The organism is Stappia albiluteola (assembly GCF_014050225.1).
GTDB lineage: Bacteria > Pseudomonadota > Alphaproteobacteria > Rhizobiales > Stappiaceae > Hongsoonwoonella > Hongsoonwoonella albiluteola.
Genome location: NZ_JACFXV010000053.1, coordinates 57,672 through 111,995, shown reverse-complemented (window position 1 = coordinate 111,995; position 54,324 = coordinate 57,672). Strand labels below are relative to the sequence as shown.

Here is a 54,324-nt window from a genome sequence, read left to right as displayed (position 1 = left end):
GAAGCTCGTATCCGGCCGCCTGGTCAAGCGCTACAAGCGCTTCCTGGCCGATGTCGTTCTGGACGACACGGGCGAGGAAATCACCGCCCACTGCGCCAATCCCGGCTCTATGCTCGGCCTGAATGCGCCGGGCTCGCGCGTCTGGCTGTCGCAGTCGGACAATCCCTCTCGCAAGCTGAAATATTCCTGGGAACTGGTGGAGGCGGATGGCGCGCTGGTGGGTATCAACACCGCCCATCCGAACGGCCTTGTCGAGGAAGCGCTGCGGGCTGCCCGCCTTGCCGAACTGGCTGGCTTCGACGGTCTAAGTCGCGAGGTGAAATACGGCAGGAACTCGCGAATCGATATCCTGCTGACCGATGCCGGGGGCCGCCGAACCTATGTGGAAGTGAAGAACGTCCACCTGATGCGCCAGCCGGGCCTGGCGGAATTTCCCGATTCGGTGACCAGCCGTGGCGCCAAGCATCTGGTCGAGCTCGGCGACATGGTGGAGGAGGGGGCTCGCGCGGCTATGGTCTATCTGGTCCAGCGCCCGGATTGCGATATCCTCCGCCTTGCACGCGATATCGACCCCGCCTATGGCGAAGCCTTCGATGTGGCCCGCCGCCGCGGCGTCGAGGTCTATGCGATCGGTTGCCGCATCACGCCGGAGGAAATCGTCGCCGACCGCGCCGTCGTCATCGACGAATAGGGGCAATATGGCCCCGTCATGCGGGCCTTACGATGATCGGCGTGTTGTTCGGCACGCGAGAGGCCAGGTCGATCACGTCCTGGTTAAGCAGCCGTACGCAGCCCGAGGAAACGGCCCGGCCGATCGACCACTCTTCCATCGTACCGTGAACGCGGTAGAGCGTGTCGCGATTGCCGTCGAAGATATATAGGGCGCGCGCGCCAAGCGGATTTTGCAGGCCCGGCGGCATGCCGTTCCTGAATTTTTCCAGCTCCGGCTGGCGGGCGACCATCTCGGCCGGCGGCGTCCAGGTCGGCCACGCGCGCTTGTAGGCAATCCTGGCGCGCCCGCTCCAGGCAAAGCCATCGCGCCCGATGCCGACGCCGTAGCGCAGTGCCTGTCCGTTTTCCGCAACGAGATAGAGGTAGCGGTTGGGCGTGTCGACGACCAGCGTGCCCGGCCGTTCCGGCCCGTCATAGTCGACGACCCGGCGATAATAGGCCGGATCCACCTTCTTCAGGTCGACGGCAGGCACCGGAAAGCGCTCATCGGGCAGCGGACCGTAGAGCGAGAGATAGTAGGGATCGTTCTGCGGCGAGACCGGTAGTTTGAACTGCCGTTCCATGCCGCTGGTACAGCCGGCAAGAAAAAAGCTCGCTCCGCCGCAAAGGAAGCCGCGCCGATCGATACGAAAGGTTTTTGTCATGGGCTCTCTGTCGTTACGCTGGCGCAAAAATAAGTGCGAATGCGGCAAGGTAACGGCAGGCAGGGCCGATGTTCGAAAAACCCTTCGTGATCGTCGTCGGTTTTGATCCGCTCAGCCGGCAGTCGAGTGCGAAATCGGCGGCTGGAATTGCCAACCCATGTCCCAGGGGAAATAGATCCAGGTGTCCTGGGATACCTCGGTCACGAAAGTGTCGACCAGCGGGCGGCCCATCGGCTTGGCATAGACGGTGGCGAAATGGGCTTCAGGCAGCATGTCGCGGACGACGCGGGCCGTCTTGCCGGTGTCGGTCAGGTCGTCGATCACCAGCACCGCCTTGCCCTTGCCGCCATCCAGGTTGATCACCTTCGGGTCAATCGGCTTGATGACCTGCAGGTCGCCCTGGTTGTCGTAGGAATGATAGGAGGCGATGCAAACCGTCTCGATCAGGCGGATGCCGAGCTCGCGCGCCACGATCGCCGCCGGCACCAGCCCGCCGCGGGTGATGCAGACGATCGCTTCCCACTTGCCCTGGCCGGAAAGCCGCCAGGCAAGCGCCCGGCAATCGCGGTGAAACTGGTCCCAGGATACGGGGAAGGCCTTTTCTTGTTGCGGATTTTCCATGGTCTCGTTCCGGTGTTCTGGACGTCTCGATAAAGGTTTGGAGAATGGTTGCTCAAGTCCTGGCGCCGGCGGCTTCCACCGCTGCCTCGACGGCGGCGACGGCGCTTCTCAGCAGCGTCTCGTCGCGTGCCCTGACGACGACCTGCGTCGAAAACCGGCCGTCGATCGATCTTGGATAGGAGCCGATGAGAACGCCGCCATGTGCGTCCTGCGCGGCTTTCAGTCCGGCGGCAATACGGCTTTCCGGCAGATCGACGTCGACCGTGTGCGACAGCATCTTCCTGCCCGTGCGCAGGGTGGGCGCGATTGCATCCAGCATGGCCTGCATGATTGCCGGGATACCGGCCATCACATGCACATTGCCGATCCGGAAACCGGGTGCCTTGGAAACGCTGTTCTCGATCAGCTCGGCGCCTTCGGGAATGCGGGCCATCCTCAGGCGCGCCTCGGTCAACTGCCCTTCGGGGTAGAAATTCTTCAGGATCGCCACGGCACGCGGATCATGGTCGATCGGCACGCCAAATGCCTGGGCAATGGAATCGGCCGTAATGTCGTCATGGGTCGGGCCGATGCCGCCCGAGGTGAAGACATAGGTATAGCGGGTGCGCAGGTCGTTGACCGCATCGACGATCCTTTCCGCGATGTCGGGTACGATGCGGACTTCGCAAAGGTCGATGCCGATCGCGGTCAGATAATCGGCGAGGTAGCCGATATTCTTGTCTTTCGTGCGCCCGGACAGAATCTCGTCCCCGATCACCACAAAGGCTGCGGTGACGATCTCATCTTGCGATCCGGCGGGCCTGCTCTCATCCATGACTGGCGCATTCCTTATGCGAAGAGAGCACATGCCTTTAGCGCATGCCGCACACGCTAACAAGCGCCACGGCGCCCGCAGCGATGACTGAACGGCCATCCAGGCAAAAAATCGCCGCCCGGTATCTTGTTGCCCTTGCGTGACAGTTGCCGGCCGAAAGGCGGATTGCCCGATGGCGTAACCTCGCGGCCTGTTTTCGGCCACGATCTTTTGAGGTAGCTAATAAAGATGCCCTAACGGAAGATTTGGGTTCGCGAATGCGGAGCGACGATCGTTTCCAGCGGTTATTTCCCTGGCTCGCATGTCTTGCCTGCCTGATTGCGGCTCTTGGCCTCGTCTGGCTCCAGCCCGCCGATCTTCTGTCGCGGCTCGTCTGTAACGCGGCGGCCATCGGGTTTGCAATGGCGGGATACAGGATCGCCAACCGCACCTTCTACGCGGTGGCGCTTGCCGTCGCCGCGTTGTCGACGATTGTGCTGCCGGCCCTCGCGACCCAGATCATCCTGTCCTTCATCATCGGTGCGGCGGCGTCGTTTCTGCTGCTTGCCTGGTTTGTGACACCATTTTCCGATCGTCGCGCCCGCCCGGGCCTGCGCTACAGCGTGAACGGCGTCGAGAAGGTGATGCCTGCGCTCAGTTTCGCCGGCGAGGCACCGTTTCTTCTTTGCCAGAAAGAGCAGGAGAAGATCATCGACCTGGCGCGCTACACGGATGAATTCCTGACCAGAAATGGCATTTCCTATGTTCTGGCCTGGGGCTCGCTTCTTGGCGCCGAGCGTCATCAGGGCATGGTCCCCTGGGACGACGACGTCGACTTCGCGCTGTACCGCAAGGCGGATATCGACCGCATGTTCCGTGATTACGAGGATCTCGCCGCGCAGGCGAAACGCGACGGCTATGTCCTGCACAGGATCTACAATCACTGGAAGATGACGCCGCAAAACGCCACTTGCCATCCGATCCTCGACATCTACAAGGAAGCTCACGTCTATTGTGAAGATGAGCCCGTGGTGCGCGTGCCCTTCGATGGGCTGTTGCTGAGCGCCCCGGCGGCCCCCCACCAGCGTATCGCGGAGCTATATGGGGAAAGCGCGCTGAAGACCGGGTTGCATGAAATGCCTTTCTGGGACTCGTCAGCCATTCCGCCGCTGATCGACCGCTTGCTGGGCCCAAGGGTGATCTTCGTTGCGACCCGTCTCTATAAGGCGGCTTTCCTGGGGCATTCGCTGTTCAAGCGCCGGGCGTCGGTTCCGGCAGGTCCTCAGTCCGCTTCCCAGCCGTAAAGCCAGTCGTAGCGGGAAAGCAGCCTTTCGGGGGAAATGCGCGAAAGAACGGCATCGCGGGCCAGCGAGAGCGGAAAGCCCATGTGATAGATGCCGTCGTTGTCGCGAGCGACGCGCAGCACCCTGTCGGCGCGCTCGCGCCGTGCGGCTTCGTAGGCGACGAGAGCCTGTGCCGCATTCTCGTTGCGGTCGAAACACTGGCCCAGAATGGCCGCATCCTCGATCGCCATTGCTGCACCTTGCGCGACGAAAGGCAGCATTGCGTGTGCGGCATCGCCCAGCAGACCGATCCGTCCGTCCACCCAGGTGGAGCCGGGGTCCATGCCGCACAACGCCCATTTCAGCCAGCCTTGCGGCTGCTGGAGCAGGGCTTTCAGATCCGCTGGCGCGTTCGGGAACCTGGCGAGCAGTGTCTCGGAGCCGGCAGGCGTCGACCAGGTTTCCTCCTCCCAGCGCTCCTTGACCAGCACGACGATATTGAGCTTCTTGCCGGCGCTGATCGGATAGTGAACCACATGCGCGTCCGCTCCGAGCCACAGGCCGGTCGTGCTCCGCCAGGTTTCCGCCACGCCCTCGATATCGACCACCGCACGATAGGCGGTACGGCCGGAAAATACCGCCTGCCGCAAGCCAAGGATCCGCCGGCGCACCGTCGACCAGACGCCGTCTGCACCGATAAGGGCATCAGCGCGCAGATGATCGCTGCCATGGCTGGTTTCAAGCCGCAGGCTCACACCGTCCGCATCCTGCTCGGCATCGACCAGACGTGTGGCGAGGCGCACCTCGATATTGTCGTGTTGGCGGGTTGCTTCCAGCAGCGTCGTCTGCAGGTCGGCGCGGTGCAGGACGAGATAGGGGGCGCCATGCCGCCGCTTGATTGTCATGCCCAGTGGAACCTGGGCAATTTCGCGCCCATTGCGCATCGAACGGATGCTGATTGCCTCGGGCCGGAAGGCCGCTGCCCGGATCGAGGAGCCGAGGCCAAGCTTCTGCAGAACTTTCAATGCGTTCGGTGAGATCTGCAAGCCGGCGCCGACGGCTTCCAGGCGCTCCGCCTTCTCGATGATGATGATTTTGCGGCCGCCCGCGCCTAGGTGCAGGGCCGCGGCAAGGCCGCCGATTCCGGCTCCTGCAATGACAAGGGGGACGTCGCTCATGGACACGGTGCTGCCTGATCGGCGAGTCTCAGGCTGCTTCCGGCTGCCAGACGCAATCGGCCGGATTTGCCTCGCCGTCCTTCAGCGATGCATTGAAGCGGTAGAGCGTGGAACAATAGGGGCAGATGATTTCCGCATCCTTGCCCATGTCCAGGTAGACATGCGGATGATCGAAGGGCGGCTTCGCGCCGATGCACTGGAATTCCCGCGCGCCGATCTCGATTGTCTGGATGCCGCGATCGTTTTGGAAATGTGGGACGACCTTGTCCGCCATCGCGTGTGCCTGCCTTGTTGCGTTTCAGGTTCTGTGTCGGCCCGGACAATACTGAGTGGGCTCGGGATTGAACAGGGGGAAGTTGCCGGATTTTTAGCGTCTTTCGCAGGTATGGGCAGCCATGCGCAAGAGCAGGCTTTTCTCCGTCGCGCCTTGGCCGTATCGTAGCTCCGCTTCGGTTTTCCGTTTACGTCAACGTTAGGAAGTGCATGTCGAGCTTCGTGTCCGATGGGTTGAGGATCGCCTATCTCGATGAGGGCGAGGGCGAGCCCATCCTGCTGATTCATGGCTTTGCCTCCAACGCCCAGGTGAACTGGGTCTATCCCGGCTGGGTCGATCTTCTGGTCAAGGACGGCCGCCGGGTTGTCGCCATCGACAATCGCGGCCACGGCGAGAGCGAAGGCTCGCACAATCCCGACGACTACGGTGCGCCCGCGATGGCGGAGGATGCCTTCCGTCTCCTCGACCATCTGGGCCTCGCTCAGGTCGACGTCATGGGCTACTCGATGGGTGCGCGGATCTCCGCCTTCCTGACGCTCAATCATCCCGAGCGCGTGCGCAGCGTGATCTTCGGCGGCCTTGGCTACGGCATGGTGACGGGGGTCGGCAATCCGGAACCGATCGCCGCCGCGCTGGAAGCCGACGACCCCTCCACGATCGCCGACAGGACGGCACGCGCCTTTCGCGCCTTCGCCGAACAGACCGGCTCCGACAGGCTGGCGCTCGCCGCCTGCATGCGCTCCTCGCGCCAGAAGATCTCGGAAGCCGATGTGGCGCGCATTTCCCAGCCCGCGCTCGTCGCAGTCGGTACCAAGGACGAAATTGCCGGTTCGCCGCAGAAGCTTGCCGACCTGATGGAGAACGCGGAGGTGCTCGAAATCCCCAATCGCGACCATATGGTCGCAGTCGGCGACAAGGTCTACAAGGCGGGCGTGCTCCATTTCCTGGGTGAAAGACGATGAAGCCTGCAACGACGGAGTTCACCGGCGCTGACGGAAACAGGCTCGTCGCAGACCGTTACGGGCGCGACGGCAGGCCGGTCCTGCTGCTGCATGGCGGCGGTCAGACGCGCCATGCCTGGGACGCGACCGGCGAGCGGCTTGCCGAGCGCGGCTGTGTCGCCTGGAGTGCCGACCAGCGCGGCCACGGCGACAGTGCCTGGGTGGAAGGCGGCGCGTATGCCTTTGACGATTTTGCCCGTGACGTGATCGCCATGTCCGGCCAGATCGCCTCGGAAACCGGCGACAGGCCGATCGTCATCGGCGCTTCGCTCGGCGGCATCGCCTCGATGCTCGCGGAAGGCGCCCATTGCCCGGGCGCGCTGTCGGCGCTGGTGCTGGTCGATATCACCCCCCGGGTCGATCCGAACGGCGTATCGAAGATCATCGATTTCATGGCCGAGCGCATGCATGACGGATTTGCCACGGTCGAGGAAGCGGCCGACGCCATTGCCAGCTATCTGCCGCATCGCGCCCGCCCGTCGAACCTGGAGGGGTTGAAGAAAAACCTGCGCATCCATGGCGATGGCCGCTACCGATGGCATTGGGATCCGCGCTTCATCGAGCAGCGCCATTCGACGGAAGCCGATCCGGCGCGAATCGAGGAAAGGCTGCTGGTAGCCGCCTCGCGCCTGAGCCTGCCGACGCTGCTTGTGCGGGGAGGGCGTAGCGAGCTGGTCGCCGACGAACACGTCAACGAATTCCTGTCGCTTGTCCCGCACGCGGAATTCGCGGACGTCAAGGGCGCGGGGCACATGGTTGCCGGCGACCGCAACGACGCCTTCGCCAACGCGGTTATCCCCTTCCTGACGCGTCTGCAGGCCGCCTGAAATGCATCCCGATCGGGCGGATGCGCCTGATCGACAGGAAACCGGCGCGCAATCAATGCTCCAGCACCGCCACTCGGCGTGGATCATGTGATCCGCCAGCCGTCACGTTCGATATGGATTTGTGCTGGGAAAAGCCGCGAGATTGCAGGCGCTTGGCGCCATTTTTTCAAGTTCTCAAATAGATTCGAGGACTTCATGCATCGCATGAAGTCCTTCAACCCGATTCTCAGGCCGCCAGAATCATTTTTCCAAAGCGATCTCAGGGAATCATGTTGATTCCGCTGCGTCAATATCCCTTCACCGCCTCTTTCGCGAGTGGGCGGGCCGAATTTCCCCTGCCTCTTCCTACTCTTGGCAGCAGGTGGTTAAAAAAGTGAGTCTGCGGGGATGCGCGGACTCACGGTTGAGCTGACAATCCGATTCAGCTCCTTCAACCGGGCTGTCCGCTTCGACCCTTTCAGTCAAACCGATGCGTCCTGACCCTAGCGGCCGCTGAACCTGGGTACGCGTTTCTCAAGAAACGCGCGTCTTCCTTCGGCAAAATCGGCGCTGTCGAAACAGGCTTCGGCGAGGTTGCGCACATGCGCCCAGTCGGTTCGATCCGGGTCGCCGCTCACCGCATCGATCGCGGCCTTTGCAGCCTGGATCGTCAGTGGCGCGTTTTCCGATATTGCTGCAACCAGCGAGCCGATTTCCACGTCCAGCCCGTCCGCCGGCGCAATGCGATCGATGAGCCCGATCTTCAGCGCTTCGGCCGCGCCGATCTGCCTTGCGGTGAAGAACAGTTCCTTCGCCCTTGAAGGACCCACCAGCTTCACCGCGTCGCGCACCGCATCCGGCGGGTAGCCGACGCCGAGACGCGCTGCCGGAATGCCGAACACGCTTCCTTCCTCCGCGATGCGCATGTCGCAGGCCATCGCGAGCCCGAGCCCGCCGCCGAGGCAGAAGCCGCGTATCATGGCGATCGTGGGTTTGGCGCAGTCGCGCAAGGCATCGAACGCCGCCGCATTGGCGGCCTCATAGGTGCGGGCCGAGACCGCGTCCTTTCGAGTCGTCTCGAACTCCGAAATGTCGGCACCGGCGATGAAGGTGCGCTCGCCCGCGCCTCTCAGCACGATGACGCGGACGGCTTCGTCGCCGGCGAGCCGCGCGACGGCCAGCGGGATCTCCCGCCACATGGCGAGTGTGATCGCATTGCGCCTTGCCGGGTTGTCGATCACGAGCCAGCCAAGCGGTCCATCGATTTCCGTGCGGACTGAGCCCCGGGGTGCGGGGGAGGGGGAGGAAGTCATGATCGCCTCGAAAGCTGACGCGGGAGCAAATGCCGTTCGACAGGGGAAAGGCGGCCCCGGCGAAAGTCAACCGGTCCGAATGGCGGGCTTTGCCGGCTGCGCCGAACGCTGGGTCAAGAATTCCGTCATCATTTTGCGCTTGGTTTGGGCCCGCCATGCCTTATGTTAGAGGGCAAGTGCGCTGGAGCGCTTTCCGGTCAGGTTAATTCACCTGATCGGCAGGAAATTGCTCCAGGTTCAATACCTTGAGCATATTGTTCACGCTCGGGCCGGTTTGCTCCGAGCGGGGATATGCTCCAGTCGGCTTTCGGGAGTGCCTTCATGTCGCAATCCTCGCAGCTTTCCGGCGCGGTCCGCCTTCCCCGCCACGACCCGGTTTGGGAGCGTCTTCGTTCGGAAGCGACCTCCATGGTATCGGCGGAGCCGGCCCTTGCCTCTTTCGTCTACGAGACGGTGCTGAACCACGACAAGCTTGAAGAAGCGGTCATCCACCGCGTCGCCGACCGTCTCGGCCATGTGGTCGTCTCCGCCTCGCTGATCCGCCAGACCTATCTGGAAGCGCTTTCCGACGAGCCGGCGATCGGCGAGATCGTGCGCGCCGACATGGCGGCGGTGTTCGATCGGGACCCCGCCTGCACGCGCTTCCTGGAGCCAGTGCTGTATTTCAAGGGCTTCCATGCCATCCAGACGCACCGCCTCGCCAACTGGCTATGGCGCAGGGGGCGTGAAGATTTCGCGCTCTATCTGCAGAGCCGGTCGTCGGAGGTTTTCCAGGTCGATATCCATCCGCAGGTCCCGATGGGGCGCGGCATCTTCATCGACCACGCGACCGGTGTCGTCATCGGCAGCACGGCCGTGATCGAGGACAACGTCTCGATCCTGCAGAACGTCACGCTCGGCGGCACGGGCAAGGAAGGCGGCGACCGCCATCCCAAGATCCGCAACGGCGTTCTTATCGGCGCCGGCGCCAAGGTACTTGGCAATATCGAGATCGGCCGTTGCTCCAAGGTCGCTGCGGGTTCCGTGGTGCTGAACCCGGTGCCGGCCAATACGACGGTTGCCGGCGTGCCGGCGAAGATCGTGGGCAAGGCCGGGTGCGCCGAGCCCTCCGTTGCCATGGACCAGCTCATCGCAACCCAGGAAAGCTGATATCGGTCCGATCGTCGCCCCGGCGCCCGCCGAGGCGTGGGGCGGCGGTTTTTCCGTGCCGTGTCGGGTTCCGTTTCGGCCTTGCGGCTGCCTTCCGTCTGCGCATCAGGTCTGGAAAAGATGGCTATGCGCCTTGGCATCGCCATGTGAATGTGTAGGTTCGGCCATCCTGTGCAACCCCGGCCCGGGGCTCCCGGCTTGTCCGCCGGGCCACCGGACCAAAGACGGAGGCTCCCAGTGAAGCCCGACGAAATCAGCAAGATCGAAGCCTATCTCAAGAGGAAGTTCGACCTTCCGAGCCTTTCGGTTCGCAAACGTCCGCGCAAGGACGATTCCGCCGAAGTCTATATCGGCGACGAATTCATCGGCGTGCTCTTTCGCGATGACGAGGACGAGGAGCTGAGCTGGAGCTTTCAGATGGCGATCCTCGAGATCGACCTGGAAGAAGAATAAAAGGCAAAGGATCAGGGCGCGTATCGCGCCCGTTTCCATCTCAGGCGGGCCGCGCCGGTCGGATCCAAGCCGCCGAACGGGCGTCAGTGCGGTTGAAAGGATTGCACGAGTGCGCCGATCTTCCGTTCCAGCGAACTCCAGCTGGACAGATAGGACTGGCGGAAGCGGTAACTCACCATCAGATCGTCGCCAAGGCGGATATCCCGCTGGCAGGTGGCCGCAAGGCCCGCATTGGTCGGCGTGAAACAGCGTGCGGCGAAGCGCGGCGCGCTTCCTTCCTCGAAAGCCACGAAGTCGGTGCCGCCGTTCTTGCCGTCGGAAAGCCAGAGCAGCGACAGCCCGCCCGGCCCCTTGGCCGGTTCGCCGACGGCAAGCGTCCTGTAGACATTGTCCAGCAGCTCGCTCGTTCCCTGCGACTTGCTGTCCGTTTCGATGGAAACAAGGATCAGCGGCGAGTTGTCGCTGGCGTCCATGAAACCCGCCGCCAGTTCCTGTTCATAGCCCTTCATGTCCGGCCACAGAACGGCAAGGTCGACCCGGTCCGTCGGGGCGGTCGCCGTGCGCTGCGGTGCGTGGCGGATCATATTGGCGGGAATGGTGAAGTCGCGGCCGGCGAGATCGACATCGACCGGGTGCGTTTCTTCCGTCCAGTCGCCGTGCGGATTGGCATGCGACAGCCACTGACCGGCGGTCTTGAAGACGAACGCCGTACCGACAAGCGCAAGCGCCAGCACAACCCCGGTAAACTGGGTTGCGATACCGCCTGTTGACCTTGGCAGGTTCGCCGGCGTCATGCTCAGTCCTTCAAAGGCGAACACATTTCTCGCCGCGGGCCTTTGTTGCAGCATCCCTCATCGGATCCTGGTCTCACCACGGCCGTCGCTCGTCAGTCGCGATGCATCGTCCCAGGCTGGCACGATTCCCGGAGCAAGCGGGAAGATAGCGCCCCATTGTACGCGCTCGAACGGTTAGCAGAACCTTAATGAGACAGCGATTTCGGCACGCCGATTGCACTGTAGCCCCACGGATACATATGCCAGATTTGGCATTAATGGTTAACAAGGGGTTAAGAACTTGCTTTTTGAGCTCTATTTGGCGGCTTATATTGGGTGTGCGGGTTTCGTGGCGGCCGGCATTCTCGGCAGCCTCTATCAGTTGGTGACGGGAGAGGCGCCGAAGTTCTCGATTGCGCTGGGGTCGTGGCTGAAGGCAATGGGGACTTTCCTTCTTTGCCTTTTCGTCGGCCCGTTCATAATCATGCGCAATGCGATTCGCGGGCGCCGGCTCGAACATCGTCCGATAGGTTGGCTGGTTGCATCTTCGACGATTGCCGGGATGTGGAGCATCTGCTCCGGTATAGTCGTCATGCAGTTTGCCCTGGTGATCGCGTCGCAGTTCTGACCATCACCTGAAACAGCACGGGAAGAGCCGAACATGCCGATCTACAGCCTTGGAGAGAGGAGCCCGGTCTTCCCCGATAGCGGTGAATATTGGGTGGCGCCGACCGCCGTGCTGATTGGCGAAGTGGTTTTGGAAGACGAGGCGAGCGTCTGGTATGGCGCGGTGCTCAGGGGCGATAACGAGCGTATCACCATCGGGCGCAGGACCAACGTCCAGGACAATTCGGTATTTCATACCGATATGGGCTATCCCCTGAAGGTCGGTGCCGATTGCACCATCGGCCATCGCGCGATCCTGCATGGCTGCGTCGTCGGCGACAATACGCTGGTCGGCATGGGCGCGACGATCCTGAACGGCGCTCATATTGGCCGCAACTGCATCATCGGCGCCAACGCGTTGATCGCCGAAGGCAAGGTGATCCCGGACAATTCCCTTGTCGTCGGCATGCCGGGCAAGATCGTTCGCACGCTGGACGACCAGGCAATCCAGGGCCTCACCGCTTCCGCGGCCGGCTATGTCGGCAACTGGCGGCGGCACCAGGCCGGTCTTGTCGAGATCTGACGGGCTGCCGGCCGGCTGAAATGGAAAGGCCGGTCGTCCGCCCGGCTCTTGCTTTTATCGGCCACAAGAACCGGAGCCGGAGACCGGCCTTCCTGCCCGACCGTGAAGTATGGGGAGGGGACGCGGCCGGGTAAGGCGTCTCTATCCCGAATGAGGCTGTGCCGCTTATCTCGCGATGCTCGCAACAGTGCTGACACGCGTGTCTGAGATCGACGTCCATTTGGCGGCATCGTTCGGCGACTGGCGCTTCACGAAGCGATAAGGGGTGGAATACCAGGGCAGGACGACCTCCAGCTGATTGTCCAGGATGACGTCGCCCTTGTCGGTTCGCACCGTCAGCACCGCGTGGCCTTCGTTGTTCAGGTCCTTGACCACGGTGATCAGGAGCGCGCTGCGCGGCCAGCCGCGCGCCATCAGCACACGCTGTTTCTCCAGCACGTATTCCTCGCAATCGCCGGCGCCGCTGGCCGGATAGGTCCAGTATTCCTCGACGCCATAGAGATCGGCATCGGTGCGCGGCGCGACGGCGGCGTTGACTTCCGCATTCACGGCGAGAAGCTCGTTCCAGCGCTCGCGGCTGAGCTTGACGACAAGAGGGTTGCCGGTGCGCGCCGCACATTCGCTCGGATGCTCGTTGCAGAATTCCCGGTGGCCGTAGGGTGCCGACGTATTGCCCAGCACGCGCATAAAACGCCCGGTTTCCGCCTGCGCCTGACCGACGGTGAAGACAAGCAGGCTGGTGGCGATGGCAGTTCTGAAAAGTTTGAAATTCCAAGTCATCATATTGAAGCCCTCCCCAAGGCTGACTTCAATATGACATCTTGATTTTTACTTGCGTCTAAGATCGGGCGTCAAGATTTAATACAATCAATATTGCTTTTTATTATTTATTTTGGAAATATTTATTCAAATATTATTTGAATTTGCATAAAATTTTATGGAATTCGAAAGCCGCTCCGATACGCGCCTATTCAGGCGGATCGCCGGGTCCGTGCCCGGCGAAGACGAGAGGAGAGGCAGCGCGCCCATTCGACGGTTGACGAGTGAGGCCGGCGCCTGCCCCATCCTCTGATGTCATCCCCGTGAAAACGGGGATCGAGTAGACACAAGCCTCAGTGGCAAGATCTCTGGAACTGGCGGTTACTGGATGCCCGGTCGAGCCGGGCATGACAGAGTATGCGGTAGTGCAAGCACGACAGAGTGAGCGGCCTCTCTGCCGCAACCTTTCGGTCCGTCATACGCGGGCTTGACCCGCGTATCCATGTGGCATGTCTCCTCGCCGCAACCGTCCATGGATCGCCGGGTCTGGGCCCGGCGATGACGAGGGGAGAGACTGTGCGTCCTCCGGCGGTCGAGGGTGAGGCAGGTGTTTGCCCCACACTCCATCGTCACCCCGGACCGTGCGTGCGAAAGCGCACTGCGAGAACCGGGAACCGGAAATAATCCGCCCAAAGCGCGTCATTGCTTGACTGAGGGAGCTTTCGCGCTCGGCGGATTTCCGGATGCCGGATCCGCGCTCAGCCTCGCTTCCCCTATCCGGTCTGGCGGCAGGAAGCGCTGCCGGCCTGCCAATCCTGGTTCACGAGAGAAACGGCGATCTACGAGGTTTCAGGAAATATGCCGCTCCAGCAGGTCGCGGTTCTGGACGGCGGCGAATTCGACCGCGATGCCGTCTTCCGTGTGGCGGACGACGCGGGCCCGCATCTTGCCGAGCGCGATCGACAGGCCGATTTCCGGCCGGACGTCGGTCTTGAGGGCGGCGCCCGACAACGAAACGTCGATGATGCGGCTCTTGTACTCGCGACCGTCCGGCAGAATGATCTTGGTGAAGGGGTTCTTCGGCACGAAACGGTCGTGACGTCGGTCTTCCGGCAGGTTGAGCATGTCGCGATTGGCGAGCCAGGTCAGCACGTTGGCTAACTTGTCGCGCTTGCGCATCGTCGTGTAGATCGTCATTGCGAAGCCGCCTTCGATCTCGCGGACGATTTCGCCTTCAATGCGGCCGACATGGTCGATATAGGCGATGATCTTCTCGCCGACCCGTCCGCGAACCGGAGCAATCAGCGCCGCCCCGCTCAGCGACATGTTGATCACGTGGCACGGATATTCGCGTCGGTCTTCCAGCATGAACCGGCCGAGCAGGTTGACCTTCACGCGGTAGTGGCCCCGCTTGTCGGCGCTGCGTGCCGCGATAGTTCGCGCTATGTCCGCTGCCCGGGCGCTCGCCATCCATCGTCAACCTTGGCTGGACCGATCCGCCCCAAATCGGGAGGAATTCGAGACGTGGATCCGGTCACTTCGTAAACTGCCTGGATACGGTCCGCCGCATCGATTTCGACGCCGGAACCGCTCCAGCGACAGGCCTGAATCCTGCCGTGCTGCTGGTCTTCACCACTTTAGACAGTCTAGGTTAACAGTCCGTAAGGGAGGCTGCCCGAACCGCGCGATGGTGAACGAATTCGGGCAACGCCAAATTGCAGGGATGAATCAGTCGGTGCGCGTCCAACTCAGTTCTTGCCGCCGTCGAAAACGCGCAGATGCCCGACCTGGCGTCCAGCTTCCGCGGCGACCGCCGCTTGCTGCAGGCTCTGGCTGCTGATTACCGGTACCGAGGCGAACGCGCCCGTGGCACGGGTCGACAGGAAAGCCGGCCGTTCATCCGGCCAAAGCAGCCGGACGCTCTTGACCGACTGGCCCAGGATCGGGTGCAAACCCGTCCAGTAGGGCTGTTGCAGGGCGACGCAGGAGCCCAGGATACGGCTGCAGCCTTCGCCCGGCACATGCAGCGGCAGCAGCAGCATCTCCATGTCGATCGTCTGTTCGCGTTCGGTATGACCGCTGATGCCGAGCACAGCCGCCGCGGCATCGTCGGAAACCGCGGAAAGGAGGGTTGAGACCGCCTCCTGGTCATCGCCGCGCCAGCCGCGCAGAATGTTGCGGCTCTTCAGTTCCCGGCAATGCAGCGCGCACAGGCGTGTTCCCGCCAGCCGGTACCGGTAGGTCATGGGATCGATCACCTCCAGAATGAAGGTGTCCCCGAGTATTCCCCGGATCTGCCCCGGCTCGACCTCGCTACGGTCGGGGGCAGGGCGGGATCCGCGAAGCTTGTCCCAATGCTCGTAGAGGCGCTGTGTCGTCGGGTGTTTCATGTCTGCCCTATGGTTCCGTGCCCTGTGCGGGGCGGTGCCGTTTTGCGACCGAATGCGACGGGATTGTCCTGCTTTTGGACAAAATGAGACATGCGCTCGCAACTCGACGTGGAAGAAGCAGATGTCGTGCCATCAATTGAATCCAGTTTCTTAACCAATCATTAAGATTAACAAAGGGTTTCAATTGATTGCCCGTGCCCGCTGCGGCAGGCTTCCGGTCAAGGGCTCACGGGTCCATGACAGCACTGACAAACTTTCGCATACGGGCATTTTCGCTCCGGGGGGACGCGGAAACCGAACCGTCCGGTTGCCGGATTTTCCCGCACCGGACGGTTCGCTTTTTTCTGTCGTGATTCCGAGGGCTTGGCAACGCAACTTCGGTGATGAAACGTCTGAAGGGTTGAATGGTCGCCCTTCGACGACTATGCCCTGAATGTGCTGTCGTCGGCCCGGTCGGGATATTGTCGGGACATTCATGAGCGATATTGAGCCCAACGGATATTTTCCGCCGGATTCGGAGCCGGCCTTCAATATTCCCGGAGTGGTCGCCGCCCTTTGTGCGATCCTGATCGCGATCCATCTCATCCGGGTCTATGGCCTCAGCCTGGAATACGAGACCTACGTCATCTTCCTCTTTTCTTTCCTGCCCGTCCGTTATTCGCCCGAGCAGCTTGGCGGGCTTATCCTGCCGGGTGGGCAGGCAGCCGATATCTGGACGTTCCTGAGCTACGCCTTCCTGCATGGCGGCGGCATGCATCTGTTTTTCAACCTGCTTTGGATGACGGTCTTCGGCAGTGCCGTGGCCCGGCGCTTCGGGGCGAAACGATTTCTGCTTTTTTCCGCGCTTTGCGCGATTGGCGGCGCGCTCGCCCATCTCGTCACACATATCGGCGATACAACGCCCATGGTTGGCGCTTCGGCGGCGATTTCCGGACAGATGGCTGCCGCCTCCCGCTTCGTCTTCGAGATCGGCGGGCCGCTCAGCGTCATGCGCCAGACCGACGATGCGGCCTATCGCGTGCCGGCGGTAAGCCTCGTCCAGTCGCTCGCGAACCGGCAGGTTCTGGCGTTCCTGGGTGTCTGGTTCGGGCTCAACCTCCTTTTCGGTATCTGGTCGGAACCGATCGCCGGAGCGGGCAGCACGATCGCCTGGCAGGCCCATGTCGGAGGCTTTGTGTTCGGACTGCTGCTCTTTCCCCTGTTTGACCCGATCGCGCGGCGAGCCGTGCCGCGTTGACAGGCATCCTGCCTGCAGTTGCTATCGATATGCTTGCGACCTTGAGGAAATTCGGCACAATGCGAGTTGAAGAGGCAGGCTGACGCAGGTGCTTCCGTCGGACCGACAGCCTCAGGAGCGCTTTCCGGTCAGATGGTTGCGTCGGGCCGGAGAGAAGCCGCTCCACAAGGGGAAGGAGCTCTCCATGACGGTTGCTTCGATACTCAACGTCAAAGGTCATGACGTCTTTACCGAGACCGGCGACAAGACACTTCGCCAGATCTGCACGATCCTTGGCGAGAGGGGAATTGGCGCCATCGTCATCGTGGACAAGCGTGGCGGAATCGAGGGGATCGTCTCGGAACGCGACGTGGTGCGCTCGATCGCGAAACATGGCGATGACGTACTCGATCAGCCGGTAACCGAGCACATGACGAAAAAGGTCGTGACCTGTTCCGAAAGCGATACGGTGAACGACGTGATGGCCAAGATGACGTCAGGCCGCTTCCGCCACCTGCCGGTCGTGAAGGACGGTCTGCTTACGGGCCTTATTTCGATCGGCGACGTCGTCAAGCACCGCATCGCGCAAATAGAGCGCGAAGCGGAAGACATGCGCAATTATATCGCCATGAGCTGATATTTCTTCGGAGCGCCGGGAAGCGGCGGTGCTTCCCGGCTTCCTCACAGCCTCTCGCCACCTGTGTGGATGAGGCGAACCGAGCCGTCCGGCCCTTTTTCCACGCTGCGGTAGAAGCATGAGCGGTAGCCGGCATGGCAGGTACCGCCGTTCCCGCCAACCTTCACGCGAAGCAGGATCGCATCCTGGTCGCAATCCGTTCTGATCTCGATTACCTGCTGGGTCTGCCCCGACGTCGCGCCCTTGCGCCAGAATTCCCCGCGCGACCGGCTCCAATACCACGCTTCACCGGTCTCGATCGTCCGGTGAAGGGATTCCGCATTCATGTAGCCGACCATCAGAACGGTGCCGTCATCGGCATCCGTCGTGATGCAGACGATCAGTCCATCGTCGTCGAATTTTGGTGCCAGCACGGCGCCATTCTCGATCTCGGCCTTGGTACCGGGTGCGGGAAAGAGGGGCTCGCCCATGGATTGCCTGCTCGAACTCAAAAGAAAGGCAGCGGAAACGGATATTCTCCGCATCCGCCTGCCGGGGAACTTATTCGCGGAACCTTGCCTTCACGGGCTCAGCGGCCCCCGCGTACCAGCGTCATGAAGCGAACCTGCTCTGCCGGATCGTCGCGGAACACGCCGGTGAACTGGGTCGTCACCGTGGACACGCCTTCCTTGCGGATGCCGCGCATGCTCATGCATTTGTGCTCCGCCTCCAGCATTACCGCAATGCCGCGCGGGGACAGATGCTCATCGATCGCCGAGACGATCTGCGCGGTCAGGTTCTCCTGCGTCTGGAGGCGCTTGGCGAAGATGTCGACGACACGGGCGATCTTCGACAGGCCGACCACGCCGCCCGACGGATAGTAGGCGATATGGGCATGACCGTCGAAGGGCAGCACGTGGTGTTCGCAATGCGAATGGAACGGAATATCGCGCACGAGGATGATGTCGTCATAGCCGCCGACTTCCTCGAAGGTGCGCTTGAGATGCTCGGCCGGATCCTCGAAGTAGCCGCCGAAGATCTCCTTGTATGCCTTCACGAAGCGCTTTGGCGTATCGACAAGGCCCTCGCGATCAGGGTCGTCGCCGACCCAGGCAAGGAGCGTGCGGACGGCAGCCTCGGCATCTTCGCGGCTCGGACGCGCCACCGGCTTGGAAGAGACTTCCGCCTCCACCTGACTGCCGATTGGCTTAAGGATTGCGTCCATAAGGGTCTCCTCGTTCAAACCAGTCCTCACACTTACGCTTCGGCCCGCGACTTGGACCAATTTCACGCATGTTGGCAAGGCCAAATGCCCGTCCGCAATGGCGAACACACGTCAATGGCCGGAACGGATCCGCCGCTGCTTGGGTCGAATGCGCTCCGGGCAATCCCTTTGTCCGGGCGGAAGCTGCCGCTATCCGCTCCTTGCCAATCGTTTCAAGACCGACAACAGGATCTTGAGTTTCGATAGCATGCTGCGATCTATATAAGAGAGAGAGAATAACTGTGAAGTCACCAGCCTTCACGAAAGGGCGAGCATGCTCGACGATATCTATAATGCAAAAATCCTTGAATTTGCGGGAAATATCCCGCGGCTTGGGCGCCTGGAGCATCCCGATGCCAGCGCGCGGGCCCATTCCAAGTTGTGCGGCTCCACTGTCACTGTCGACCTCAAGGCGAAGGACGGCATTGTTACGGATTTCGCCCATGACGTGAAGGCGTGCGCGCTGGGCCAGGCGTCGTCTTCCATCATGGCGCGCCACGTCGTGGGAGCGAGCTTCGAGGAACTTCGGGATCTGCGTGAGACGATGCGCCGCATGCTGAAGGAAAACGGCCCTGCGCCCGAGGGGCGTTTCGACGAATGCCGCTTCCTCGAACCGGTGCGGGACTACAAGGCGCGCCATGCTTCTACGCTGCTGACCTTCGATGCGGTTGTCGATGCGATCGATCAGATCGAGACCCGTGCCAAGGTAGTCGCAGCCGCACAATGATGCGGCTGCGCGTTTTCGTTTTCTGGGTGCGTCTGTCTTACGTGCGCGGTTCGCTCATCAACGCCTTCACCGTGGCGTAGCAGGCCAGAAGCAGCACGATGGTGAAGGGGAAGCCGGTGGAAACCGCCATTGCCTGGAGCGCGCCCAGCCCGCCGCCAAGCAACAGCGCGATTGCCACGAGCCCCTCGAAGATCGCCCAGAACACACGCTGCGGAACTGGCGCGTCCACCTTGCCGCCGGCCGTGATGGTGTCGATCACCAGCGAGCCGGAGTCCGATGAGGTCACGAAGAAGACGATAACCAGTATGATGCCGACGAACGAGGCGATCTGCGTCAGCGGCAATTGCTCCAGCATGATGAAGAGCTTGAGCTCCAGGGAGGCGTCGGCGACCGCCTGATAGCCGTCATTGACGATCTGGCTGATTGCTGTTCCGCCAAAGGCGGTCATCCAGAAGACGGAGACAAGCGAGGGGATCAGAAGAACGCAGGTGATGAACTCGCGGACGGTGCGACCGCGCGAAACGCGCGCGATGAACATGCCGACAAATGGCGACCAGGAAATCCACCAGGCCCAGTAGAAGGACGTCCAGCCCTGGCGGAAGTTGTCGTCGCTGCGGCCGAAGGGGTTTGAAAGCGACGGCAGATATTCGCCATAGGCGATCAGGTTGGTAACGAAGCCGCGCAGGATCTCCATCGTCGGACCGGCAAGGGTGACGAAGAGCAAAAGAAGTGCGGCAAGCACCATGTTGATTTCGGAGAGCCGCTTAACGCCCGCATCAAGACCCGCCACGACGGAAATCAGCGCGACCGCCGTGATGCCGGTAATCAGGAACACCTTCGAGACGTCGCTCACTGGCCAGCCGAAGAGGAACTGCAATCCGGCGTTTGCCTGCTCGGCGCCGAAACCGAGGGATGTCGCCAGGCCGAAAAGCGTGGCGAAAACGGCAAGCGTGTCGATGACATGCCCGATCCAGCCCCAGACCCGGTCGCCGAAAATCGGGTAGAAAACGGATCGTATCGTTAACGGCAGGCCCTTGTTGTAACTGAAAATCGCCAGGGAAAGGGCGACGACGGCATAGATTGCCCAGGGATGCAGACCCCAGTGAAAGATCGTGGCCGCCATGCCGAGGTTTCGGGCTGCGTCGCTATCGCCGGCAGCTCCCGCGAGCGGCGCCCAGCTATCGGCAGTGCCCGCATCGGCGGCCAGAGACGACGAATAGTGCGATATCGGCTCGGAGACGCCGTAGAACATCAGGCCTATGCCCATTCCCGCAGCGAACAGCATCGCAAACCATCCGCTGTAGGAATAGTCCGGCACGGCCTCGGTTCCGCCGATCCGCACCTTGCCAAGCGGTGAAACGATCAAGGCAAAGCAGACCAGCACGAAAATATTGGCCGCGCTCAGGAAGAACCAGTCGAACGTGGAGGTCAGCCAGACTCTCAGGTCGTTGAAAAGCGGGCCCACGCTGTTTTGAAACGCGAGGGTAAAGAAGACGAATGCGACAATGGTAAGGCCCGAGATCAGGAATACGGGGTTATGAATATCGAGCCCGAAGGGGCCGATCCGTGTTTGGATATTATCTTGTCCGATCTGGTAATCGGTTTCGATAATGTTTGCGGCCCCGTCCGGGCTCATGTCGATTTCGTCGGTCATCGTTTTTATACTCTCGATCTGAATAGAGGGCGGTGCCGCCTGCGTCAGCGCACGACCAGCACGGAAAACGGGGCGTGTGCAGCGAGGTAGCCGGCGTTCGACGCGAAGATATGTTCGGGCAGGCCCGGCACATGCGACGCCATCACGGCAAGATCGGCTTCCGCTTCGGCGGCAGCTTCGATCAGCGTCTTGTCGAGGTCGATGCTGGGATCGTGGCTGACCTTGACGAGGGAACTGGCTTTGATGCCGCGCTTGGTACCCTCCGCTTTCGCGAACTTTTCGAGCTTTGCGCCGAATTCGGCCGGACTGTGGGCAATCGTGCCGGGAAGGGCAGTGGTTACACCGACAAAGCAGACGGGGACGTTGTAGTGTTTTGCAAGGTCCGCCGCCGTGGCGATTGCCTTTTCCAGCTTTTCGGCATGGGCGAGATCCACTGGAACCATTATGGTCTTGTACATTCAATAACCTCCGAGACGGATTTCGGCAGTTCGGTTGGCCCCTGGGCCAAAGGCGCTGTCGGTGCGTTCGGGCTCATGGCAGGCTTGGAGTGAAAAAGATGAGCGCCATGATGAGCCATGGTTTAACGAATGGAATATCCGTCATGGCTGGAAACGGTCGCCAAATATTGAGAATGCGACATCAGAAGTGCTTGCTTCGAATACTGCGACGCAACAATCCTGGGACTACGGTGCGCGAGATCGCTTCCGAATCATGATTTATCACATACTCAACAATATCCGCAAATTTCCGTCTCTCTCAGCGAGAGTTGCGATCAAGATCTACCAGCACAGCTTTTCCCTGTTTCTCGGGCGAAGCTGCCGGTATGCGCCAACCTGTTCGCACTACACGGAGGAGGCGATCCGCCGTTACGGCCTGTGGCGCGGCGGCTGGATGGGGCTTGCGAGGATCCTGCGCTGCAGGCCGGGTGGCGCAAGCGGATTCGATCCCGTGCCCGACAGGCTTCCCCCGGATGCGAAGTGGTATCTGCCCTGGCGCTACGGCCAATGGACCGGTGCCCATATCGATCCGGCGACGCGTATCGACTGAAGAAAGCGGTCGCTTATTTTCCCCCAAGGGCGCGGTAGATTTTCCTGCCTGGGCGTCCCGTCTGAGGCAAGCCGTAACGGGCTTCCGCCTCGCGGATTGCTGCCCGCGTGATTGGTCCGATGCGCCCGTCGGCCTCGCCGATATCATAACCCGCCCGGATCAGGCGTTTCTGCAGTTCCAGCCGTTCTGCCCTCGACAGGCCGGGATCGCTTGTCGGCCAGGCAGTCTTCAGTCCGCCGCCGCCTTTCAGGCGGTCGGAAAGGTGGGAAATAGCCAGAGCGTAGGACTCGGCCACATTGTAGGAATAGATCGCGTTGAAATTGCCGAATACCAGGAATGCCGGGCCATTGCGGCCCGCCGGAAGCAGCAGCGCCGCCTTTCCGGAGCCTGAAAGTTTCTTGCCGTCGGCCCGTGCGATGCCGCGTTTTTGCCATTGGCCGAGCGATGCGGTGCGTTTGCGTCCCGAAGGCCCCTTGTAGCCTTTGGGAATGCGCACTTCGTAGCCCCAAGGCGCACCAGGTTGCCAGCCGGCCTTGCGCAGATAATTCGCGGTGGAGGCGAGAGCGTCGGGGACGGATTCGACAAGATCGCGCCGGCCATCCCCGTCGAAATCGACCGCGAGCCTTCGATACGTTGTCGGCATGAACTGCGTCTGTCCGAAAGCCCCGGCCCAGGAGCCCGCGAGTTCATCCAGGCGGACGTCGCCCCTGGAGGCGATCAGGAGGGCTGCGATCAGCTCGCCGCGAAAATAGGAAGCCCGCCTGCCGCCCGCACAGGCGAGATTGGCGAGCGCATGCGGGACGAAGAAGTCGCCCTTGTCCTGACCGTAGTCGCTTTCCACGCCCCAGACCGCAACGACGACATGACGGTCGACCCCGTAGGCCTTCTCCACGGCACGAAGGGTACGGTCGTGTCGCCTCAGCATGTCCTTGCCGTCGGCCACACGTTCCTCGTCGACCAGAAAGGCGAGGTAATCCCAGATCGGGGTTTTGTATTCCGGCTGGCTCGTCGCGAAGCGGACGACCTTTTCATCGAAGGAGACTGAAGACAGCGCCTTGTGAGCGATGCCCGGATCGACGCCGGTCTTGATCGCTTCGGCTTCGATAGATTTTACGCAGGACGCGAGCGAAGCAGCGTTCGCTTCCGCCGGCGGCCAGATGGCTTGGCTGAGCAATCCGGTTGCCAGAAGCATTGTCGCAAGAGTTCGTAGCGACGCTAGCTCGACCATCTCCCGAATCCCCCTGCAAGCACGTGTTGTCCCACGAGATATTCCGTAAAGATAATTTAGTAGTCTTTTCGTTTGAGGCAGAAATGTGAATTTTCGTTGATATTGGCGTAGTTTTTGTAATATTTTAATTTGTAGCGTCCCATATTGAAAAATTTGTAAGGTGTTTTCCATCTGTTTGAGTGTAATATATAAATTCAATTATAAATTAAACGTCGAAATAAAATTTATTATTTCTTGCTCTGCAGGATCTTATCTATGTCAACCTGAGTACAAAGGCGCCATTGGCCTTCATCAAGACCTTCGAGCGCAAGCTCGCCGGTCTGAGAACGATGAAGTGCGATGACGTGGTTGCCAACGGCCGCAAACATTCGCCGAACCTGATGATAGCGGCCTTCATGCAGGATGAGCTTTCCGAAAGTTTCGCTCTCCGCCTGCCATTCGGCCGGAGCCAGCGGGGTCGTCTCCGAGTTCAGGACCAGGGTGCCCGAGGCGAAGATTTCCGCTTCGTTTCCCGACAGCGGGCGCTCGAGCGTCACCTCGTAGATCTTTGGCACATGGTTCTTCGGCGAGATGATCCTGTGCAGCAAAGCGCCGTCGTCGGTCAGGAGCAGCAGGCCGGACGTGTCACGGTCCAGCCGGCCCACGGTCGACAGCACGGGCTTGCGATAGCGGAACCGGTCGGGGAGAAGATCGTAGACAAGGCGGCCCTGATCCTTGGTCGAGCAGACGTAGCCGACCGGCTTGTTGAGCAGGATCAGCGAACCGTGCGGCGGGTCGAGCGGTTCGTCGTCGACGCGGATCTCTTCATGGGCGATCAGTTCGCTTTCCTTGAGCGGGCGCCCTTCCGCATCGGTGACCCAGCCGTTGCGGATCATCCGTTGCACGTCCTTCCGGCTGCCGTAGCCGAGATTGGCGAGGAGTTTGATCAGTTTCATCGCCTTGCCTTCGGTCTGGCAGCGCGGATCACCTTGTAACCTTCGCTTTCAGCAACTGTCGTCACCGAAGCAAAGTGTTCGCCGAGAGTAGCCTCGTAGGGAAGGTGCCGATTGGCGACTAGCCAGAATTCGCCGCCGGGCTTCAGCCCAAAGGCGGCGGCGCGAATGAAGGCCTGACCGATATCCGCCCTGTCGGCGCGCCCCTCGTGAAACGGTGGATTGCTGACGATAACGTCATAGTCACGCCGCACGAGACCGGTTGTGACATCGCGCCAGTAAAATTGCAGATCGCGCGCGCTGCCGTCCGTCGGGAGCAAATAGGGTGCAAGGTTCTGCCGGCAGAGTTCGAGCGCCCGGTCCTCCGCCTCATAGAGATCGAGCGCGGTGATTTTCGGCGCGCGAGCGAGGAGGGCATCGGCGAGCGCGCCATAGCCCGCGCCAAGGTCTGCCGCGCGACCTTTCAGCGATGCGGGCAGATTGGCGGCCAGGGTTGCCGTTCCAGCGTCCAGCCGGTCCCACGCAAAAAGGCCCGGGCGGGACACGAAACGACCGTCGCCGATGGGGCGCGGCGCGTCGAGCAACCGCCATTCCGCGATGAGTTCGAAATCCAGTCTCGCACGATCGGCAGTGGCCCAGACCGCTCGCGCCTTGTGTTTGGAGCGGGAGGCGGCGGCGCCGGCGAGCCGCTCGATGTCGTGCTCCAGCGTGCGGGCGCCTTCGGTATTCGACTGGCATGCGACCACCATGCCCCCGGGCGCCGCGTGAGCGAAGGCCGTCGCCAGCAGGGTGCGTGCTTCCTCCCGCTGGCGAGGCGGCAACACGAGGACGAGCGGATATCGGGCATTCTCGTCTTGCAGCTGTCGTTTCACCTCGAAGCCGGCTTTTTCCAGCGAAACGGCATGGGGTGCGAAGCTTTGAACGATGTCGACGGTTCCTGCCGTGGCGTCCTTCAGCGCATCGCTCATGCGCGCACGCAGGAACAGCACCTTTTCGCCTTCCGGCCAGTCAAGGTCACCTGCCGAAAAGGGCAGGAACAGGGTTTCGAGTACGGGATCCTTCATAGCGCGGGGATATAGCCGAAGTCGGCGCGCCTGTCTTTTGCGATTGCCGGAAAACGGAAATAGCTTGGGCGCCGACGGAATCGATTGCGACACAGGCGGAGGAACAGAATGCAGGATCTGAGCGGCAAGGTCGCGTTGGTGACAGGCGCAAGCCGGGGGATCGGGGCCGCGACTGCAAGAGCTTTCGCGGACGCGGGCGCCGCGGTCGTGCTTGCAGCTAGAAGCGGGGCGGAGATCGAAGGCCTGGCAGAGGAAATTCGCCGGGCAGGCGGCCGGTCTGAAGTCAGGGTCTGCGACGTCTCGGACTACTCCCAGGTCGAAAAGGCGGTATACCGGGCAACGGAGGTTTTCGGCCGGCTCGATTTCATGATCAACAATGCCGGCGTCATCGATCCGATCGGCCCACTTATCGACTCCGATCCGGCCGAGTGGAGCCGGGCGACAGATATCAATTTCAAGGGTGTCTACAATGGCCTGCGCGCGGCTCTGCCGGTCATGAAAGCGCAGGGCGGCGGCGTCGTCGTCAATGTCAGTTCGGGTGCTGCGCAAAACCCTTACGAAGGCTGGAGCCATTATTGCAGCGCCAAGGCCGCGTCCCTGATGTTGACACGGTCCGCCCATCTGGAAATGCAGGGAACGGGGGTGCGTATCGTGGGGCTCAGCCCTGGTACGGTTGCCACCTATATGCAAAAGGCGATCCGCGCTTCCGGCATCAATCCCGTAAGCCAGCTCGATCCGTCGGTGCATATCGATCCTTCCTGGCCGGGTCGTGCCATCGCCTGGCTGTGTACTGATGATGCTTCGGATCTTGCCGGCGTGGATGTTTCCCTTCGCGATGAAGCGATCCGCAGGCGCGTCGGCCTGATCGCGTGAATTTCGCGGCTGGCCTATCTGTCTATCTACTGATAGATTGGTGGCAACGACGGGCGACGGAAACGGGGTGATCTGCCGGTGCGCGGCAGCTGCCGTTCCGCCCTGGAAAACCATTCAATCGGGAACTCAGAGATGTCCGAGAACGAGAATACAGCCGCCGGGACCATTCGTATCGACGTGGTGTCCGACGTCGTTTGCCCTTATTGCATCCTTGGCTACAAGCAGCTTGAAAAGGCGTCCGAGCAAAGCGGTGTGGCGATCGACCTGCACTGGCACCCCTTCGAGCTCAACCCGCAGATGCCGAAGGAGGGTGAGAACCTCCGCGAGCATCTGGCGAAGAAATACGGCACCACCCTGGAGCAGAGCATCGCATCACGTGCGCGCCTGACCGAGGCTGGGGCCCAGCTGGGCTTCTCCTTCCAGTATACCGACGACATGCGCATGTATAACACCTTCCAGGCGCACCAGTTGCTGCATTGGGCGGACCAGCAGGGCAAGCAGACCGCGTTGAAGCTTGCGCTGTTCGACGCCTTCTTCACCCGTCGGGAGGATGTCAGCGATGAAACTGTTCTCGTAGATGTTGCGGAGACGGTCGGACTTGATCGCGAGGAAGCCGAACGCGTGCTTCGCGAGAAGACCTATGCCGGTGCGGTGCGTGCGGACCAGCGGTTCTGGCTCGAACGCGGCATCCAGGGCGTGCCGGCTTACATTCTGAATCAGCGCTACCTTGTTTCGGGCGCGCAAGGTGTAGAGAACCTGTCTCGGGTCCTGACGCAGGTGGCAGCGGAGAAGGCGGCTTAGCCAGGTCGCTGAAAGCGGCAATTGCAGACTGACGGTTTCAGGCTCGGACGGGCGGATCCAGGTGGATCCGCCCGTCTTGCGTTTGAGTGATATTACAGGATGCCGAATAGGCGGCGCGCCCTCGGATAGCGCGTGGGCTGCGGGGGCGGGCGGTCCTTGGCTTTAATTGCCTCCGTGTGAGTGAACTGGTCCATGCCGCTTGAAACCATGAAGGTTTTGGCCAGAATATTGAACATCGCCAAAATCTCCTCTTTTGATCGATCTGGTAATATTCTGCCAAATCCTGCAGGCTTCGCGAGAAACGAATTGTTCGCAAATATAAGCTGAGGTTTTGTATGTCGTGGGCCGGGCTGCCATCTTTGTCGCTTTTGCGGGCCTTTGAAGCGGCTGCAAGGCATCGCTCCTTTACCGCGGCAGGTCGCGAGCTCAACGTGACATATGTTGCCGTCGCCCAGCAGGTGCGCCGCCTTGAGGCGCATCTCGGAGTCTCATTGATCTACCGCGACGGCCGGTCTCTGGCATTGACGAATGAAGGGCTGCGTCTCGCTGCCGCCTTGGGCGACGGCCTCGACATCATGAAGACGGCCGTCCGGGAATTGCTGGAGACGGAGGATCTGCGTCCGTTGCAGGTCACGCTGACGCCGAGTTTCGCCGTCAGCTGGCTGATGCCGCGCATCGGCCTGTTTCGCGCCAAATATCCTGATATCGAACTGATGCTGAATCCCTCGGCGGAAGTCGTCGATATGAGCCGTGACGGTTACGATCTGGCGATCCGTTTCGGCTCGGGCGATTGGCCAGGCGTGGACGTGGAACTGCTCCTGGGGTCGCGGCTTGTGATGGTGGCCGCACCGTCGCTGCTCAGAGGAAAGCCCGTTGAAACCCCGGAAGACCTGTTGCGACTGCCATGGCTTCAGGAACTCGGCACAGGCGAACTCGGCACGTGGCTGGCCGCCCGCGGCGTCCGTGCGGTAAACAAGAAGAACATTACCCACTTGCCGGGCTACATGCTGCTGCCGGCCGTGCGCGAAGGTCAGGGTGTTGGAGGTGTTGCCCGCGTATTTGTCGAGGATGAAATTCGTTCCGGTCGCCTTGTCGTTCTGTTCGAGGACGGCAACGAGGATACGCCGGTCGGCTATTATCTCGTTCGCCGCAAGGGGCCGATGCGGCCGCCGTTGAAGCGCTTCGTTTCCTGGCTCAGGAGCATGGCGCGGGAAGATGAAGCCCGCCGTGACCGATAATCATCATGGCAACTGTCCCTGCGCCGTGGTTGGCACTCTTGGGGTGAGAGTGCTAAAATCGCTCCGCGCGCTCTTGAAAGGCCGGTTTCCCGTTCCCAAATCGCCTTCACCCGATCCACTATTTTAGTCTGATCGAGGAGACCACGCCGGATCGCAGTGCCGGTTACGAGTTGCAGATAGTCAGGCCAACGTGTTGAAGACAAAGGAGGAAGTTCGATGAAGTTCCGTCCCTTGCATGATCGCGTCCTGATCAGGCGGATCGACGCGGAAGAAAAGACCGCTGGAGGGATCATCATCCCCGATACGGCAAAGGAAAAGCCGCTACAGGGAGAAGTGGTTGCGGTAGGCTCCGGAGGTCGTGATGAGCGTGGCGTTCTCGTCGCAATGGACGTGAAGGTCGGCGATCGGATCCTGTTTGGCAAATGGTCCGGCACGGAAGTCAGGATCGACGGCGAAGATCTTCTGGTCATGAAGGAAAGCGATATCCTGGGCGTGATCGAGCCTGCCGCCGCTCGCAAGGCCGCTGCCTGACCCATCGGAAAATCGTCAGTAGTCAATCTCGTTACGTTTTGGAGGAGTGACGAAACATGGTTGCCAAGGACGTCAAATTTTCCACCGAAGCGCGCGAAAAAATGCTGAAGGGCGTCGACATCCTGGCCGATGCGGTCAAGGTGACGCTTGGCCCCAAAGGGCGAAACGTGGTGATCGACAAGGCTTTCGGCGCGCCGCGCATCACCAAGGATGGCGTTTCGGTCGCCAAGGAAATCGAGCTGCCGGACAAGTTCGAGAACATGGGCGCGCAGATGGTTCGCGAAGTCGCCTCGAAGACGAGCGACTTCGCCGGTGACGGTACAACGACCGCAACCGTTCTCGCCCAGGCGATCGTGAGAGAAGGCGCCAAGGCAGTTGCCGCCGGCATCAATCCGATGGACTTGAAGCGCGGGGTGGACCTTGCTGTCGAGGCCATTGTCGCAGACCTGAAAAAGAACGCCCGCAAGGTGACCGATAATTCCGAGATCGCCCAGGTCGGAACCATTTCGGCCAATGGCGATATCGAGATCGGCAGGATGATCGCCGAGGCCATGCAGAAGGTCGGCAACGAGGGGGTCATCACCGTCGAAGAGGCGAAATCGCTGACCACCGAACTCGACGTGGTGGAAGGCATGCAGTTCGATCGTGGCTACTTGTCTCCCTATTTCGTGACGAATACCGAGAAAATGCGCGCGGAGTTGGAAGACCCCTACATTCTCATTCAGGAGAAGAAGCTTTCGAACCTGCAGGCCATGCTGCCGATCCTGGAATCGGTCGTGCAGAGCGGAAAGCCGCTTCTGATCGTGGCGGAGGACGTCGAGGGCGAGGCGCTTGCAACGCTTGTGGTCAACAAGCTCCGCGGCGGCCTGAAGGTGGCTGCCGTCAAGGCGCCGGGCTTCGGCGATCGACGCAAGGCGATGCTGCAGGATATCGCGATCCTGACCGGCGGGACGGCCATATCCGAAGATCTTGGTATCAAGCTCGAGAACGTCACGCTCGATATGCTCGGCCGTGCCAAGAAGGTGGTGATCGAAAAGGAAAGCACCACCATCGTGGACGGGGCGGGATCCAGGGAGGAGATCCAGGCGCGCGTCGCCCAGATCAAGGCGCAGGTCGAGGAGACCACCTCCGACTACGACCGCGAGAAATTGCAGGAGCGCCTTGCCAAGCTCGCCGGCGGTGTGGCCGTAATCCGTGTAGGCGGCGCGACAGAGATCGAGGTGAAGGAGAAGAAGGACCGCGTTGACGATGCGATGCATGCAACTCGCGCGGCGGTCGAAGAGGGCATTTTGCCGGGCGGTGGTGTGGCCTTGCTCCGCGCGCTCAAGGCGCTCGGCGCGGTGAAGCCCGCCAATGACGATCAGAAGACGGGTGTGGAGATCGTCCGCCGCGCGATCCAGGCGCCGGCAAGGCAGATCGCACTGAATGCCGGCGCCGATGGTTCAGTCATTGTCGGCAAGGTCCTGGAGCAGAAGGACTACGCGTCCGGATGGGATGCCCAGTCCGGTGAATACGGCGACATGTACAAGCTTGGCATCGTGGATCCGACCAAGGTCGTTCGTGCCGCGATCCAGGATGCGGCATCGGTCGCCGGCCTGCTTATCACCACGGAAGCCATGGTCGCCGAGAAGCCGAGGAAGGAAACCGCCCCGGCAATGCCGCCCGGCGGCATGGGCGGCATGGATTTCTGACAACAAGCCTTTCTGCAACGTCTAGGGGCGGCCCGAGGGCCGCCCTTTCCTGTCGCAGGCAAGGGAATTTGACGCACCGGGTAGACGATGCTGCCCGGATCGTTTATCGCTTTGCGCCGTTTACCGACCCATACCGCTTACCTGCCTCGTCTGCAGGAGTGAGCCGGAGAGACGACATGATCCGACTGACTTTCCCCGACAATTCCGTGCGCGAATTCAACCCCGGCATTTCTGGCCGGGAAATCGCCGAGGGCATTTCCAAATCGCTTGCCAAGAAGGCTGTGGCGATGGCGCTCGACGGCGAATTGCGCGATCTCGCAGATCCGATCGAGCAGGACGCTCGCCTGGAGATCGTGACGCGCGACGATCCGCGCGCGCTGGAACTCATTCGTCACGACGCCGCACATGTGATGGCTGAAGCCGTCCAGGAACTCTGGCCGGGCACCCAGGTCACCATCGGGCCGGTGATCGAGAACGGCTTCTATTACGATTTCAAGCGCAATGAACCCTTCACCACCGAAGACCTGCCGGTCATCGAGAAGAAGATGAAGGAAATCATCGCCCGCAATCAGCCCTTCACCAAGGAGATCTGGTCGCGCGACGAGGCCAAACGCTTCTTCCTGAACAAAGGCGAGACCTACAAGGTCGAACTGGTCGACGCGATCCCTGAAGACCAGACGATCAGGATCTACAAGCAGGGCGATTGGCTCGACCTGTGCCGCGGCCCGCATATGGCGTCCACGGGCCAGATCGGCCAGGCTTTCAAGCTGATGAAGGTGGCCGGCGCCTATTGGCGGGGTGACGCCAACAACGAGATGCTGACGCGAATCTACGGCACCGCCTGGGCGAACGAGACCGAACTCAATGCCTATCTTCACATGCTGGAGGAGGCGGAAAAGCGCGATCATCGCAAGCTTGGCCGGGAAATGGACCTTTTCCATTTTCAGGAAGAGGGGCCCGGCGTCGTCTTCTGGCATCCCAAGGGATGGACGCTGTTCCAGACGCTGGTCAGCTACATGCGTCGCCGGCTCGCGGCCGACTATGACGAGGTCAACGCTCCGCAGATCCTCGACAAGGCGCTCTGGGAGACGTCGGGTCACTGGGGCTGGTACCGGGAGAACATGTTCGTCACCGAGACGGAGGACGAGCGCGTTTTCGCGATCAAGCCGATGAACTGTCCGGGGCACGTGCAGATCTTTAAGCACGGATTGAAGAGCTATCGCGACCTGCCGCTTCGTCTTGCCGAATTCGGTGCAGTTTCCCGCTACGAACCTTCCGGCGCGCTGCATGGACTGATGCGCGTTCGCGCCTTCACGCAGGACGATGCCCACGTCTTTTGCACCGAGGATCAGCTTGCCGACGAGTGTCTGAAGATCAACGACCTGATCCTGTCGACCTATGCCGATTTCGGCTTCGACGAGATTGTTGTGAAACTGTCGACCCGGCCGGAAAAGCGCGTCGGCTCCGATGCATCCTGGGATCATGCCGAAGAGGTGATGTCCAGGGTGCTGAAGACGATCGAGGAACAGTCGGGCGGACGCATCAAGACTGGCATTCTGGAGGGCGAGGGCGCTTTCTACGGGCCGAAGTTCGAATACACGCTGCGCGATGCGATTGGTCGTGAGTGGCAGTGCGGCACGACCCAGGTCGACTTCAACCTGCCGGAACGCTTCGGTGCCTTCTATGTCGACAAGGACGGCGAGAAGAAGACGCCGGTGATGGTACACCGCGCGATCTGTGGCTCGATGGAGCGCTTCCTCGGCATCCTGATCGAGAACTATGCCGGGCATTTCCCGCTGTGGCTGGCGCCGCTCCAGGTTGTCGTTGCCACCATCACGTCGGAAGCGGACGACTATGCCCGCGAGGTCGTCGCCGCGCTGAAGAAGGCGGGCCTCAAGGCGGAGGCGGACCTCAGGAACGAGAAGATCAACTACAAGGTCCGCGAGCACTCGCTGACCAAGGTTCCGGTCATTCTTGTCTGCGGCAAGCGCGAGGCGGAAGAGCGTACGGTGAACATGCGCCGGCTGGGTTCACGCGACCAGCAGAGCTTCGGCCTGGATGAGGCCCTCGCTTCGCTGGTCAAGGAGGCAACGCCTCCCGATCTTGCCGAGTGAGTTAAAAGGACGAAAAGTTCCGAATCTAAAGCGGCGGGAAGGCTCAGCCTTCCCGCCGCTTTAGATTCTTACGGGACATTCCTTCCGAGTTTGCGTGGGTCACTCGGTTTCGGTCTGAACGACCGGCGTCCCGGAGGCATCGAATTGGCTGGTCAGCGTATTCGACGTCAGCACCTCGACTTCTCGGTCGCGGCCGGTCTCCACGGTGAAATTGCGGCTGTAATTTTGGCTATTGTTGCGGGCAACGACCTGATATTCGCCAGACGCGAGCACAAAGCTCGGGAATGCGCCGGTCGCCTCGACCACAACATCGCCGCCCGGGGTCAGCACCGACCAGGAGGTATTCGCAAGCGCTTCGCCGCCTTCTTCCTTCACCAGCTTCAAGGTCACCGCGGCCGCATTGTGATAGACCGTTGCATCCGTCAGCTTGCCGGGCTCGACGCGAATGTCGGCGCGAACCACCGCATTGACCGAGCCGTAGCGGCTCACGACATGATAGGTGTCGGCATTCAGGCGGATGATCGAGGCCGGCCGCACGTTGCTCGCAACTAGCTGGCGTTCGCCGCGGCTGTCGAACTCCGTCTCGTAGATGTCGAAAAGCACCTGGTTCGAACTGATGGGCGTACGGTCCGAAAAGAGCGCGTCGAGCTTTAGGCCTCCGGCGCTCAGAACGACGGTTCTGGATTCCACGCCGCGATGCAGCGTGATGCGGCTTGTCGTGCCGGCATGCCCGTAAGCGGTGTGGATCAGATAGGAGCCGGGATCGAGGTGGAATTCCGCGTCTCCGCCTGCGGCCGATGCCACGAGTTCCAGCTTTCCGTCCGCATTCGCGCTTTCGGAATAGACCCGCCATACAACGCCGTTGGACAGCGGCTCATCGTCCTCGGTGAGCTTGGCGACGAGGTAGAGCGCTCCGTCGTCGGAGAAGTTCGACAAGGCGGGATCAGGAAGCGTAGCCGGCGCATAAGGCGTGATCGAAGGGGCAAAACGCGGCGCCGGATGGGTTTCGAGAAGAGCGGGCAACCCTAACGTCGAAGGCGAATCGGGCGCTACTTCCGCCGCCGGATCGGGCTTCGGCAGGGGAACGACCGTTTCCTCGGCCGAGCTTGGAAAACCGGCGGCCGATATTGCCAGGACCAATGCGGCGCACGCGATCCATCGCTTCAAGCTTCCGGTCGTGGCCGCCATATATCAGCTCTCCTGCTTCCAGCGCGATGCATCTCCGGCACGCAAACAATCTGTGCCGCTTTTTGGGGCCAAAATTCGGGCGATTTCAAGTCCCATGCTGCCTCACCTGGCGTCATTCGGATTTTGTGGAGTAGGAGGCTCAACTTTCGCCGCTCCTGCGGGAAGGGTGTTGTTGACAGAGGGCCACAGTCGGTTACCTCTTTTGCGAACCTCAATTCGATCCGGACATTTTGGATGCCCGGCATTGTCCGACAGGATTTCCATGACGCAAGAACCAAACGACGCGCTTCGGCTGCTTTTGACCCGGCGCTCGCATGCCAGCAATACGATGGTCGAGCCGGCGCCCGACGATGCCGAATTGATGCAACTGCTGACGGCAGCCGCTCGCATTCCGGATCATGGCAAGCTTGCTCCCTGGCGTTTCATCGTCTTTCGCGGCGAGGCCCGGCTTGAAGCAGGACGCAGGCTTCTGGCAATCGCGGAAAGGAAGAACGGCACGCTCGACGAGGGACAGCGCAAGCAGGAGCTTGAGCGCCTTGCCAGGGCTCCCCTGGTTGTCGCAGTTGTCAGCCGCGCAGCCGAGCACCCCAAGATCCCGGTCTGGGAACAGCAACTTTCGGCTGGAGCCTGCTGCATGACGCTCCTCCATGCTGCCCATGCCTTGGGTTATGCCGCGCAGTGGCTCACCGAATGGGTCGCCTACGACGCAGAAGCCGGCCGGATCCTGGGCGTGAAGGACGGCGAGCAGATAGCGGGCTTCATTCACATCGGAACGCCGTCGCTCCCGCCGACCGAGCGGCCGCGTCCCGAACTCGACCAGATCGTCACTTACTGGCAAGGAGAATGAGCGCCGTGTTCTTTGAAACTGCAAAAAACAACCACGGCCTGCCGCATAATCCGTTCAAGGCGATCGTTGCCCCCCGTCCGATCGGCTGGATCGGTTCGCTGGATGCCGAGGGGCGGCCAAATCTTGCCCCATACAGCTTCTTCAATGCCGTCTGCGATACGCCACCGATCGTGCTGTTTTCTTCCACGGCGTGGAAGGACTCGGTCGCGAATATCGAGGCGACGGGCGACTTTACCTGCAGCCTCGCCACCTACGATATGAAGGATGCGATGAACCGCTCGTCGGGCGCCTTCGCGCATGGCGTGTCGGAGTTCGAGGAGGCGGGGCTTGCCGCCGCGCCCTCGCGTCTGGTCAAGGCGCCGCACGTTGCCGGCGCAAAGGCCGTGCTCGAATGCCGCCACCTGCAGACGATCCACCCCTCCACCCTCGAGGGCGGGGAGGCGGAATGTTGGATCGTAATTGGACAGGTCGTGGGCATCCATATCGCGGACGAGGCGATCGTGGACGGCCGGTTCGACATAACCAGGGTCAGAACGATCGCCCGTCTCGGCTACAAGGACTATGCCTCCGTGGACAGCGTCTTCCAGATGACGCGTCCTGGAGAGCGGTAGGCGAGCTTAAATCCCGGCCGCATCGGCGCGGGCGAGCAGCTTCTGCGCCCGTTTCAGATGCGGCCGGTCGAGCATTTCCCCATCCAGCCCGATAACGCCGGCATCGCCCGCCTCGGCAAAGGCCTCTACGACACGCCTTGCACGCGCCACGTCCGCCGGCACCGGTGTGAAGACCTCGTTGATGACGGGCACCTGCGCCGGATGGATCGCCATCTTGGCGGTGAAGCCGTCGCGCAGGGCTGCCAGTGCTTCCCGCCGCAGGCCTTCTTCGTCACGGAAGTTCGTGTAGACGGAATCGATGCCGGTCACCTCGGCAGCCGTTGCGCCCAGCAGGCAAAGCGCGCGAGCAAGCCGGTAGACGTCCGTGTAGCGGCCATCCTCGTCACGATTGGCCAGCGCACCGATATCGGCGGACAGGTCCTCCCCGCCCCAGGTCATGCCGGCAAGGCGTGCGCTCTTGCCCCGGTAGGTTCCCAGATTGAAGACGGACGCAGCGGTCTCCGTGGCAACCACAAGGATTTCCGTAATGCCGTCTTCAAGGCCATGCAGAGCCTCCAGCACCGCCAGTTTCGTCGAGAGATGCTCTACGTCGGCGCCGGATGTCGATTTCGGCAGCATGATACCGTCCGGCCGTGCGGGCATGATGGCGGCGAGATCGTCATCCGCAAGGCCGGTATCGAGCGCGTTGACGCGCACGAAAAGCTTCGGTCCCGTCCTTCGATCCACGGTCTCTCGCAGGAAGCCCGCCGTGCAGTCGCGGGCCTCCTGCTTGGCCGCCTGGGCGACGGAATCCTCGAGGTCGATCAGCAGGACATCGGCTCCGGACTGAAAACCCTTGGCCAGTTTCTTGGGGCTGTCGCCCGGAACGAAGAGCAGCGAGCGCATCTGTCAAACGCTCGCAGGCTTCTTGCGCATGAAGGCCTGGCGCCGGCAAATCGCGACGAGGTCGTCATGCTGGTTGAAGGCCTTGTGCTCGAATTCCACGATCCCCGCGTCGGGGCGCGATTTCGATTCCCGCTTGTCGACGACGAGCGTCGTGCAATGCACGCTGTCGCCCTGGAAGAGCGGTTTGGGAAAGCGGACATCGCTCATGCCGAGATTGGCGATCGTCGTGCCCACCGTTGTGTCATTGACCGAAATGCCGATCAGCAGGCCGAGCGTGAAGAGGCTGTTGACCAGCGGTTGGCCCCATTCCGTCTGGGTCTCGCAGAAATGCCTGTCTATATGCAGTGGCTGCGGGTTCAGCGTCATGTTCGAGAAGAGCATGTTGTCCATCTCCGTCACCGTCCGCGTCAGCGTATGGTGGAACACATGTCCAACCTCGAACTCCTCGAAATAAAGCCCTGGCATTTCGCTTCCCCAATTGTTTCGTTGATTCCATGCAAGTCTCGTGCGACTCACTTTACTGAATTACCCTGCGGAGATTGAAAAGAGGGCCGGAAGGTTAGGGGCGCAAATCGGCGTGCCGTTAACCGCTCGTTAACCAAAATGGGCGGATATTTACCATTCGGCAAGGCTCACGGTGTCAAGAGGCAGGGATATGAAGATCTCCGGATCTGCTTCCATCGCAAGCCGAATTGAACATGCCTTCCAGGCTGCCAGTTCCACCACCGGCGCTTCCTTCGACTACCTGTTGAAGACGGCGCAACGGGAATCGGCCCTCAATCCGCAGGCCAGGGCAAAAACCTCGAGCGCCTCGGGTCTTTTTCAGTTTATCGAAAGCACCTGGCTGGAGACGGTCAAGGAGAGCGGCCATAGGCACGGGCTTGGCGGTTATGCCGAGAAGATCGAGCGCACGCCTTCCGGACACTATCGCGTTTCTGACGCGGCGCTTCGCAAGGAGATCCTGGCGCTGCGCAAGGATCCCGAAATTTCCGCCCGCCTCGCCGGCGAGTTGACGCAGAAGAATGCAAACTACCTGCGTGACAAGCTTGGACGCGAGCCGAGCGATGGTGAGCTCTATATCGCCCACTTCCTTGGAGCGGGTGGGGCGAACAAGCTGATAGGTCTTGCGGAAAGCAAGCCCGACGTTGCGGCGAGCGATGTTTTCGCCAAGCAGGCGAATGCCAATCGGAGAATATTCTTCAATTCCGACGGTTCGGCCAAAACTGTCGGGGAAGTCTATGCCAATTTGATCCGGCAACACGCTCCGTCGGCTGGAGAAACCCTGGTGGCAGGAACGGCAGGGCAGAACGTGCCGGTGCCGACGGCTGCGCCACGCACTGTCCTGGCATTTGCGCCGCAGTCACAAGACGCAGGGGGCGCGCCGCCGCAGGGCGGGTCTTCGGACGCTGTGCCCTTGACCGGTTCGGACCCGGCCAGCCGGGTGCTTGCGGCATGGTCGGCCGCCTCGGAGCCTGCCTCGCCCTTCCATGCCTTGTTCCGTGATGGCAATGGTGCGCCTTCGGCTGAATTCTCCGCGACTTTTCTGTCGTCCTTCGCCATCCAGAATGAAGCGGACGAGGCCGCGCTGGATGGACTGATCAAGCCCGTTGCCGCTCCGGCGGAAATCGGTTCCTTGACAGGAAAAGCGAATGGCGAGGCGCAGAGCGAGTCTTCTGTGAGCCTCAACGCAGGCGGAATTTCCGGCGACAAGACATCACCGCTGAACCTGCTCGCCTTCCTCACCTATCGGCCGCATAAGGAGCCGAAGGACGTGCTGCCCCCCGTCTAGGGATTGTCCCGCTCAAATCGAACCGGTGTGAGCGGCAAGTATGTGCTGCAGGCTGGGCGTGGTTTCATCCTGGCGGGCCGTTGCCGGCTCGAGGATGAATCGGTTCCAGCATAAGTCTCACCAGGTCAGCTCGATATACCCTGCCGGCGGGCAGTATATTCGGCATGCTTCTCCTCGTAAAAATTGACCAAACGGAAATTATGGTAAACGACTCGTTAAGTATTCATGCGTCATGATTGAGTCATGAAAAACGGGGCGGTTGGGTGCGACCGGCACTTGTTTTGTAGTCTGTCTGCCTTCCAAGCCTCAAATTGATCACGTGCATGATTTTGGGTCGCAGCCATCCAAAAATCATGGATCAGCTTCTGGCTTGCAGCCGGTCGGCGGACCGGGGCAGGGGTGCCATGATCGTACAGGCCTTTCTCCGCTGGGTGCAGACTGCTCCCGACCATCGCCGGGCAGAGGCGACCAACGCATTGGCGCGTGCCTGGCTCTATTCAGAGATGGGAGAGGCGGATCGCGAGGCTGCGGAAGCCGCCATGACGATCCAGCTCGATGATCCGTCCCCCTATGTCCGCAGCGCCCTTGCCTATGCCCTGGCGAGGAGCGATCAGGCGCCGAGGCACATCATCCTGGCGCTTGTCGAGGATATTCCCGAGATTGCAGCAATCGTTCTGGAGGCGTCGCCGATCCTGCTCGACGCCGAGCTGGTGGATTTCGCCGCATCGTTCGATGGGCCGCAACAGGTTGCGATTGCCAAAAGAGCGGAAGTGTCGCCCGCCGTTGCGGCAGCAATCGCGGAAGTCGGCTCGCTGGAATCCTGTCTCGCGCTCATCAGGAACGAAGCTGCAGAGATTGCTCATTTCAGCATGGCGCGGATGATCGAGCGCCATGGCGAGACGGCTACCCTTCGCAATGCCTTGATGGGCCGCGCGGATACACCGCTCAACATTCGCCAAATGCTGGTCAAGCAGCTCGGCGACATGCTCGCCGCCCATCCTCTGGTGCGCCAGGGTCTGCGCGGTCAGCGTGCCGAGCAGGTCGTGGTGGAGGCTCGCGAGCGGGCGACATTGGCGCTCGCCGCTGACGCCACCCTGCAGGAGGCCGAGGCACTGGTCGAGCACCTGCGTGTTTCGGAGCAACTGACTGCGGCCCTCCTCCTGCGTGCCGTTTGTTCCGGTAATATCCGCTTGTTCGAGGCGGCCCTCGCACGCCTGGCGCACATGCCGCTTGCTCGCGTCTATGATGTCGTGGCCCATGGCCGGCCGAGCGCCGTCAGGGCGCTTGTTGCAAAGGCCGGCCTGCCGCCACGCACTCATCGGGCCTTCGTCATCGCGGTGGAGGTCTGGCGGGAGCTTGAGGTGGACGCCGTACCGGGCGATCCGGTGACCGCGCGCCGGATGGTGGAGCGGATCCTCACCCGGTATCAGGATTTCGGGCAGGATGAGCTCGACGATCTCCTGGCGCTGCTGCGCCGCTTCGCGACCGAAACCGCCCGGGACGCAGCCCGCGCCTTTGTCGGGCGTTCCCTTGCGGCCTGAACCTGGTCCCGACCTGTTATCGTCTGGAAATGAAATCGTCCGTGACGTCGGCAAGTCGCGTCACGAGTGCCTTGGCCACTTCGTTATCTGCGTCCTTCGCGCCTTCGGCAACCATGGCGCGCACGGCATCGATATGCTGCTCGACGAGTACGCGGGGGATGTCCGCTGCCGGGCTCACGTGTTCGAACAGGTAGCACAGATTGCCGGCGACGGCGCCGGCCAGCGGATAGCCGAGCGTTCCAGCCTGGCCCTTGATGTCATGAGCCGCGCGGAACAGCGTCGTCTTGCCTTCTTCCGTCAGCGGACCTTCGGGAAGTGCCGCCCAGGCATCAAGCAACGTGCCGACTTCAAGGCCCATCCATGCGTCGAATTCGCCGGACAGGCGCTGGAGAGCGGCTTCCGCCGCCTGGACCGGATCAAACCGGGCAGCATCCTTTCCCTCCAGAATCTTGACCTTGGAGCGCAGGTCCTGAGGTGGCTTCACCACCTCATAATCCTTCCGCTCTTTCGCGGGTTCTTTTGGCGTCTCGCGCGTCATTCCGCATTCCCCTTTCGGGAGGACGAGGAGCCGGAATCGGCCCCGGCTGTCCGAGCGACCATTGATGATATTACCGAATCGGCTTTTCGCTCGCTGGGCGCAGCCTGCGTGACTTCGTCCGACGGGTCCAGATCATATTTGTCGTCGCTTTTGCCGCCGCGCCTTTCCGCTCCCGTGTAGTGGGGGTTCTGGAATCGCCGGCGGTCCGGCCCGAAAAATCCTCGCGTGCGAACGAAATTTCTCTGGTTGAGAATGCAATTAACGATGCGGAGATAGATCCCTTTCGCCGATACGGGCTTGCAAAGGATTTCCGTTACACCGCAATCACGTGCGGCAAGGACATGCCGTTTTTCGGAGAAAGCTGTCACGGCGATGATCGGAACGAAGCAGCTTGGCTCCGGCCCGTTGCGGATCAGCCGCGTCAGTTCCGCGCCATTCATGATCGGCATCTGCCAGTCGACCAGCATGATGTCGGGTGCTTGTCTTTTGAAAGCTTCGTAGGCGTCGATGCCGTCTTCCGCCATTGCGATACTCCGCAGCCCGAGGCCCGAAAGCAGCGTGAAAAGCAGTTTACGCATATGGGGATTGTCTTCCGCGACCAATACACGCAAGCCCGTGAATTCCAGCTTTGGCAAGGCCGTCTCGTGCACAGCTCACTTATCGCGTTGGATGGGGGCGAGTCTTGAAACCACAATATGACGTTACGGATATTACAAATCGGTTATCGGGATAATTGCCGGTAATACTACCTATCCGAAAGAGGGCGCAGTCGGCGTTTCTTGGCCAGGCAGGGCCTCAGTAGCGGAACATCTCGCTGAGGATGCGTTCGTCCCAGCCGTGGTCCGCGTCGAAGACGATCAGACTGCTTGACCTGGCGTCTTCCAGTACCTTGACGCTTGCCACATTGCGGATCTCGGTATGGTCTGCGACCGCGGCGACAGGGCGCTTCTCCGGTTCAAGCACATCGATCTGTACCTCGACGTGATTGGGCAGCAGTGCGCCGCGCCAGCGGCGCGGGCGGAAGGCGCTGATCGGGGTGAGCGCCAGAAGCTGGGCATGGATCGGCAGGATCGGCCCGTGCGCCGAAAGATTGTAAGCGGTGCTGCCCGCCGGCGTTGCGATCAAGACCCCGTCGCAGATCAGTTCCTCCATCCGCACGCGCCCGTCGACGGAGACCTTGAGCTTTGCGGCCTGGTAGGTCTGGCGTAGCAACGACACTTCATTGATGGCGAGCGCGGCATGGACCATGCCTTCCACGTCTGTCGCTTCCATGACGAGAGGATGGATCTCCGTCGCGACGGCGCTGCGGATACGCTCCAGCAAGCCGCTTTCGTCGTATTCGTTCATCAGGAAGCCGACGGAGCCGCGATTCATGCCGTAGATCGGCTTGCCCGTGTTCATGAAGCGGTGCAGCGTCTGCAGCATCAGCCCGTCGCCGCCAAGCGCGACAATGGCTTCCGCCGACTTCAGGTCGCAGGCGCCGTAGCGCGCCTCAAGCGCGTCCCGCGCCACTTTCGCCTCGTCGGTATGGCTGGCGATAAAGGCGATCTTCTCGACATGATCGAGGCTCTTGTGCATCACGGTCCTCCCTCTATGGGGCTAGCATGGAGCCCACCAAAAGGGAATTGTCCTTGATGCACTGGCGCTTGCCATCCATCAGCCTGCTTCGCCGCCCTCCCGTCGCCGGACGATAGCAACGGCCTTGTCGATCGATGGCAGGAAGCGGACCTGCGGCGGGCGAACGCCATGCAGGTGCAACTCATGGCGGATATGCGGTTGGGCGCCGGTCACAAACAATCTGACGCCGCGCGCCGCCGCTTTCCGTGCCGCTCCAGCCACCGTGTTTGCGGCAGTGGAGTCGAGGAACGGCACAGAGCGGAAGTCGAGGACGAATGCCTTGTGCTGGTCGGCGATGCGGTCGAGAATTGAGCCGACCGTCGAGGCCGCGCCGAAGAAGACCGGCCCGGAAATGCGGTAGACAACGAGATCCGGATCGGCCGCCAGCGCCGGATCGTAGGGTTTCCTCTGGCCATTGGTCGTGTCCGCCACGTCTTCGGGCACGAAATCCATGTGATGTTCAATCGCGATCGTTTTGGCGAGCCGGTCGATGAAGAGCACGCTACCCAGCAGGAAACCGACCACGATCGCTTCGGTGAGGTCCGCGAAGACCGTCAGCGTTAGCGTTACGATGAGCACGAGAGCGTCGCCGCGTTCGCCGCCAAGCAAAGCGCGGATCGCATGTTTCTCGATCATGTTCCAGGCAACGAGCGCCAGAACGCCAGCAAGCGCGGCCAGCGGCACGTAACTCAGCAGCGGGGCGGCAGCCAGGATGAACAAAAGCAGGAAAGCGGCATGCATCATGCCGGCAACCGGCGTCCGTCCGCCTGCGCGAACGTTGGTCGCGGTCCGCGCGATGGTGCCTGTAACGCATATCCCCCCAAAGAGCGCGGAAGCGATATTCGCGACGCCCTGACCCACCAATTCGCTGTTGGAGCGGTGCCGCCGGCCCGTCATGCCATCGGCAACGACGGCTGAAAGCAGCGACTCGATTGCTCCAAGCAGGGTGAAGGCGATGGCGTCGGGCAGGACGGCATGCAGCCGCTCCAGGGAGATTTCAGGCAAGCTTGGCACCGGCAGCCCGCTCGGGATGCCGCCGAACCGCGTTCCTATCGTTTCAAGCGGCAATCCGAATATGGCGGCTGCGACGGAAAGCGCGGCGACGGCGATCAGCATGCCGGGCCAGTTGGGTCTCAGGCGTTTCAGGCCGAGAATGATGACGATCGTCGATGCCGCCACCACGACCGATGCGGCATTCACGCTGGGCAGCGCGTCGACGAGGACCGGGATTTTCTCGAGGATCGGGCCGGGTTCGGGTGTGGCAAGCGTCAGCCCGAACAATTCCTTCACCTGGCTGGCGAAGATGATGATGGCGATGCCCGCGGTGAAGCCCACCGTCACGGGATAGGGGATGAACTTGATGTAGGTGCCGAGCCTGAGAAAGCCGATCACGAGCAGGAAGATGCCGGACATCATGGTCGCCAGCACGAGGCCCTCGATGCCGTGGCGCTGGACTGTAGCGGCGACAAGCACGATGAAGGCGCCGGCCGGCCCGCCGATCTGGAAGCGGCTGCCGCCCAGGGCGGAAACGAAGAAACCTCCGACTATTGCGGTGATCAGCCCCCGGTCCGGCGATACGCCGGAGGCAATCGCAATCGCCATGGAAAGCGGTAGGGCAACGATGGCGACCGTCAGGCCGGCGATGGCATCCGCCCGGAAGTCCCCTAAACGGTAGCCCCTTGCCAGCGTGGTGATCAGCTTTGGAGTGAAGAGTTCACGGAAACCGGGCTCGTGCGAATGGCCCCTGTTGGCGCTCGATGCGTCCATGCCTGCTGCCTGCTCATCTGAGGGCGGCGGTGGTCGTCGGCAGATCTGTCGGCGATCGCCGTCGCGGAATGCGACACTCTCTTGGTCTGATCTACGTGCCGTTAGGCTCCTTCAGCCTGACGCCACGTCCGCCGCTCTCGCTTCGTGCACTGTCGTAGATGAGCTCGACGCCGGCCCGATCGAGCGCGGTAACGACCTTCATCAAGGTATCGACAACGCCGCGCACGTTCCCCTCGCTCTTCTCCATGCGCTGGATGGTCGGTAGCGAGACACCCGCCAGTTCGGCAAGAGTTCGCTGATCGATCCCGAGAAGGGCGCGGGCTGCGCGAAGTTGTGCGGCGGTGATCATGCTTCAAGTCTCATATCACGATACTGATGTATAAAATATCAATAATGGAGGATCATATCTCTTTTATAGGCATCGGCCGCCACCAGTATTCGAGCCAGCGCTTGCACGGCGGCCTGGCTGGGGCGTCCGGTTAGGAATGCAAGACTTATTGAGCTGCGGGTGCAGGGGATGAAGGTAGGGGCGGGATCGCCTTCAGGTAGGCGGCAATGGCCTCCCGGTCGGCCGCCGGCACACGGGACCAGTTGTCCTGGACCGAGGTCATGCTGCCGCCGACGGAATCGAAGTCCGGTGTGAATCCGGTTTCCAGAAAATAGGCGATGTCGTTGGCTGCCCAACTGCCGATGCCGTCGCCGTCGGGCGTGATGTTGGGAACGCGGCCGTCTCCGCCCTCCGGATCGGGCGCGCCGGCCATCCAGCGCATCAGGTTGAGGCCGCCGATGAAGTCGCGGGGAGTGTGGCATTCCGCGCAGTGACCCGGCCCTTTTGCAAGGTAGGCACCGCGTTCGACGATCGGATCGCCGCTTGCCGTCTGAGGCAATTCAACGTCGAGATAGAGCATCTTCCAGACGCCCACGCCGGCGCGAATGGAGTAGGGAAAGGCAAGCTGGTGATCCCCAACGGCATTTTCCGAGGAGGGCAGGGTATCGAGAAACGCCTTCAGGTCGATCAGGTCCTCGAACCGCATGGTACGATAGGAGCCGTAGGGAAAGGCCGGATAGTAGTGGCGGCCGTCCGGCGACGTACCCTTGACCATGGCGGTGACGAAATCCGCGGTCGACCAGTTTCCGATCCCGGCTGTCTTGGAGGGCGTGATATTCGGAATGCGGAAGGTGCCGAAAGGCGACTTGAGATCGAGCCCGCCTTCCAGCAGCAACTTTGCCTCGCCCTTGGCGCCGGGCGCGGCGTGACAGGAAGCGCAGCCGCCCGCCCAGAACATGACCTCGCCATTGGCCAGGTCCGGCGAGTGCTCCGGCAATGCAGCCGCATCGATCCGTTCCGGCCGGGTGAGCCAGAGCCCTGCTGCGATAACAAGCAGGATGAAGCCCAGAATCCGGCTGAACGTGCGCCTGCGCATCCCTTGGTCTTTCCGTTTCGCGATCAGTTTTTCTTCACGCGATAATTCTCATGGCAGGCCCGGCAGTTTTGCGCAACGCTGCCGAAATTCGCCTTCAGGCTATCGAGTCCTTCCTTGGAAGCGGGGATCGCCGCGAGAGCCGACTGTTCCAGCTTGAGCGCGACGGCGTCGAAGCCGGCCTTGTCTTCCCAGATCTTGGGCGAAGCTTCCGTATTGGCCCCTTCGCCGCTCCCTTCGGGGAAAAGGTCCACGTAGCCGACTGCCGATGTGAAGATCACCCGCATGGCGAGTTCGGCGGTGATCGGGTCGTAGGGCAGTTCACCCTTGACCATCTTGCCGAGGGTGCCCGTGGCGAGGCCCACCGACTTCATCAGGTTTTGCCTCGTTGCCACCGGATCGTCGTTTGCAAATGACGATCCGGCCATTGCGGCCATGCCGATCGCGAAAACAGCGAGCGCTTTCTTGAACATCCAGAACCTCCGCTTTCCGGGTCGCGGCGAAAAAGCCGCCCACCCGATGATTGCCCCTTGGGCAGACTGTTCCAGCGGTGGCCTGCAACGGCAAGACGGAGCCGCTCACGACTGCGTGAGGTAGCGGGCCGCGTCTATACGCGAGGGGTAATGGACGAACTGATGCGGTTGCCTCTCAGAGAAGGTCGAGTTTTGCCAGTTCCCCGCGATGGAGGTTGGTTGCCCAGGCAACTTCGAGCCGACGGAGGGTGTCGATCGTGTTTTCCAGCGCCTTCTGTTCGTTTTCGGTGCGTACGATCGTTCTCTGGTAGGCCGCATCCGCGCTCTCGACGGCAAGGCAGAGCTGGCGTCCTTTTTCCGTTAGGCGGATGCGTGCCGAACGCCTGTCGCGCTGCGATGCGGTGCGATCGATGTAACCGGCCTGTACGAGCTGCTTCAGATTATAGGAAGCGTTGGAGCCAAGGTAATGGCCCCGATCCAGCAGGTCGCGGACAGAAAGCTCATAGTTGCCGATCGTGAACAGCAGCATCACCTGCGCCGGACTGATATCGTCCGCGCCGATGCCGTTTAGTTCAAGGCGCAGCTGGTCGAGATACCGCCGGTGCATCCGTTCGATGATACGGACGAGCTCCAGATGGGTCGCCGATGGGCGCGTGTCCTCGCTGCTGCTTCGGATCTGGCTGGAAGACATTCTGCCGCCCCAATTTTCTTCTTCGCCACTCGCATCTTTTGCAGCCGCTGCCGCGCTTGCCGTAGTCTTCTCCATCGACCTCGCTTCTCCAGGCTCAGTTCGTTCAAAACTCAAATTAATTTCGAATAATTTTTAAAACAAATTGATTAAGTAATATGTATAGTTTTATATTTTAACCATATCATTGCGACTAAACGCATTTTGTTCCGGATTCGTTTAGTTACAATGGCACATAATATTAGATCAGTCTCTATAAGCTAGTGACTTTCATATGGAAAACTTGTGTCGTTTTCGGGGCATTCTGGTTCTGGAGTCAGCTTGTCGCGAGTTAAGCTTTTGTGGCAAGTACGGGCACTGCGTGAACCGCCGGAGGGGCGGCTGGCGCGACAGTGTGCAGTGGAGAAGGATGGCCGGAGGTTGCTAACCGGCTTCCGCGGGCCTTGGAGCCCGCCGGCTGCGGCTCAGCATCCGTTCCCGAAACCAGATGAAAAGCCCCGCCGTGACGATGATTGCGGCACCCGCCACGGTCCATCTGTCGGGAAGGTGGTCGAAAATGGCATAGCTCCACAGGCTCAGGTAAATAATAAAGGAATAGGTGAAAGGGGTGAGGGTGCTGGCGGCGGCGAAGCTGTGCGCGCGCGTCAATAACTCATGCCCGAACCAGCCGAAGACGCCGAGCAGGATCATCAGCGTCCATTCAATACCGGTCGCCGGGCTTTGCCAGACCGAAAAGGCAAGCGGTGCAAGCACGAGCGTGCCCACGAAGCCCGCGTAGAACTGCAATGTCCCGGAGGCGACGATCCCGGCAAGCTTGCGGGTCAGGAGCGTGTATAGCGCGAAACAGAAAGCACCCGTGAGCGACAGGAAAACCGACCAATGGAAGCTTTCGTCGAAGGGGCGGATGGCAACCAGGATGCCGCAGAATCCGACCATGATGGCCGACCACCGCCAGATGCCGACCCGCTCACCAAGGAGGGGGCCCGACAGTGCGCAGATCAGGATGGGCGCGGAAAACAGTATTGTGGATGTCAGCGTCAGCGGCAGGTAGCGGACGGCAATGAAATTCAGAACCGTGGACGCTACCAGCAGCAGCGCTCTCAATAGAACGAGGAACAGTTGGTCGGTTCCGAAACGGCGGAAGTTCAGTCCGCCGCGGCCAATCAGCGCCAGGGACAGCACGAAGTGGCCGAGATAGCGCATAAAGGACAGTTGCATCGCCGGGATGCCGGCAAGCACGAGCCATTTCGCGCTCGTATCGATGCAGGAAAAGACGGCATAGGCGAAAAGCATCAGCGCGATGCCGAGCATCGGACGATCCTCGTTCGCCCTCGCCGTCAATCCCGCCATCGTCAATCGGCCTTGAATTCGCCGGCGTAGAGGGCGGCAAAGAAGTCGACCAGCTCCGGCACCATTCGGTCGCCGAAATTGCAGGCAAGCGCCAGCGAGAAGGCCTGTTTGGTTGCCGGCGAGACCAGGCTTGCGGCGCCGGCTTCCTCGGCCATTGCCGAGTAGTAGCCGACGTCCTTGCGTGCGTTGCGGATGGAGAAGGCCAGCTTGTCCTTGATGCCGTCCACGGCATTCGCCTTGATGAAATCCATCATGCCGGAGTGAAGCGGGCCGGCCGACATGACATTGTAGAGCTTCTCACGTTCCACGCCGGCCAGATCGGCAACGGCGAATGCTTCCGAAAGCGCCGACACCATGGTCATGGCAAAGAAGTTGTTGATCAGCTTGATCGTGTGGCCGGAACCGAGCGGCCCGAGGTGAAAGACGTTTTCGCCGAGATCGTCGAGTACTGGGCGGACCTTGTCGAAGATCGCTTCCTCGCCGGCGCACATGATGTTGAGCTTGCCGTCCACAGCATGCGCCGGCGTGCGGCCGAGGGGAGCGTCGAGATAATGCGCGCCGCGCGCGGCAACCGCCTCGCCGATCCGGCGAGTGGAACCCGGCAACGACGTGCCGAAGTCGATGGCGATGGTGCCCCGCCGAAGGCCGGCGATCACGCCGTCGTCGCCATACATGCGCTCCTCGACAGACGCGGATGTGTCGACGCAAAGCATGATCACGTCGCTTCTTGCCGCCAGCTCGCGTGCGGTCGTTACCTCGGTAGCTCCCCGCGCCACTGCCTTTTCGACATTGGCGCGGGAGCGGTTGGCGAGCACGGTCATCGTGTAGCCGAGATCGATGAGGCGTTGCACCATGGCGGAGCCCATCAGGCCGAGGCCGATGAAACCGATGGCCGGTTTGGTCATTGTTCTTCTCCGTTTCGCGGCTGCTCTTGGCGGGTTTCGCGAGCGGGCGCAGATGAAGTATGAGCACCCATGCGGCCCGCCGCTTGAATTCGTATTACTTATTCGGCCTGAGCTTCAGGCCGCAAGGCCAAACTTAACCGATGCCCGGACCGCCTTATTCCTCATGAGAAGGCCCGTTTCTTCAGTTGCGACTGTATCTCGTAGATTGAGCGGTTGTTGCCGGGTTGCGGTTGCGGAATGCGGACGGGGATCGGTGCCAGCCTTGGCTCCAGGGTCGGCCTTCCGCACAAAAGCCTCGAATTGTAGTCGTCGATGGACTCGAACTTCGTCATCGACCCCATGATGGGGAAGGCGTCTGCCGCCATCATCTCGTAGAAAAGCAGGCGGCGGTCGCGGGACGAGCGGTTCTGCGCCGATCCATGCACGATCCGGCCGTGGTGGATCGAAATAGATCCGGCAGGGCCCGTCAGCTCCACCGCGTTCTTCAGGTCATATCCATTGGCTTCGAGATCGATGGCGCCGGCAAAGACGCCATCCACGTGGTGATCGTGGATCGGCCCCTTGTGGGAGCCCGGAAAGACCATCAGCGGCCCGTTCTCCGACACCATGTCGTCGATGATCACGCCGACGGCCAGGACGTCGTCATTGGTGTGCGGGTAGAAGGCAAAATCCTGATGCCACTCGATCGCAGCCCCGTAGCCGGCCGATTTCATGTTGAGCTTCGTCGTATGCAGGCGGATATCCGGCCCGATCAGGTCGCGAACCGGTGCGAGGATATGGTCGGAGTGCATCAGCGAATTCACGACCTCGCTGATCGTATGCGGCAGTTTGATGCGGCGGACACGCGGGCTCTCGGGCGTGTGGCTGTCTTCCAGGTCGAGCCGGTCGTTGGACTGGGCAAGGCCGCGCGCCTCTTCCTGGAAGCGGGCAATTTCGGTGCGGATCGCGGCGATGATGTCGTCCGGAACCTGCTTCTCCAGCAGGAGGTAGCCATTTTCGTTGTAGAAGGAGACCTGAGCCTGGCTCAACGCTTCAAGCTGGCGCATCGCATTCCTCCCTTCGACTATCCGATTACATCGTCGCCCCGATCTGCCAGGGAACGAACTCGAAATCGCCGAGGCCCTGCAGTTCCGATTTGGACTGCTCGCCGGAAGCGACGCGCAGCAGGAGCTCGTAAATCTCGCGGCCCTTTTCCTCCAAAGACACACCATCGGACAACATGGCGCCGGCATTGACATCCATGTCTTCCGTCATGCGGTTGTACATGTCCGTGTTGGTGGCGATCTTGATGCAAGGCGCAGGTTTGGACCCGAAGGCCGATCCGCGTCCGGTGGTGAAGGCGACGAGGTTGCAGCCCGAGGCGATCTGTCCGGTGACCGAGGCCGGATCGTAGCCGGGCGAATCCATGAAGGTGAAGCCCCTGGCAGTTACCGGCTCGGCATATTTGTAGACGCCCGTCAGCGGCGTGGTGCCGCCCTTTGCGGCCGCACCCAGCGATTTTTCCAGGATCGTCGTCAGGCCGCCCTTCTTATTGCCGGGCGAAGGATTGTTGTCCATCGAGCCCTTGTTGCGCTCGGTATAGTCCTCCCACCAGCGGATTAGCTTGATGAGCTTGTCGCCGACCTTGCGATCGACCGCGCGCTGGGTCAGCAGGTGCTCGGCGCCGTAGATTTCCGGCGTTTCGGCTAGCACGCCCGTCCCGCCCTGCGCGACGATCAGGTCGCAGGCATAGCCGAGCGCGGGATTGGCCGTGATCCCGGACCAGGCGTCGGAGCCGCCGCACTGCAGAGCGACCTTCAGCTCTGAAGCCGGACAGGGCACGCGCACCGCCTTGTTGGCTTCCGGCAGCATGGCGCGAACCTTCTCGATGCCGAGCTCGACCGTTTTCCTGAGGCCTGCCACGTCCTGGATGTTCATCGTCTGGAACAGCGGTCCGCGCTCGATGCCATAGGCTTCGAGCAGCCAGTCGATCTGGTTCATCTCGCAGCCGAGACCGACCATCAGGACGCCGGCGTGGTTGGGATGGCGTGCATAGCCCCACATCACCCGCTGCAGCGCGTCGAAACCATCGCCGGAACCGGCCATACCGCAACCGGTACCGTGAACGAAGGCCACGACCCCGTCGACATTCGGATATTGGGCGAGTTCTTCCGGTCCGAAGGCGCCTGCAATCTTGCGCGCCGCCGTCGCCGAGCAGTTCACCGAAGTGAGGATCGCGATGTAATTGCGTGTGCCGACAGACCCGTTGGCGCGACGATACCCCATGAAGTGATCGCGGCTTTCCTCCGGTACCATCGCGACGGGACGAAGGTTGGTCGAGAATTCATACTCCGCCGCCACATTGCGGAATTCCACGTTATGCGTGTGCACATGGGCGCCCGCCTCGATATCCGCCGAGGCATAGCCGATCACCTGCGCGTATTTGCGCACGGCTTCTCCCTTGCGGATGGGCTGGGTGGCGATCTTGTGGCCGCGCGGGATCAACGCTCGCGGTGTCACGCTTTCGACCATCGCTCCCGCGTCGAGCGGCCTGGTTGCGGTGACGACATTATCCGAGGCGTCGAGGCGAACGAAATTGGCGGCGGTGCTGCTCATGGACCTACCCTGGTGAAGGCGGCATCGGGAAATGGGCCAGCCCGGCGTTTCAGCACCGGGCTGTAATCTCTTTCCGTAACGTCCCTTGCTATTTAACCCCGCTAGAGCATATCCCGCCAAATCTGAATCGGATTTGGCGACGAGGATATGCTCAAAGCATTAATCCTGGAGCGATTTCTTATCACGAAAGCGATCCCGCTTTCGTGGAAAGCGCTCTAGGAGCGGAAGAACATGGTCAGTTCCGGGAAGAACAGGATCAGCATCAGCACGAAAAGCTGGATGCAGATGAAGGGCATGAAGCCGCGGAAGATATCCGGCAGCGAGATATGGGCCGGCGCCACCGACTTCAGATAGAAGGCGGCCGGGCCGAAGGGCGGCGACAGGAAGGACACCTGCATGTTGACGCAGAACAGGATGCCGAACCAGACCGACACGAAGCGCGGGTCGGCGGCAAGCGGCCCCAGCAGCCCCAGTTCCTCGACCGGTAGCTTTAGTACGATCGGCAGGAAGACCGGCATCACCAGAAGCACGATGCCGACCCAGTCCATGAAGGCGCCGAGGATCAGGAAGATCACCATCATGACCAGCAGGATGCCGAGGGTGGGCAGTTCCGCTCCCACGATCAGGTTCGCCACATAGGTCGGCCCGCCGGCAATCGTATAGGCGCCCGCCAGCGCGGTGGCGCCGAAGGTCACCCAGATTATCGTGCCGGTCGACTTGAAGGTGCGCATCAGGGCTTCGCGCACGAGCGTTACGGAGAATTCTCCCCGGACGATGATGAGGAAGAGCACTGCGACGGTGCCCATGCCAGCGGCTTCGGTGATGCCCGTGACGCCGCCATAGATGGAACCAAGCACCACGAAGACGACCATCAGGGGAGCAATCAGGCCCTTGCTCATTTCCCAGGTGCGGGAGGTGATTTCCGAACCGAAGAACACGCGCGGCGCCCCGACACCGGCAACCAGCATCGCCGCGTATTGGAAAACCTGCCCCTGGCTATAGGGGAGATAGTCATCGGGCTTTAGCAGCGACAGGGAGTTCTGCACCTCGATCATCGCCGCATGGGCAAGGATGCCGCCTCCACCGATCGCCGCCAGCCAGCCGACGAAGGTGACGAAGCAGAGCGTCTTCTTCGCGGTCGGCAGGTCGTCGTCGGACGGTTCGGGAAGCGGCGCCTGGTCCGGGTTCAGATTGGTGCGGACGATGATGTAGACGATGTAGCAGCCGGCGAGGATGAAGCCTGGCACGAAGGCTGCCTTGAACAGGGCGTGGATCGACGTATCGGTAATCAGGCCGTAGAAGATCAGCACGATAGACGGCGGAATCATGGTGCCGAGCGAGCCGGACGCGCAGATCGTGCCGATCGCAAGGTTCTGATTGTAGCCCAGGCGCAGCATCTGTGGCAGGGCGATGAGCCCGAGCAACACCACTTCGCCACCGATGATGCCCGACATCGCCGCCATGACGATCGCCATCATCGCCGTGACGATGGCAATGCCGCCGCGGGTGCGCGAGAGCCAGAGATTGAGGCTCGAATACATGTCGCGGGCGATGCCTGATCGTTCAAGCAATGTCGCCATCAGGATGAACAGCGGCACCGAAATCAGCACGTAGTCGGTGGTCACGCCGTAGAGGCGCTGCGCGAGCACGTTGAGGGGGCCGGTGCCGAAAGTCGAGAATAGCAGGTCCGGGCCGAACTTGAGGACGAGAACGACGACGGCGAGGAAGCCGGAGGCAAAGCCGAGGGGCATGCCGATCGCCAGAAGCAGAAGCATCCCGATAAGCAGGATGAGTGAGATGGTGCCGATATCGAGACCCATGTTGCCGATCCGTCCTTCAGGCGTTCTTGTTGTTTTCGGTTGTGCGTGCCCTGGCGACCAGATCGTCCTCGACCGGGATGTCGATGTCGTCTGCAACCCCGTGCGGTTCGGGGCCGCGGTTCCAGTCGTGGATCAGGTTCGAAAGCGCCTGCAGGGCGAGGAATACCAGCGTCAGCAGGATCAGCGGCTTCATCGTCGCCGGGATCGGCGGATCCCAGGCGGTGCCGAAGCGCTCCCAGCGCATCAGTTTCGCATAGGCCTCGCCATAGCCGCCCCAGATCACCGCGCCGGCGAAGATCCAGATGCAGGCTACTGAAAGAATGTCGAAGACGCGTTGCAGCCAGCGGGGCACCACATCGTAGAGAATGAAGATGCGGATATGGCTGCGCTGCTGCATGGCGTAGAGGCCGGCGGTGAGATAGATCGCGCCCGCGACCCATAGCGACAGTTCGTTCGCCCAAAGGGTTGGCTTTACAAAGAGATAGCGTACCACCACCTCGTAGAACATGACGCCGACCACGAAGGCCGGTGCCCACATGGCAACGCGGCTGAAGCTCCAGGTAATGAGATCGACTATGCCGGTCCGCTCGTGTTCGACCATCGCGTCCTCCAGCGCTGCCCGTCTTCTTGCAAAAGGCGGCCGCGAGATGCCCGCGACCGCCTCGGATGGGGTCTTTAGTTGACCAGCAGACCGAGCTGCTTCAGGTAGGCCTTGTGGCTGTCGACGAGGAGGCGCGCTTCCGGCGTCTTTTCAGCCCAACCTTCCCAGGCCTGCTGGGCAGCCTTGCGGAACGCGGCGCGGTCCTCGGCAGACCAGTCGGAGATGGTCACGCCCTTCTCCGGCAGCGAGGAAGCGGCTTCCGCGTTCTTCTTCTCGAAGGTCAGCGCGGTCTGGAGGGCCAGCTTCTCCATGGCCGTTTCCATGATGCGGCGGTGCTTCTCGGGCATCGCGTCCCACTTGGCCTTGTTGCAGGCCAGGTGATCGGACGGCATGGAGTGGAAGCCCGGGAACGTCGCATATTTCGCGATGTCATAGAGGCCGAGGCCAACGTTGTTGGCGAGACCCGAGGCGTCCGCGCCATCGATGATCTTCGTCTCGAGTGCGGTGAAGACTTCGGTGAAGTCCATCACCACCGGCTTGGCGCCGAGCGAAGCGAAGATTTCCGTCTCCAGGCCCGGAGGCGAACGGAACTTCCAGTCCTTCAGGTCCTCGATGCCGGCGATCGGCTTGGTAGAGGACAGGGATTCCTGACCGTAGATCCACCAGCCGACGAGCTGCATGTCGTACTTGTTGTAGAGCTTCTGGGCCGTTTCCAGACCGCCGCCATAGTAGAGCCAGGACAGCTGCTGGTAGGGGGTGTCGTAACCGCCCATGATGTCGCCGATGAACTGGAAGGCCGGGTTCTTGCCGGTCTGGTAGGCGCCGCCCGTCATGTCGCAGTCAAGGATGCCGGTTGCTGCGGCGTCGAAGGTCTCCACGGACTTCACGACCGAGGACGAGTAGAACATCTCGATCTCGATCTCGCCGCCCGACATCACCTGGACATCGTCGACGAACTGCGCGGCCAGCTTGCCCGACGGCGTTTCCGGCGCATAGTGCGTCTGGATGCGCAGGTGGGTGGTCTCGGCGAGCGCTGCCCCCGACATCATCATGCCCAGGGCGGTAAACGCCAGGAGCGACTTTGCCAATTTCCTCATTTCAGCTTCCTCCCGTTGAAGTTCCAGTTTCATGCCGGCAAGAGTGAGGGTAGCTGACACCCGCACCAGCCGATTTCACGCGCATTGGACAGCGATGCCGTGCGCGCGCGCCCCAAAGACGTACAGGATCCCCGCAGGTCAGCCTGCAGGTTTCCCCATTCCGGCACAAGAGGTCGAACGTGCCTCATGCGCCGCTATCCGCGCTTGCGGATCTCGCGCGGCGATCCGTTTGCAGTC

General features: G+C 61.4%; 59 protein-coding genes (2 of these 59 running past the window's edge). 22 read left to right on the top strand and 37 right to left on the bottom strand.

The window, feature by feature from the left end; all coding sequences use genetic code 11:
- Positions 1 to 691, top strand: the 3' portion of a protein-coding gene (sfsA, locus tag H2509_RS10925; protein WP_182165138.1) for a DNA/RNA nuclease SfsA. The gene continues 14 nt to the left of window position 1, outside the view; only the last 691 of its 705 coding nucleotides appear in the window; the start codon falls outside the window, past its left edge; its stop codon occupies positions 689 to 691.
- Between the two features lie 16 nt (positions 692 to 707).
- Here the strand turns inward: sfsA and H2509_RS10920 are convergent, their stop codons facing one another.
- From H2509_RS10920 to H2509_RS10910, 3 genes are all read right to left on the bottom strand, one after another.
- Positions 708 to 1,376 carry a L,D-transpeptidase gene (locus tag H2509_RS10920; protein WP_182165136.1) on the bottom strand — a complete coding sequence of 223 codons (669 nt, stop codon included), beginning with the start codon at positions 1,374 to 1,376 and terminating at the stop codon, positions 708 to 710.
- 111 nt (positions 1,377 to 1,487) lie between these two features.
- Positions 1,488 to 1,997 carry a xanthine phosphoribosyltransferase gene (gene gpt, locus H2509_RS10915; protein WP_182165134.1) on the bottom strand — a complete coding sequence of 170 codons (510 nt, stop codon included), beginning with the start codon at positions 1,995 to 1,997 and terminating at the stop codon, positions 1,488 to 1,490.
- Positions 1,998 to 2,049: 52 nt separating this feature from the next.
- Positions 2,050 to 2,811: a competence/damage-inducible protein A gene (locus H2509_RS10910; RefSeq protein WP_182165132.1), complete on the bottom strand. Its 762-nt coding sequence runs from the start codon at positions 2,809 to 2,811 to the stop codon at positions 2,050 to 2,052.
- Positions 2,812 to 3,068: 257 nt separating this feature from the next.
- On the opposite strand from H2509_RS10910, the gene H2509_RS20965 reads away from it, so the two are divergent.
- Positions 3,069 to 4,094 carry a LicD family protein gene (locus tag H2509_RS20965; RefSeq protein WP_235974865.1) on the top strand — a complete coding sequence of 342 codons (1,026 nt, stop codon included), beginning with the start codon at positions 3,069 to 3,071 and terminating at the stop codon, positions 4,092 to 4,094.
- On the opposite strand, the gene H2509_RS10900 is transcribed toward H2509_RS20965, so the two are convergent.
- Positions 4,073 to 5,251 carry an FAD-dependent monooxygenase gene (locus tag H2509_RS10900; RefSeq protein ID WP_182165130.1) on the bottom strand — a complete coding sequence of 393 codons (1,179 nt, stop codon included), beginning with the start codon at positions 5,249 to 5,251 and terminating at the stop codon, positions 4,073 to 4,075. The two genes, H2509_RS20965 and H2509_RS10900, sit on opposite strands and share 22 nt — an antisense overlap.
- A gap of 28 nt (positions 5,252 to 5,279) precedes the next feature.
- Entirely contained in the window at positions 5,280 to 5,525 is a 246-nt protein-coding gene (locus tag H2509_RS10895; RefSeq protein WP_182165128.1) for a zinc-finger domain-containing protein, read from the bottom strand.
- Positions 5,526 to 5,734: 209 nt separating this feature from the next.
- Between H2509_RS10895 and H2509_RS10890 the strand changes: the two genes are divergently transcribed.
- Entirely contained in the window at positions 5,735 to 6,487 is a 753-nt protein-coding gene (locus H2509_RS10890) for an alpha/beta fold hydrolase (RefSeq protein ID WP_182165126.1), read from the top strand.
- The gene (locus H2509_RS10885) at positions 6,484 to 7,353 is read left to right on the top strand and encodes an alpha/beta fold hydrolase (protein ID WP_182165124.1); all 870 of its coding nucleotides are present in this window, start codon (positions 6,484 to 6,486) and stop codon (positions 7,351 to 7,353) included. The genes H2509_RS10890 and H2509_RS10885 overlap by 4 nt, the downstream gene beginning before the upstream one ends.
- Before the next feature lie 482 nt (positions 7,354 to 7,835).
- Here the strand turns inward: H2509_RS10885 and H2509_RS10880 are convergent, their stop codons facing one another.
- Entirely contained in the window at positions 7,836 to 8,645 is an 810-nt protein-coding gene (locus tag H2509_RS10880; protein WP_182165122.1) for an enoyl-CoA hydratase, read from the bottom strand.
- A gap of 321 nt (positions 8,646 to 8,966) precedes the next feature.
- Between H2509_RS10880 and cysE the strand changes: the two genes are divergently transcribed.
- On the top strand, positions 8,967 to 9,794 hold the full coding sequence (gene cysE / locus H2509_RS10875; protein ID WP_182165120.1) for a serine O-acetyltransferase: 828 nt from the start codon (positions 8,967 to 8,969) through the stop codon (positions 9,792 to 9,794).
- Between the two features lie 237 nt (positions 9,795 to 10,031).
- On the top strand, positions 10,032 to 10,247 hold the full coding sequence (locus tag H2509_RS10870) for a DUF3126 family protein (protein WP_182165118.1): 216 nt from the start codon (positions 10,032 to 10,034) through the stop codon (positions 10,245 to 10,247).
- Positions 10,248 to 10,330: 83 nt separating this feature from the next.
- Here the strand turns inward: H2509_RS10870 and H2509_RS10865 are convergent, their stop codons facing one another.
- Complete coding sequence (locus H2509_RS10865) at positions 10,331 to 11,041, bottom strand: hypothetical protein (RefSeq protein WP_182165116.1); 711 nt, start codon at positions 11,039 to 11,041, stop codon at positions 10,331 to 10,333.
- A 298-nt stretch (positions 11,042 to 11,339) separates the two neighbouring features.
- Between H2509_RS10865 and H2509_RS10860 the strand changes: the two genes are divergently transcribed.
- Positions 11,340 to 11,648 (top strand): DUF6949 family protein, encoded by a 309-nt coding sequence (locus H2509_RS10860; RefSeq protein ID WP_209001909.1) that lies wholly within the window; start codon positions 11,340 to 11,342, stop codon positions 11,646 to 11,648.
- A gap of 33 nt (positions 11,649 to 11,681) precedes the next feature.
- Positions 11,682 to 12,209 carry a gamma carbonic anhydrase family protein gene (locus tag H2509_RS10855; RefSeq protein WP_182165112.1) on the top strand — a complete coding sequence of 176 codons (528 nt, stop codon included), beginning with the start codon at positions 11,682 to 11,684 and terminating at the stop codon, positions 12,207 to 12,209.
- Positions 12,210 to 12,374: 165 nt separating this feature from the next.
- On the opposite strand, the gene H2509_RS10850 is transcribed toward H2509_RS10855, so the two are convergent.
- From H2509_RS10850 to H2509_RS10840, 3 genes are all read right to left on the bottom strand, one after another.
- A complete protein-coding gene (locus H2509_RS10850; protein ID WP_235974861.1) occupies positions 12,375 to 12,992 on the bottom strand; it encodes a transglutaminase-like cysteine peptidase in 618 nt (205 codons plus the stop codon).
- An 825-nt stretch (positions 12,993 to 13,817) separates the two neighbouring features.
- Positions 13,818 to 14,438 carry a PilZ domain-containing protein gene (locus H2509_RS10845; protein WP_182165110.1) on the bottom strand — a complete coding sequence of 207 codons (621 nt, stop codon included), beginning with the start codon at positions 14,436 to 14,438 and terminating at the stop codon, positions 13,818 to 13,820.
- A 278-nt stretch (positions 14,439 to 14,716) separates the two neighbouring features.
- Complete coding sequence (locus H2509_RS10840; protein WP_182165109.1) at positions 14,717 to 15,358, bottom strand: PAS domain-containing protein; 642 nt, start codon at positions 15,356 to 15,358, stop codon at positions 14,717 to 14,719.
- A 475-nt stretch (positions 15,359 to 15,833) separates the two neighbouring features.
- On the opposite strand from H2509_RS10840, the gene H2509_RS10835 reads away from it, so the two are divergent.
- Positions 15,834 to 16,595 (top strand): rhomboid family intramembrane serine protease, encoded by a 762-nt coding sequence (locus tag H2509_RS10835; RefSeq protein ID WP_182165107.1) that lies wholly within the window; start codon positions 15,834 to 15,836, stop codon positions 16,593 to 16,595.
- A gap of 184 nt (positions 16,596 to 16,779) precedes the next feature.
- Positions 16,780 to 17,211 (top strand): CBS domain-containing protein, encoded by a 432-nt coding sequence (locus H2509_RS10830; RefSeq protein WP_182165105.1) that lies wholly within the window; start codon positions 16,780 to 16,782, stop codon positions 17,209 to 17,211.
- Positions 17,212 to 17,255: 44 nt separating this feature from the next.
- Here H2509_RS10830 and hisI read toward each other — a convergent pair whose 3' ends face one another.
- Together hisI and folE are read right to left on the bottom strand one after the other, a co-directional pair.
- Positions 17,256 to 17,681: a phosphoribosyl-AMP cyclohydrolase gene (gene hisI, locus H2509_RS10825; RefSeq protein ID WP_182165103.1), complete on the bottom strand. Its 426-nt coding sequence runs from the start codon at positions 17,679 to 17,681 to the stop codon at positions 17,256 to 17,258.
- Positions 17,682 to 17,779: 98 nt separating this feature from the next.
- Positions 17,780 to 18,415, bottom strand: a complete 636-nt coding sequence (gene folE / locus H2509_RS10820; protein ID WP_182165101.1) for a GTP cyclohydrolase I FolE — start codon at positions 18,413 to 18,415, stop codon at positions 17,780 to 17,782.
- A gap of 313 nt (positions 18,416 to 18,728) precedes the next feature.
- Between folE and H2509_RS10815 the strand changes: the two genes are divergently transcribed.
- A complete protein-coding gene (locus tag H2509_RS10815; protein ID WP_182165099.1) occupies positions 18,729 to 19,181 on the top strand; it encodes an iron-sulfur cluster assembly scaffold protein in 453 nt (150 codons plus the stop codon).
- Between the two features lie 37 nt (positions 19,182 to 19,218).
- Here the strand turns inward: H2509_RS10815 and H2509_RS10810 are convergent, their stop codons facing one another.
- Positions 19,219 to 20,835 carry a BCCT family transporter gene (locus H2509_RS10810; RefSeq protein ID WP_182165097.1) on the bottom strand — a complete coding sequence of 539 codons (1,617 nt, stop codon included), beginning with the start codon at positions 20,833 to 20,835 and terminating at the stop codon, positions 19,219 to 19,221.
- A gap of 44 nt (positions 20,836 to 20,879) precedes the next feature.
- Positions 20,880 to 21,293, bottom strand: a complete 414-nt coding sequence (locus H2509_RS10805; protein WP_182165095.1) for a universal stress protein — start codon at positions 21,291 to 21,293, stop codon at positions 20,880 to 20,882.
- Positions 21,294 to 21,546: 253 nt separating this feature from the next.
- On the opposite strand from H2509_RS10805, the gene yidD reads away from it, so the two are divergent.
- On the top strand, positions 21,547 to 21,882 hold the full coding sequence (gene yidD / locus H2509_RS10800; protein ID WP_182165093.1) for a membrane protein insertion efficiency factor YidD: 336 nt from the start codon (positions 21,547 to 21,549) through the stop codon (positions 21,880 to 21,882).
- A 13-nt stretch (positions 21,883 to 21,895) separates the two neighbouring features.
- Here the strand turns inward: yidD and H2509_RS10795 are convergent, their stop codons facing one another.
- From H2509_RS10795 to H2509_RS10785, 3 genes are all read right to left on the bottom strand, one after another.
- Positions 21,896 to 23,110: a lytic murein transglycosylase gene (locus tag H2509_RS10795; protein ID WP_182165718.1), complete on the bottom strand. Its 1,215-nt coding sequence runs from the start codon at positions 23,108 to 23,110 to the stop codon at positions 21,896 to 21,898.
- A 227-nt stretch (positions 23,111 to 23,337) separates the two neighbouring features.
- The gene (locus H2509_RS10790; RefSeq protein ID WP_182165091.1) at positions 23,338 to 24,045 is read right to left on the bottom strand and encodes a pseudouridine synthase; all 708 of its coding nucleotides are present in this window, start codon (positions 24,043 to 24,045) and stop codon (positions 23,338 to 23,340) included.
- A complete protein-coding gene (locus H2509_RS10785) occupies positions 24,042 to 25,106 on the bottom strand; it encodes a class I SAM-dependent methyltransferase (RefSeq protein WP_182165089.1) in 1,065 nt (354 codons plus the stop codon). The genes H2509_RS10790 and H2509_RS10785 overlap by 4 nt, the downstream gene beginning before the upstream one ends.
- A gap of 108 nt (positions 25,107 to 25,214) precedes the next feature.
- On the opposite strand from H2509_RS10785, the gene H2509_RS10780 reads away from it, so the two are divergent.
- Both H2509_RS10780 and H2509_RS10775 read left to right on the top strand, forming a co-directional pair.
- Positions 25,215 to 25,979: an SDR family oxidoreductase gene (locus H2509_RS10780; RefSeq protein ID WP_182165087.1), complete on the top strand. Its 765-nt coding sequence runs from the start codon at positions 25,215 to 25,217 to the stop codon at positions 25,977 to 25,979.
- Between the two features lie 132 nt (positions 25,980 to 26,111).
- Positions 26,112 to 26,780, top strand: coding sequence for a DsbA family oxidoreductase (locus tag H2509_RS10775; RefSeq protein WP_182165085.1), 669 nt, complete (start codon positions 26,112 to 26,114; stop codon positions 26,778 to 26,780).
- A 92-nt stretch (positions 26,781 to 26,872) separates the two neighbouring features.
- Here the strand turns inward: H2509_RS10775 and H2509_RS10770 are convergent, their stop codons facing one another.
- The gene (locus tag H2509_RS10770; protein ID WP_182165083.1) at positions 26,873 to 27,016 is read right to left on the bottom strand and encodes a hypothetical protein; all 144 of its coding nucleotides are present in this window, start codon (positions 27,014 to 27,016) and stop codon (positions 26,873 to 26,875) included.
- 99 nt (positions 27,017 to 27,115) lie between these two features.
- On the opposite strand from H2509_RS10770, the gene H2509_RS10765 reads away from it, so the two are divergent.
- From H2509_RS10765 to thrS, 4 genes are all read left to right on the top strand, one after another.
- Positions 27,116 to 28,018: a LysR substrate-binding domain-containing protein gene (locus H2509_RS10765; RefSeq protein WP_182165081.1), complete on the top strand. Its 903-nt coding sequence runs from the start codon at positions 27,116 to 27,118 to the stop codon at positions 28,016 to 28,018.
- Positions 28,019 to 28,234: 216 nt separating this feature from the next.
- On the top strand, positions 28,235 to 28,549 hold the full coding sequence (gene groES / locus H2509_RS10760; RefSeq protein WP_182165079.1) for a co-chaperone GroES: 315 nt from the start codon (positions 28,235 to 28,237) through the stop codon (positions 28,547 to 28,549).
- 56 nt (positions 28,550 to 28,605) lie between these two features.
- Entirely contained in the window at positions 28,606 to 30,240 is a 1,635-nt protein-coding gene (gene groL / locus H2509_RS10755) for a chaperonin GroEL (protein ID WP_182165077.1), read from the top strand.
- Between the two features lie 176 nt (positions 30,241 to 30,416).
- A complete protein-coding gene (gene thrS / locus H2509_RS10750) occupies positions 30,417 to 32,354 on the top strand; it encodes a threonine--tRNA ligase (RefSeq protein ID WP_182165075.1) in 1,938 nt (645 codons plus the stop codon).
- A 99-nt stretch (positions 32,355 to 32,453) separates the two neighbouring features.
- Here thrS and H2509_RS10745 read toward each other — a convergent pair whose 3' ends face one another.
- Positions 32,454 to 33,542 (bottom strand): hypothetical protein, encoded by a 1,089-nt coding sequence (locus H2509_RS10745; protein ID WP_182165073.1) that lies wholly within the window; start codon positions 33,540 to 33,542, stop codon positions 32,454 to 32,456.
- Between the two features lie 262 nt (positions 33,543 to 33,804).
- Here H2509_RS10745 and H2509_RS10740 point away from each other — a divergent pair, with 262 nt between their 5' ends.
- Both H2509_RS10740 and H2509_RS10735 read left to right on the top strand, forming a co-directional pair.
- Complete coding sequence (locus tag H2509_RS10740) at positions 33,805 to 34,389, top strand: nitroreductase family protein (RefSeq protein ID WP_209001907.1); 585 nt, start codon at positions 33,805 to 33,807, stop codon at positions 34,387 to 34,389.
- Between the two features lie 5 nt (positions 34,390 to 34,394).
- Positions 34,395 to 35,000 (top strand): flavin reductase family protein, encoded by a 606-nt coding sequence (locus H2509_RS10735; protein WP_182165071.1) that lies wholly within the window; start codon positions 34,395 to 34,397, stop codon positions 34,998 to 35,000.
- A gap of 6 nt (positions 35,001 to 35,006) precedes the next feature.
- Here H2509_RS10735 and H2509_RS10730 read toward each other — a convergent pair whose 3' ends face one another.
- Both H2509_RS10730 and H2509_RS10725 read right to left on the bottom strand, forming a co-directional pair.
- Positions 35,007 to 35,885: an HpcH/HpaI aldolase/citrate lyase family protein gene (locus tag H2509_RS10730; protein ID WP_182165069.1), complete on the bottom strand. Its 879-nt coding sequence runs from the start codon at positions 35,883 to 35,885 to the stop codon at positions 35,007 to 35,009.
- Between the two features lie 3 nt (positions 35,886 to 35,888).
- Complete coding sequence (locus tag H2509_RS10725) at positions 35,889 to 36,350, bottom strand: MaoC family dehydratase (RefSeq protein ID WP_182165067.1); 462 nt, start codon at positions 36,348 to 36,350, stop codon at positions 35,889 to 35,891.
- 190 nt (positions 36,351 to 36,540) lie between these two features.
- Between H2509_RS10725 and H2509_RS10720 the strand changes: the two genes are divergently transcribed.
- Both H2509_RS10720 and H2509_RS10715 read left to right on the top strand, forming a co-directional pair.
- A complete protein-coding gene (locus tag H2509_RS10720) occupies positions 36,541 to 37,674 on the top strand; it encodes a transglycosylase SLT domain-containing protein (RefSeq protein WP_182165065.1) in 1,134 nt (377 codons plus the stop codon).
- 404 nt (positions 37,675 to 38,078) lie between these two features.
- Positions 38,079 to 39,215: a DUF2336 domain-containing protein gene (locus H2509_RS10715; RefSeq protein WP_182165063.1), complete on the top strand. Its 1,137-nt coding sequence runs from the start codon at positions 38,079 to 38,081 to the stop codon at positions 39,213 to 39,215.
- A gap of 16 nt (positions 39,216 to 39,231) precedes the next feature.
- Here H2509_RS10715 and H2509_RS10710 read toward each other — a convergent pair whose 3' ends face one another.
- The 16 genes from H2509_RS10710 to H2509_RS10635 form a co-directional block, all read right to left on the bottom strand.
- A complete protein-coding gene (locus tag H2509_RS10710; protein ID WP_182165061.1) occupies positions 39,232 to 39,753 on the bottom strand; it encodes an Hpt domain-containing protein in 522 nt (173 codons plus the stop codon).
- On the bottom strand, positions 39,750 to 40,403 hold the full coding sequence (locus H2509_RS10705; RefSeq protein ID WP_328805052.1) for a response regulator: 654 nt from the start codon (positions 40,401 to 40,403) through the stop codon (positions 39,750 to 39,752). Before H2509_RS10705 ends, H2509_RS10710 begins: the two co-directional genes overlap by 4 nt.
- Positions 40,404 to 40,548: 145 nt before the next feature.
- Positions 40,549 to 41,331: an NAD kinase gene (locus H2509_RS10700; RefSeq protein ID WP_182165057.1), complete on the bottom strand. Its 783-nt coding sequence runs from the start codon at positions 41,329 to 41,331 to the stop codon at positions 40,549 to 40,551.
- A 78-nt stretch (positions 41,332 to 41,409) separates the two neighbouring features.
- Positions 41,410 to 43,137 carry a SulP family inorganic anion transporter gene (locus H2509_RS10695; RefSeq protein ID WP_182165055.1) on the bottom strand — a complete coding sequence of 576 codons (1,728 nt, stop codon included), beginning with the start codon at positions 43,135 to 43,137 and terminating at the stop codon, positions 41,410 to 41,412.
- A 91-nt stretch (positions 43,138 to 43,228) separates the two neighbouring features.
- Positions 43,229 to 43,486, bottom strand: a complete 258-nt coding sequence (locus tag H2509_RS10690; protein WP_182165053.1) for a helix-turn-helix domain-containing protein — start codon at positions 43,484 to 43,486, stop codon at positions 43,229 to 43,231.
- 145 nt (positions 43,487 to 43,631) lie between these two features.
- Positions 43,632 to 44,561 carry a c-type cytochrome gene (locus H2509_RS10685; RefSeq protein ID WP_182165051.1) on the bottom strand — a complete coding sequence of 310 codons (930 nt, stop codon included), beginning with the start codon at positions 44,559 to 44,561 and terminating at the stop codon, positions 43,632 to 43,634.
- Between the two features lie 23 nt (positions 44,562 to 44,584).
- Positions 44,585 to 45,031, bottom strand: a complete 447-nt coding sequence (locus H2509_RS10680) for a c-type cytochrome (protein ID WP_182165049.1) — start codon at positions 45,029 to 45,031, stop codon at positions 44,585 to 44,587.
- 175 nt (positions 45,032 to 45,206) lie between these two features.
- Positions 45,207 to 45,722, bottom strand: a complete 516-nt coding sequence (locus H2509_RS10675; RefSeq protein WP_182165714.1) for a MarR family transcriptional regulator — start codon at positions 45,720 to 45,722, stop codon at positions 45,207 to 45,209.
- Between the two features lie 420 nt (positions 45,723 to 46,142).
- Complete coding sequence (locus tag H2509_RS10670; protein WP_182165047.1) at positions 46,143 to 47,069, bottom strand: DMT family transporter; 927 nt, start codon at positions 47,067 to 47,069, stop codon at positions 46,143 to 46,145.
- 2 nt (positions 47,070 to 47,071) lie between these two features.
- The gene (locus H2509_RS10665) at positions 47,072 to 48,028 is read right to left on the bottom strand and encodes an NAD(P)-dependent oxidoreductase (RefSeq protein ID WP_408022674.1); all 957 of its coding nucleotides are present in this window, start codon (positions 48,026 to 48,028) and stop codon (positions 47,072 to 47,074) included.
- Between the two features lie 107 nt (positions 48,029 to 48,135).
- On the bottom strand, positions 48,136 to 49,020 hold the full coding sequence (locus H2509_RS10660) for a phytanoyl-CoA dioxygenase family protein (protein WP_182165043.1): 885 nt from the start codon (positions 49,018 to 49,020) through the stop codon (positions 48,136 to 48,138).
- 25 nt (positions 49,021 to 49,045) lie between these two features.
- Entirely contained in the window at positions 49,046 to 50,569 is a 1,524-nt protein-coding gene (locus tag H2509_RS10655) for a UxaA family hydrolase (protein WP_182165041.1), read from the bottom strand.
- Between the two features lie 215 nt (positions 50,570 to 50,784).
- Complete coding sequence (locus tag H2509_RS10650) at positions 50,785 to 52,389, bottom strand: TRAP transporter large permease (protein ID WP_182165039.1); 1,605 nt, start codon at positions 52,387 to 52,389, stop codon at positions 50,785 to 50,787.
- Positions 52,390 to 52,405: 16 nt separating this feature from the next.
- Complete coding sequence (locus tag H2509_RS10645) at positions 52,406 to 52,990, bottom strand: TRAP transporter small permease subunit (protein ID WP_182165037.1); 585 nt, start codon at positions 52,988 to 52,990, stop codon at positions 52,406 to 52,408.
- 74 nt (positions 52,991 to 53,064) lie between these two features.
- Positions 53,065 to 54,087, bottom strand: coding sequence for a TRAP transporter substrate-binding protein (locus H2509_RS10640; protein WP_182165035.1), 1,023 nt, complete (start codon positions 54,085 to 54,087; stop codon positions 53,065 to 53,067).
- Between the two features lie 184 nt (positions 54,088 to 54,271).
- Positions 54,272 to 54,324 carry the end of a gluconokinase gene (locus H2509_RS10635; protein ID WP_328805050.1) on the bottom strand. Its footprint extends 508 nt past the window's final position, so 53 of the gene's 561 nt are visible here — the last part of the coding sequence; its start codon lies beyond the right edge, outside the window; it ends in the stop codon at positions 54,272 to 54,274.

What these genes read in the sequence shown, in the direction of transcription:
- H2509_RS10920 (WP_182165136.1), bottom strand. Translation starts at nt 1,376, where the DNA reads ATGACAAAAACCTTTCGTATCGATCGGCGCGGCTTCCTTTGCGGCGGA.
- gpt (WP_182165134.1), bottom strand. Translation starts at nt 1,997, where the DNA reads ATGGAAAATCCGCAACAAGAAAAGGCCTTCCCCGTATCCTGGGACCAG.
- H2509_RS10910 (WP_182165132.1), bottom strand. Translation starts at nt 2,811, where the DNA reads ATGGATGAGAGCAGGCCCGCCGGATCGCAAGATGAGATCGTCACCGCA.
- H2509_RS20965 (WP_235974865.1), top strand. Translation starts at nt 3,069, where the DNA reads ATGCGGAGCGACGATCGTTTCCAGCGGTTATTTCCCTGGCTCGCATGT.
- H2509_RS10900 (WP_182165130.1), bottom strand. Translation starts at nt 5,251, where the DNA reads ATGAGCGACGTCCCCCTTGTCATTGCAGGAGCCGGAATCGGCGGCCTT.
- H2509_RS10895 (WP_182165128.1), bottom strand. Translation starts at nt 5,525, where the DNA reads ATGGCGGACAAGGTCGTCCCACATTTCCAAAACGATCGCGGCATCCAG.
- H2509_RS10890 (WP_182165126.1), top strand. Translation starts at nt 5,735, where the DNA reads ATGTCGAGCTTCGTGTCCGATGGGTTGAGGATCGCCTATCTCGATGAG.
- H2509_RS10885 (WP_182165124.1), top strand. Translation starts at nt 6,484, where the DNA reads ATGAAGCCTGCAACGACGGAGTTCACCGGCGCTGACGGAAACAGGCTC.
- H2509_RS10880 (WP_182165122.1), bottom strand. Translation starts at nt 8,645, where the DNA reads ATGACTTCCTCCCCCTCCCCCGCACCCCGGGGCTCAGTCCGCACGGAA.
- cysE (WP_182165120.1), top strand. Translation starts at nt 8,967, where the DNA reads ATGTCGCAATCCTCGCAGCTTTCCGGCGCGGTCCGCCTTCCCCGCCAC.
- H2509_RS10865 (WP_182165116.1), bottom strand. Translation starts at nt 11,041, where the DNA reads ATGACGCCGGCGAACCTGCCAAGGTCAACAGGCGGTATCGCAACCCAG.
- H2509_RS10855 (WP_182165112.1), top strand. Translation starts at nt 11,682, where the DNA reads ATGCCGATCTACAGCCTTGGAGAGAGGAGCCCGGTCTTCCCCGATAGC.
- H2509_RS10850 (WP_235974861.1), bottom strand. Translation starts at nt 12,992, where the DNA reads ATGATGACTTGGAATTTCAAACTTTTCAGAACTGCCATCGCCACCAGC.
- H2509_RS10845 (WP_182165110.1), bottom strand. Translation starts at nt 14,438, where the DNA reads ATGGCGAGCGCCCGGGCAGCGGACATAGCGCGAACTATCGCGGCACGC.
- H2509_RS10840 (WP_182165109.1), bottom strand. Translation starts at nt 15,358, where the DNA reads ATGAAACACCCGACGACACAGCGCCTCTACGAGCATTGGGACAAGCTT.
- H2509_RS10835 (WP_182165107.1), top strand. Translation starts at nt 15,834, where the DNA reads ATGAGCGATATTGAGCCCAACGGATATTTTCCGCCGGATTCGGAGCCG.
- H2509_RS10830 (WP_182165105.1), top strand. Translation starts at nt 16,780, where the DNA reads ATGACGGTTGCTTCGATACTCAACGTCAAAGGTCATGACGTCTTTACC.
- hisI (WP_182165103.1), bottom strand. Translation starts at nt 17,681, where the DNA reads ATGGGCGAGCCCCTCTTTCCCGCACCCGGTACCAAGGCCGAGATCGAG.
- folE (WP_182165101.1), bottom strand. Translation starts at nt 18,415, where the DNA reads ATGGACGCAATCCTTAAGCCAATCGGCAGTCAGGTGGAGGCGGAAGTC.
- H2509_RS10815 (WP_182165099.1), top strand. Translation starts at nt 18,729, where the DNA reads ATGCTCGACGATATCTATAATGCAAAAATCCTTGAATTTGCGGGAAAT.
- H2509_RS10810 (WP_182165097.1), bottom strand. Translation starts at nt 20,835, where the DNA reads ATGACCGACGAAATCGACATGAGCCCGGACGGGGCCGCAAACATTATC.
- H2509_RS10805 (WP_182165095.1), bottom strand. Translation starts at nt 21,293, where the DNA reads ATGTACAAGACCATAATGGTTCCAGTGGATCTCGCCCATGCCGAAAAG.
- yidD (WP_182165093.1), top strand. Translation starts at nt 21,547, where the DNA reads ATGATTTATCACATACTCAACAATATCCGCAAATTTCCGTCTCTCTCA.
- H2509_RS10795 (WP_182165718.1), bottom strand. Translation starts at nt 23,110, where the DNA reads ATGGTCGAGCTAGCGTCGCTACGAACTCTTGCGACAATGCTTCTGGCA.
- H2509_RS10790 (WP_182165091.1), bottom strand. Translation starts at nt 24,045, where the DNA reads ATGAAACTGATCAAACTCCTCGCCAATCTCGGCTACGGCAGCCGGAAG.
- H2509_RS10785 (WP_182165089.1), bottom strand. Translation starts at nt 25,106, where the DNA reads ATGAAGGATCCCGTACTCGAAACCCTGTTCCTGCCCTTTTCGGCAGGT.
- H2509_RS10780 (WP_182165087.1), top strand. Translation starts at nt 25,215, where the DNA reads ATGCAGGATCTGAGCGGCAAGGTCGCGTTGGTGACAGGCGCAAGCCGG.
- H2509_RS10775 (WP_182165085.1), top strand. Translation starts at nt 26,112, where the DNA reads ATGTCCGAGAACGAGAATACAGCCGCCGGGACCATTCGTATCGACGTG.
- H2509_RS10770 (WP_182165083.1), bottom strand. Translation starts at nt 27,016, where the DNA reads ATGTTCAATATTCTGGCCAAAACCTTCATGGTTTCAAGCGGCATGGAC.
- H2509_RS10765 (WP_182165081.1), top strand. Translation starts at nt 27,116, where the DNA reads ATGTCGTGGGCCGGGCTGCCATCTTTGTCGCTTTTGCGGGCCTTTGAA.
- groES (WP_182165079.1), top strand. Translation starts at nt 28,235, where the DNA reads ATGAAGTTCCGTCCCTTGCATGATCGCGTCCTGATCAGGCGGATCGAC.
- groL (WP_182165077.1), top strand. Translation starts at nt 28,606, where the DNA reads ATGGTTGCCAAGGACGTCAAATTTTCCACCGAAGCGCGCGAAAAAATG.
- thrS (WP_182165075.1), top strand. Translation starts at nt 30,417, where the DNA reads ATGATCCGACTGACTTTCCCCGACAATTCCGTGCGCGAATTCAACCCC.
- H2509_RS10745 (WP_182165073.1), bottom strand. Translation starts at nt 33,542, where the DNA reads ATGGCGGCCACGACCGGAAGCTTGAAGCGATGGATCGCGTGCGCCGCA.
- H2509_RS10740 (WP_209001907.1), top strand. Translation starts at nt 33,805, where the DNA reads ATGACGCAAGAACCAAACGACGCGCTTCGGCTGCTTTTGACCCGGCGC.
- H2509_RS10730 (WP_182165069.1), bottom strand. Translation starts at nt 35,885, where the DNA reads ATGCGCTCGCTGCTCTTCGTTCCGGGCGACAGCCCCAAGAAACTGGCC.
- H2509_RS10725 (WP_182165067.1), bottom strand. Translation starts at nt 36,350, where the DNA reads ATGCCAGGGCTTTATTTCGAGGAGTTCGAGGTTGGACATGTGTTCCAC.
- H2509_RS10720 (WP_182165065.1), top strand. Translation starts at nt 36,541, where the DNA reads ATGAAGATCTCCGGATCTGCTTCCATCGCAAGCCGAATTGAACATGCC.
- H2509_RS10715 (WP_182165063.1), top strand. Translation starts at nt 38,079, where the DNA reads ATGATCGTACAGGCCTTTCTCCGCTGGGTGCAGACTGCTCCCGACCAT.
- H2509_RS10710 (WP_182165061.1), bottom strand. Translation starts at nt 39,753, where the DNA reads ATGACGCGCGAGACGCCAAAAGAACCCGCGAAAGAGCGGAAGGATTAT.
- H2509_RS10700 (WP_182165057.1), bottom strand. Translation starts at nt 41,331, where the DNA reads ATGCACAAGAGCCTCGATCATGTCGAGAAGATCGCCTTTATCGCCAGC.
- H2509_RS10695 (WP_182165055.1), bottom strand. Translation starts at nt 43,137, where the DNA reads ATGGACGCATCGAGCGCCAACAGGGGCCATTCGCACGAGCCCGGTTTC.
- H2509_RS10690 (WP_182165053.1), bottom strand. Translation starts at nt 43,486, where the DNA reads ATGATCACCGCCGCACAACTTCGCGCAGCCCGCGCCCTTCTCGGGATC.
- H2509_RS10685 (WP_182165051.1), bottom strand. Translation starts at nt 44,561, where the DNA reads ATGCGCAGGCGCACGTTCAGCCGGATTCTGGGCTTCATCCTGCTTGTT.
- H2509_RS10680 (WP_182165049.1), bottom strand. Translation starts at nt 45,031, where the DNA reads ATGTTCAAGAAAGCGCTCGCTGTTTTCGCGATCGGCATGGCCGCAATG.
- H2509_RS10675 (WP_182165714.1), bottom strand. Translation starts at nt 45,722, where the DNA reads ATGTCTTCCAGCCAGATCCGAAGCAGCAGCGAGGACACGCGCCCATCG.
- H2509_RS10670 (WP_182165047.1), bottom strand. Translation starts at nt 47,069, where the DNA reads ATGGCGGGATTGACGGCGAGGGCGAACGAGGATCGTCCGATGCTCGGC.
- H2509_RS10660 (WP_182165043.1), bottom strand. Translation starts at nt 49,020, where the DNA reads ATGCGCCAGCTTGAAGCGTTGAGCCAGGCTCAGGTCTCCTTCTACAAC.
- H2509_RS10655 (WP_182165041.1), bottom strand. Translation starts at nt 50,569, where the DNA reads ATGAGCAGCACCGCCGCCAATTTCGTTCGCCTCGACGCCTCGGATAAT.
- H2509_RS10650 (WP_182165039.1), bottom strand. Translation starts at nt 52,389, where the DNA reads ATGGGTCTCGATATCGGCACCATCTCACTCATCCTGCTTATCGGGATG.
- H2509_RS10645 (WP_182165037.1), bottom strand. Translation starts at nt 52,990, where the DNA reads ATGGTCGAACACGAGCGGACCGGCATAGTCGATCTCATTACCTGGAGC.
- H2509_RS10640 (WP_182165035.1), bottom strand. Translation starts at nt 54,087, where the DNA reads ATGAGGAAATTGGCAAAGTCGCTCCTGGCGTTTACCGCCCTGGGCATG.